Origin of the sequence: Pseudoalteromonas piscicida, assembly GCF_002744175.1 — a bacterium.
GTDB lineage: Bacteria > Pseudomonadota > Gammaproteobacteria > Enterobacterales > Alteromonadaceae > Pseudoalteromonas > Pseudoalteromonas piscicida_B.
The window spans coordinates 1-57,671 of sequence record NZ_NKHF01000018.1 but is presented as its reverse complement, the minus strand read 5'-3'; the positions used below and the strand labels follow the sequence as shown (position 1 = coordinate 57,671).

Sequence of the window (57,671 nt, the reverse complement as noted above, 5' to 3'; positions counted from 1 at the left end):
AGGTGAAGGTCGTTTTGTGGCAATCCGTGGGATAGATCCAAATCTAAACAACGTCACCATCAATGGTGCAAATGTACCTTCTCCTGAAGCCGGCGTGCGCTCGGTGGCGATGGATGTCATCCCTAGTGAGTTAGTGCAAAGCCTAGAGGTGAGCAAAACGGTAACACCGGATATGGACGCATCTGCGGTGGGCGGTAGCATCGAAGTAAAAAGCCTCAGTGCTTTTGACCGAGAAGGACAGAGCTACAGCGTGACGTTACAAGCCTCACATAACGAACAGGTGAGTGAGACAAGCCCAAAAGCGTCGTTTAGTTTCACCGATATTTATACCGCAGGAAAGGAGTTAGAAGTTGGGGTTGCAACCGCGGTATCTTGGTTTGAGCGTGAGTTTGGCTCTCACAACATGGAAACGGACGGTGGTTGGATGGAGCTTGAAATGGACGGTGTGAACTCAAACGAAGAAGTGAGCTTCTTTGGTGCTGAGGAAATGGAGCAACGTCACTATGGCATTACACGAGAGCGTTTAGGTGCGGCATTGAATCTTGATGTGCATCACAAAGGGTTTAATAAATACTACTTACGCACGCTCTATAGCAAGTTTTCTGACGATGAATTTCGTCAACGCAATGAGTACAAATTTGACAAAGGCGATGTATTTGCCAGTGAGTTAAGCCAAAATTCGGCCTATTTTTCAGGGGCTGAAATGGATAGAGATACCAAAGACAGATATGAAGAGCAAAGCATTTTATCTGTGGTTTTGGGCGGCGAAAACCTTGTTCGGGACTGGTTTATTGAATACAGCATCGGCTATTCGAAATCAGATGAAAGCGAACCAAATCGCTTGGATACGTCATTTACTGGAGAAGATTTTGCGCTAGGTTACGTCCTTGAAGGTAAGACACCCACGCTTTCAGCAGATGAAGCTTCTCAGCAGCTTAGCAATTTTGAAATCGATGAAATTGTCTGGGAGAACAACCTTAGCGAAGATGAAAACACTAGCTTTAGGTTGGATCTAACCAAAGACTTCATCTTACTTGGTCACAATGCGCAATTTAAATTTGGTGGCAAATATGCAGACCGCGAAAAATTTAATCGTGTTGATGCAAAACTATATGATGGCGGTTTTGATGAGCTAACAGCGCAAGACTTCGCAGCTAATGAGCCCGAGTATGATCTTGGGGCATTTGGTCCAGGTTTGAGCCGCGGTCAGATCCGCGACTATTTCTACAGCACCCGCAACGCCCTTGAGCTAAATCAGCTTGAAACCGACATCGAAACACAAGGTCAATCATACATCAGTGAAGAAACCGTCACCGCACTCTATGCTATGTTGACGGTCGATATAGATAAACTCAATGTTATTGCCGGGTTTAGATACGAAGACACAGATTATGCAACGAGTGGTAATCGCGTTGAGCTTATCAATGATGAAGTGAATGACGTTGAGCGTGTCGAGATCAATCAATGGCAAGTCGAAGATAGCTACGACCACTTGCTACCAAACTTAACATTACGCTATGAAATCAGCGACAAACTGATCACCCGTTTTGCCTACACACAAACTCTTGCGCGTCCAAGCTTTGAAGATGCAGCAGCATTTCAAATCATAGAAACAGAGACCACAGAAGATGAGGGGGAAGTTGAAATTGAGCGAAAAGCCGAAGTTGGTAACCCAGATCTAGACCCATATAAATCAACAAACTATGACTTCTCGGTAGAATATTACCCAGGCGCCATTGGGGTGTTATCCGCAGGCGTTTTCCACAAAAACATCGATAACTTTATTGCCAAAGCCGAGGTGCAAGATAACGGTCAGTGGCAAGGCTATAAAGAAGTTATTCAAAGCGTTAATGGCGGCGCTGCTGAATTGACAGGGGTGGAGCTTGCATACACGAAGAACTTCAAAAACGGTTTGATGTTTTCAGCCAACGGCACATTTATTGACGCTGATGATAACTTACCAAACCAATCCGACACCGTAGGCAATCTGATGTTTGGTTATGAAAATAACCAAATAAGCGCAAGGCTGAGTGCGTCTTACAAAAGCAAAAGCTTTTTGTTTGAAGAGAACAAGCAGCGCGTTTTCCAAGACGACCATCTGCAACTCGATTTAAGCATGAAGTACTTTTATACCGAACACACTCAGCTTTATTTCAACGCGATTAACTTAACCGACGAGCCAATGAGTATTTATCAAGGTGACACACGCTACAACTATCAGTACGAAACTTACGGCCGCTCTTTTGAACTTGGGGTAACCGTCACTTCATTTTAGAAAATAGAAGTGGGTGTCCTTATAAATTTAAAGAATTTAAAGAGACACCCATCAAATATAAATACGTGAGGAGGCAGTGCTAACACTGTGTGAAATAATGAAAACAACATCTATTGCTTTACTATTAGCGCTAAGTAGCGCAGGGCTGGTGCAGGCCGCGGAAAATATTAACTTTTTGGCCTTTGGTGATGGCGGCTATCATCCAGATTACCCAAAAACAAAGCACATCAAATCGCCTAAAAATAAGGCTGAATTTATCGCTGCCGAAAAGGCGGACTGGTTGGAAGAACATCGTCCAATTGAGGAGTTTAATCACGCGCCTATTTATGTTTATCCGGGGACCGAAACCGCAACGGAAGAAACTGGCGCATTAGTAGTCGGGCAGGCTATGGCATCGCTATGTGAGAAAAAACCATGCGACTTTGCTATCCAACTTGGTGATAACATCTATCCTGACGGCGCAGCGGCTAACGATGGTAAAGACGACCAAAAGCGAATGGATGACTTAATTTTAGGGCCACTAAAGCCACTGCTGATCCAAAATCCAAAACTAGTGGTGTACTCAGCTTTAGGTAATCATGACTGGAAAACCTCGCGTCGTGGCGTGAAATTACAGACCGAGTGGATGGCTAAGCAAGCTAACTTTCATATGGATGGCAAAGGTTATTACAGCTATACCCTTGGTGAAAAGGGCAATGACGTCGAATTTTTTGTGCTTGATACCAATATGTTGCTCTCTGGTCAGCATTATTACGAAATTCCACTAAAACCGGACGGAAGTGAACAGGGGTTGGCAAGTGCACTGGCGAGTGGTCAAGCCGAAGTTGAAGATATTGAAAAACATGAGCAACCGGTAAATGGGGAAGACCACAGGCAATTGGCTTGGCTGGCAAATGGACTGAAAAACTCAACTGCAAAATGGAAAATTGTATATGGGCATCATGTACTTTGGTCTATTGGTGGCACCAAATATGACGAAGCGCATGTGTTACGCCGACTAATCTTACCCGAACTATGTGAGTATGCAGATGCATATATCGCAGGCCATGAGCATGATTTGGAACTGTTAACGGACGACTGCTCGCGTGTACTCCCCGGAAACACAAAGCCTAAGTTACCACTTATTATCAGTGGCGCCGCTTCAAAAATGCGCGGCACGCATACACCGCTTGCTAACTATCAAGAAAAGCGTTACCCAGAGTACGACCTTGTCTGGAATAAAGCTTTTATTTGGGGCTTTGCACATATCGAATTAGATAACCAAAAGGACATGCTAAATGTGTCGTTTTACTCAACGCCAAACGACTTGAGCGGTCAGCTGGTACCAGAGCAAAGTTTTAGCTTCCCTCACCGTAGCGAGTAACTAATCAGAAGGCCATAAATATACGGTTTTCAGCGGTGACAAAGTGTGGGAAATACATCGAATGTAATGGTGTGTAATTGATAACATCCTTTTTGATGGGCTAGATTTAACAGGAGTTTTACATTTTAAGGACAGCATCATGCTACCGTCATCAATTACACGCACCAAACTCCAAGTGCTTGGAATGTCATTATTGCTTGCTACAAGTACATTGGCTGCGCCAAGTGCACTTGGTTACTCGAACGATACCTCTTGTAAACCGAATAACGATTGGTTTGGCAGCCCAGTGCCAAACCCTCCTGAAGGGGCAAATAGTCCATTTGCATTTAAAGATGGTAAAGATCTCTCGACAAACTGCGACTTTCATCAGTGGTCGTGGAATAAGTTTCTCTATTTAACGCAGCCCGAAAAGCGTGCTCCTGGTGGCTTGTTGATGTTTGGTCCTGGGTTCTGGCAGGTTGATAACGCGCTAAAACCTTACTTTGCGCCTTGGAATGATATCTTAAATCCAACCGGGCTTCGGCCTGCAAATGTGCTGATCCTAGAAGATATAAACCAAGCTGGATCTAATGGTGTTATTTATAGCAAGTTTGGTGGGACGCCCGTTCATTATTCGATCCACGTTAACGATACTTACATGAAATCAGCAATGTCTCATCCTAAAGCAGATAGTAAAGCTGAGTTTGCTGTGGGTTCGGTGGAGTTAAAGGTGGCTTGGATGGATATCAAAGCACTGAAGCAAGTCTATCCAAAGCTTGATTTAGCTGAGCATTTTTATATTCGTAAAGCGGTTTACCAAAAAGACAATAAATATAGTGGTACGGGAGAAGTGGCGCTTGTTGGCATGCATGTTGTCGGTGTGGTTGAAAATCACCCAGAATTTATTTGGGCGACGTTCGAGCATAAATTGAGCGCCCCCGATTACTACAGCTCTGAGGGAAAGTTTAAGAAAAGCACGGCTTACTTACAGCAAGATAAAGTAGTGAGTAATAGCCATGATCTGCTATTTTATCGGGGCGGAACTGAAGTGCAAAATGCACATTTAACGTATCCAGCTTCTGAAACTACGACCAACACCTTTCGTTTATATCAGTACGGCGTGCCAAACGGTAACCCCTATATAGCGGGTAATAATCCTGAGCTGGTGGGAAGTCAAACACAACAAGCTCAAGATGAAACTAACTTCAATAATATTACTGAACTAAATAGCTTAGTGAATGTAAAACTGGAACAAAATAATCCAGTTTGGAGTAACTACTTTTACGCCGGATCAATCTGGCTGAGCACGCTAGATTACGATTTCGCCAATGGCATTAGTGGCAACATCGTGGGTAAGAAAGCCAACGCGGCGTTACGCGGTTCATTGGCGGTTGCCAATATTACTATGGAAACTTATACCCAAACTTCCATCGACAGTGATGTAACAGGCAGTGAGCCACAAATTAAGTCGTCTAACTGCTTTAGTTGCCATGGTATCAGTGCCGGTGAGTCAACCATGCAGGTAAGCCATATTTACAATAGCTATTTAACATTAATGCAAAAGAGTCAGTAAATCAGGTTTCCTGAATGCGCATAGGCTCAAAATAGTAAGCCACCGATTTTAGCGGTGGCTTACTATTTCAAGGAGTTTAATCAATTTGCTTTATGGATTGCTTTATCTTATGCATTAGAAAGAACAAAACCCCTATAAAAATGATATTGATGAAAGCCATGATAACGGCTACTTGATCCTCTGAGTGCCCGCGAAAGTCAGACAGCAAATCAGCAAAGATAAATAGGCTATAAAACGTACCTGCTATATTTAAGCCCCATCCTCCAAAACGGGATGTCTTTACAAGCTGAGTGTAATCGCCAAGCTTTGCCATAATAAAGTGATACCCATACATCACACCAACGGCCGCCATCATTAAGCCGACTGCTGCATTGTCGCCTCGTTTATTTAAATAATATGCATCGAAACATAAAGCACCAACTGCAAAGATACTTATCAAAATAACAATGGCTTTAATCAAAAATTCAGCGACTGGGTTGGGCTCTCGCTTTGTTGAAACTTGAGATCTTGTCATCGTAACTTGCTGACCATTCCGTATTACTTGTTGCGGCTGTTGTTGATAAGCTTGACCATATTTGGGTTGTTGATTATTAACACTCACATCACTGATTGTACGAGTGGGCGTTCCTTCATCTAGAATATGCTCAACGCATTTCTTAATTAACTTTTTTATTGTCACAAAAACTCCTTGTTATAGAGATTAACTCGAGGTTTACCAAAACTCTTTATCTAGTGGGCGGTTATTTTTTAGGTCATAAAAGGGGGCTTGTTTTATTAAATCTTCACCTAATATTTGAATATGGTCTTCGTGGTCAAGATAGGGGCTTTCTATCGTTTCTTGCCAACCTTTGTAAAACGAACTTGGTATGGGCTGAGTGGTATCCATAAAACGGTGGATTTCACTCCACAGCTGCACGCTGCTGTCCATATCCTTTGGCTCCCAATCGGTTGAATAAAGTGTCTGGCGCTTAAGTGTTTTTGGGTATCGCAGTGGGGCTAAAAACGCCAAGTTATGCATCACACCTTTACCCGAGGAGACCTTTACAATATACAGTTCAACTTCATCAAGTGTTAGCGAGAAGCTCCCTTCGTTATTGCCAATGGGAAATGTGACGAGGCCGGTATTTCGGAAGAAGTCGACCCGTAGCACTTCAGAAGTATAGTGTTTAACACGGTAAACATAGACAAACAGGGACAAAGCAAATGCTAGTAGTCCCGTGGTGAGCCATAAATACAAACTATCACCACTACCGAAATAAAAAATAATTGAAAGTAGCGCGATGATGGATGCCATATAGGCAAATACAATGTTTGCTAATTTACCAGTCCGTGAAAAGTCGGCACCACCAAGCGCTACTCGCCTATCAGAAGAAAAGAGGTTATTTTGTTGGACTGGTTGAGCGTGAGAAGATACGGTAGGGCTCACTTTCAGCATGCCTTTACTAATGTTAAAGTCTCGTGGTATCGAGTCTTCTATTTTTAGCAGCGGTGTTTCTTCTATTGGCCGATCATGCACTACCTTATCTACAGGCGCCGAGGGAGTTAACGTTTGCGTCTCCTTTTTACCCTCAGTTTCCATGACCTTTTTTACTATTTTTTGAAGACCTAAAGCGAGTAACGCCACCACTTTTTTCCAACTGCGGTTATGGGTAGGGCTGACTTCCTTGTGGTGTGCTTTCATTGCTTTATTGCTACCAAATCACTTTGTCTAACGGACGGTCGTTTTCTAAATCGTAAAAAGGGGCTTGTTTTACTAAATCTTCACCTAATATGATTATTTTATCTTGCTCCGCAAAGTCACTGCTTTCGATTACCTCTTGCCAGCCTTTGTAAAAGGATGTGGGTATAGGTTGTGTGTTATCCATAAAACGATGGATTTCACTCCACAGCTCCATGCTATCTTCTAAGTCTCTTGGCTCCCAGTCGACAGGGTACATAGGTTGATGGCGAAGGCGTTTGGGGTAGCGCTTTGGCACCAAATAGGCCATGTTAAACTGAACCCCTCGACCTGCGGAAACTTTACCGATATACAAATCAACTTCTTCTAACGCTAACGAAAAGGTACTAACATTGTTACCAACGGGAAAGGTAACAAGGCCACTATGGCGAAAGAAATCAACACGGAGTACTTCAGCTGAAGTGCGTCTTATATGAGAAGTACGAATGAATATAAGTGTAGCCAGTACGCTGAGCGTACCACCTAACCAGAGAAATCTTGGATCAGGATTATGAAAATAACTCCAATAGCAGATCGCCACAACTAATATTGCCATATAAGCAAAAGCTGCATTTGAAAGCTTATCGATACGATCAAGGTCAACACTCACTAACTTAATACTTTTGTTTGAGGCCATAAGGCTATTTTGCGACAGCAAGAATCGACTGTTTAGCTGAGCCGGTACTCGCTCAAATCCCCCCTTTACTTTTTTACGTCTTGGTACAGAGTCAGCTATTGGTAGTAACGGGGTCTCTTCCACCGGTCGACCAAAATCAATGGGTGGTAAATTGTCCTCTGTATGTTCTTTTATCTCTTTAGGTGCTTTGGGAACTACCTCGGTTTCCATCACCTTACTTACTATTTTCCTAAGTAAAATAGCAGATAGGGCTGTAAACGTTTTTAGATTTAATTTTTCTTTCATTATTTGGCCTTTTAGTTTAATAGCCTTTGTAGCAACCCTGCTGCACTTAAACCATAATCATCGATCTCTACCTCTACGGTTTGTTCACTCCAAAGCCGTGCTTCTGAAATATTGCCATCTTGATCGCGATCTGGGGCTGGTAGCCTAAACTCTTGACTCGAGTTTGGGCTAATGGTTTGCCCCTTACCAAGGGGGTATTTTGTACAGCGCATACGCAGTTTTAACTTTGTGCAGTTTAGCTTGTCGAAATAAGGGTACAGCGCGATTTCGTCGAATTGTAACTGAAACCCGGTAAACTGAGGACTAACGGTAATTTTGACATGTTCCCAGAAGTGATCGATTGCAGTGGAGGCTTGCCCCTTTGCCGCTGTACTTAGCAAAGATTGCCATGGTTTATTGGAAGCTACGGGTTTAATATCGAACTCTAGGTCTAAATAACCCAGTTGAGATGCAGGAATATGCCCTGGAACCTGCATATTAAAGTTTACGATATGAAATTTACCACGTTTTGATATTTTATCAGCAACACGTGAAAAGGTGTTGAGCTGCATCACCTGGGATTCAGCCATAATAGATGGGGCAAATAGCGCGTCATAAAGTGCATGCAGAGCATATTCTGGGTGAGCCTGCCAAGAATAGGTTGGGTTGTCTGCTAGTAGCTTTTTTTCGCCACCTTCAAAGGCATTTTTACCCCAAGGACAGACGGTTAACCAGTTTTCGAGCGGATCTTTATGGATTAAATAGAGTACACCGTAGCCTATAAGTACTGCTATTAGACCATAGATACTCAACCTGCCAAATTGTAACATAACTGCAGCACGAGAATATTTGGCCAACACCATAGGTAGGCTATCTATGGCCATTCCCGCAAAACCAGCTGTCACAAGTAAGTTTCCTGTGGTTGCCCACACATCGCCCCGCTTATAGGCATAGTAAGCATCAAAAGCAGATATGGTCGCACTATATGCTGAGGCAAGTAAATTTAATCTACTCGTCCATTTCATTAACGACGCTTTACTCGAAAAGGTTGGCCCATATTTTTGTTGTGCGCTATTACTTCCAAAAACACGCCTATGGTGTTCAAAGGCGGCATATTGTCGTGGACTTAGCAAACCGGACCGCATTTGTGTAATTGCAGAATGCACTGAATAATGAATTGCAGCTAAATCAGAAGCGGTTCCAACTAAATCTGCAAATTTTCTATCAAATTTAAAATCATAACTTGAAACGACCTGCCTAACATTTGCAATTTCAAAGATATATAAAGCGCCTAATATACCCACCATTCCTCTTTTTAGCGACTGGCTGGATGCGGCCTCGGTAACAACTTTATTTTGCCATTTCTCTAGGTTTGCTGTTCGCTCTGCGAGATTTTTGATAGTGGTGTGTTGGTTTTCTAACTCAGTTGAATAGTATTTTGCATTTTGTACCGTGTCGTCATAAATTTGTTTTGCCCTTGCTGCTGAGGCTTCAGCAGACAAATCGGCGCCGGTTGCTTTAACCAAATAGGCAATGACTTTCTCTTTACTTTCAATAAAGGTGGTTGTTTGCGCTCTGTCTAACGATTGGGTTAGGAGTTCAAGGCGTTTATTCAAGTTCAAAACATCTTCCAAAGACACCTTATGGCTGGCGCCTCCGTATTTTATATTGACGTTTCGCTTTCTGTTCGCTCGTATCACCTGATTTAATTCTTTCACTTGCTTCTCGGCAGAAAGTTGGCGAGATTTGGGATCAAGCGGCATGTAACCTTTAGGAAAGTTACCATTTATATAATCGGAGACCCTCATTTCGACTTCAACAAGGTGCCCAGGTGTTGAGATATCTACTAATCGCATCAGTGGCTGTAATACATCCGCTTTTGCATCAATCAATTTTGCAAAAGGGTATTTGTGCCATGCATTATTGACCTTTACGAAGGTCGAAACTTGTTTTTGAGCTCGTGTAACCGACGCTTTTGCTGCTGCAAACTTGGTCTCAAGGCGTTGCAATCGTGCTCTTTCAACTTGTATCTTTGCGTCTAATTCTGCAGCTTTGAGTTGATGTTCTTCAGGAGTCAAACGCGATAGTTCAGACTTACGTTGTTCATACTCAGCTTCTTTTTTTGTCAGCTCATCAAGCGCTTCATCTCTTGCAAGCTCAGCCTCTTTCAATGCTTTTTGAGTTTGTTCATACTGCTGTTGAGTTGCGTTTGTGGCTGCTTGTGTTGCGGATTTTTGTTGGCCTAACGTCCCTTCGTGACTCGAAAGTTTATGGGCGATATCGGGGATCTCAAATACGCTAACGGCTAAACCAAAAATCACCTGAGAAAGTCGCCTGCCTAATTGTTCTCCTTCATTCCAATCTATTAATTCCTCTTGTTTATGGATCTTTTCGATTTTTGCGCTCGCAAGCTTAAGCTCAAAGCGGTTAAAGTCACGCTTTTCGTATTCACTTAGCTTATTTCCCGTAGGTTTTGGAAATAAAAACTGCGCAATTTCTTTTCCTGGTTTGCTTGGGTGTTGAGCTAGACATTGCAGAATAAAGTCTTGTCCTCGGTGGCCGCTACTTAGCGTGTGCCAAAACTCTTTGTCTCTATTAATTTGGGCTATTTGTGCTGCCGGATGGGGCTTCAAAACCAAAAATAAATCGGTGAGTAAGTCATAGGCTTCAAAAAACCTTAAGTCAGTTTGATGCGCATAATCCTTAAAGCACTCGGTAAATCCAGCGGCTAACGATTCTTGATCGAGAAAGTTAATGAGTTCATCAGTGAGCTCCGCTATATTTTCTGCAAGTTCTCGAAATGTTTTTTCCTGCAAAAACTCAAAAAAGGCCTCTTCATCTAAGCATTCTGTTCGCCATTCTTTAAGTTTGTTGGCAAAGTCGATGGCGTCTTCATCCGATTCGACTAGTTTTTCACCAGATGACTGTATTTCTATGTCTTTATCTAAAACGGCGTCCGTTTGCAGATAGAAAGTTTGCAGCATGTAAACTGCAAGCTCGTATTTATTACGTTGCTGATAGTCGATTTCACCTGTGTCGCTGTTTACACCAGAGAGGTGGTTCATAAGCGCTTCAATTTCAACCACCAAATTTTGAATTTTCACCACATACATTCGAGCCACATGGATCCCGTCAAAAATCGGCACTTGGGCGATTTTATCGCGCTCTGGAAGGTGCAGCTTTTGATGAAGTGTCGGGGTGTTAACTACTTTGCCTTGATCGTTATAGCCTGTGGTAAATTGCCCTAAGTTATCCAGCTTAATCATGCGCTGTGCTCTGAGCGCTGCTGCATCTCCTGGGGCGGGGCAATGTCTCTCTTCGTCAGCGAGTGGCGTGCCGGTATTTAAGCGCGGATCCTGTTCATTAAACCCGCCAAACAACAAGATTTGCTCCCATGACCACTGAACTTCAGACCATGCGATTTCTACGCTTACTTCGTTGCCATTTAGTTTATGCGGGACGAGAATGCTGCTGGTTGGCTTACAGGTTGCTGCACGTGTGCCTTGCGGTCGTGAGTTTGGCTTATTGGCCGACTTTTTCCAACTTAAAAAACCTTTTTGCCAATACAAATTCACATCTGAGAATAGCGCCGGAGCGTCAAAGTCTTCAGGTTCGATAACTTGTAGTTCACGCCATAAATAGCCATCGACATAAATATAGATAAATCCGCTGGTTACCGGAGAGGCTGATTGTAGTTGCTGCTCTGGCGTATCGTATAAAAATGGATAAATGTGTACCAGCTCAATGTCGGCATCGCTGCTTTGTTGGTCTACCGTGTTTGAAGTGTAAAGGGGGACCTTATAATAGCCTTCTTTCGTGCCATCAACCGAGGTGTCTTTGAGCATCAAAGAGACCACTTCTTTGTCGCTTGCATAGCCCTCAAAAACAAGTTCTCTAAAATTACTGTTAGCATTGGTTTTGGTTGGTAAAGTGTGGCTCATCCTATCTTCACTTCTTCATCGCTAGGTTTACTACTGCCCGACACTTTTATATTGATCTTATTCGTACCGGCTTGGCTTAGTGGCTCTGCACCAAGCACTACATCAAGGCCTGCAGGAGTGGCACCACTGGGTTGGTTTAATGGTGCGGGGGGCGTGTTTTTATTGTTAGATACCATTAAATCCCCCTGCCTAACCGCTGGTTTTCCCTCGATGTAAACATCAAAGCTGCCTTGCAGAAACTCTGCTTTCTTACCCAATGTTCGACTAGCGATACCTTTTTTATTACCGGGTTGGTCTCCCGTACTTTTTGAAAAGTTAGACTTGATATTGGCCGCACCGTTACCTTGAATTTTTACTGAGCTGGCAACGCTTGCTGCGTCTGATGAGCGAGCTATGTTACCGTAGGGAATAGGCACAACCACTTTGCCTATCTTCGTCAAACAAACGTCTACTGTGCTTAACACACCTCCGCTGCTGCTATGCACAGCGGTTCTACCGTTAATGAGAACGTTCGCGTTTGACACGATAGACGCTTGTCTGGCTTCGGCTTCAAAATCTCTGGCAACATCACTCTCAGTTCCTACTTGCCAACCCAGCTTAAGGGTTACCAAGTCTAAGAATGCTTGTGGGTCGTTAATTGGCAGATTAACATCCATTCCTGTTATTGGCTCAATATGTGGTAGAACAGCCGTTTGGTTTTGTTCATCCCATTGTGGTGGGTCGATGATGTAGTCAGGAATAAACTCATTGACCATTTGGCCGAAGGTAAAATCGCCGTATTTGGCCCTTTCGATTTCTTCTAAAAAGGCTTGCTCTCCCGTAGCGCGGTCGGGAAATATCGCAATTCGATAGGCTTGTCCAAGCGCTTGATTTCGCTTTGCACTAATATTTAATGGCAGTAAGGCTGGATTGTTGTGCCGCCAAGAAGCAGAACCTGAGGTTCGTAATTTGGCAGTTTGCGCGTCGACATTGTATTGCACGCTCTGGGCTTCGCTGCCTGCACCGGCGCCGATAAAGCTCATTATGTTGTCCTTAAATTATTCCTTTAGTCGTAGTTGTATTGATTTTATCTAATACAAACGGCGTAATTGTTCCGCATTGTCTGCGCTTTGTCAAAGTGTGAATTATTGTGAGCGTTTATTAACGTGAGCTGTATAAAACAAGTGCGAGTGGCAATGAAGGAAGATGTGAGCGGATAAACCACCTCACAATTGCAAAGTGGTTTGGGTCGACTTGGATTGAGCACTTCTAGGAATTAGGCAAAGCTTTCGTTGATAAGTTCTGCGCTATAGCCTGCATTGCTGATAATAGCGATAATTTCACTCGCTTCTTTAGTACTTGAAATTTCAACGATTTTATCGTCTAAACGTACATTCACTTGGGCTTGACTGTCTGCGGTTTGCATCGCTTCTGTGATCGCTTTCACACAGTGACCACACACCATTTTTTCTACTCTTAGTCTTAACATCATTATTTCCTTTCTAGGTAAAAGAGCGTGTACTGTGAAGCTTCCCTTGATGGTAAGGTCAACTAGTATTTAACAATAAGTATTCCTTTTTTATGCTGTTAGATAAATGAACAATTTTGTTTGACCTTACCATAAGGGTAAGGGTTAGTGTCCAACAATGAGAGTTAACGCGTTTGCGGAGATAGAAATGGACAAGGTAATAAAATTTAATGTATCGGGGATGACATGCGCCTCGTGTGTTGGCCGAGTTGAGAAAGCCTTAGAGAAAGTATCTGGCGTTGTCAGCGCCAGTGTTAACTTAGCACTAGAAGCTGTTTCGGTAGAGGGGAGTGCAGAAGTGTCGGCGCTGGTGAATGCGGTAAAAGATGCTGGGTACAAGGTCAATACCAGTGAAATGCAGTATCAAGTAAAAGGAATGACTTGCGCGTCTTGTGTGAGTAGAGTTGAAAAAGCAGCGCAAGCATTGCCACAAGTCATCAAAGCAGAGGTTAATTTAGCGACCGAAAAGCTAACCTTAACTTTAGTGGCAGAATTACCGTTTGCTGAAATCGAAGCCAAGCTCAATGACGCCGGTTACACTGTGGTACAGCCAGAAGCAAACTTGGATGAGTCAAACGAACAAGTTGCAGCAACTCCTTTTTATCGCGCTGATTGGTTTCCCGCTGTGGCGTCACTGACGCTTACTCTACCTATGGTGTTACCTATGTTTGCCATGCTGTTTAACCAAAATTGGATGCTACCAGCGTGGATGCAATGGGCGCTGGCAACGCCTGTTCAGTTTTATTTTGGTGCGCGCTTTTATCGTGCCGGATGGGGAGCAATAAAAGCGGGGACGGGGAACATGGATTTGCTGGTGGCTATTGGCACCAGTGCAGCGTATGGTTTGTCACTTTATTTGTGGTGGACATTTAGCGGTGAGCATGGCGCTCCGCATTTATACTTCGAAAGCAGCAGTGCCGTGTTGAGTTTGGTGCTGTTAGGTAAGTATCTTGAACACCGAGCCAAGCGACGTACAACCAGTGCCCTTAAAGCGCTTGAAAGCTTAAGGCCAACCTCTGCTATGGTCTGGCGTGACAACAGCTGGCAAGAAGTGCCAGCAACAGCAGTAAAAAGCGGCGAGCGGCTATTGATCAAACCAGGTGAACGCATACCCGTTGACGGTGTAGTGGTTGAAGGTCACTCACAAGTAGACGAAGCGCTGATCAGCGGTGAAAGTGTGCCTGTCTATAAAGCACAAAAAGATAAAGTCACTGGCGGCTCGGTGAATCTTGATGGTGTGCTTGAAGTGGATGCTACTAGTGTAGGGGCGGAGTCGACACTAGCAAAAATTATTCGTTTAGTAGAGCAGGCACAAGGCGCGAAAGCACCAGTGCAAGCGTTGGTGGATAAAGTGAGTGCGATATTTGTACCTGCGGTATTGGTGATTGCACTCATTACTTTTTTTGCGTGGGGGCTCAGTACTGGAGATTGGCCAACCGGCATTCTTAATGCGGTGGCTGTCCTAGTAATTGCTTGTCCGTGTGCACTTGGGTTAGCAACGCCTGCCGCGATTATGGCAGGCACAGGCACCGCTGCACGCTATGGGATCTTAGTAAAAGATGCGGGCGCTCTGGAGCAAGCAACTACTATCGACATGGTAATTTTTGATAAAACCGGAACGCTTACGGTGGGTAAACCAGAGCTTAGTAATATGCACACCTTTACGTATCATCAAAATGATGTGTTACAGCTAGCCGCATCACTGCAACAGTACAGCGAACATCCGCTTGCCAAGGCCGTGGTCAATAAAGCACAAGAAAAGCAATTGTCGTTTCTCCCAGTAAGCGACTTTAAAGTGGTGGCAGGACGAGGCGTTAAAGCACGATACCAAGACAAAACAGTCTATTTAGGGAGCGGCTTTTGGATGCAGGAGTTAGGCTTAACTTTGCCTAAGCTACCAGAAGAAATACCCGGTGCTTCTTTATCTTGGTTGGTAAGCCAAAATAGTGAACACAACAGCGAGTTTTTAGCGCTATTTTACTTTACTGACGAGCTTAAACCTCATGCCTTTACAGCAGTTAAACAGCTTAAGCTGCAAGGGATAAAAGTGGCAATGTTGACCGGTGACAGCCAAAGTAGTGCACAGTATAACGCTAAGAGATTAGAGCTTGACGACTATCAGGCACAAGTACTGCCAGAACACAAAGCTGAGTACATCGCTAAGGCTCAGCAGCAAGGTTACTGTGTGGCGATGGTAGGCGACGGGATCAATGACGCGCCAGCGCTTGCACAGGCCGATCTTGGTATCGCAATGGCGACAGGTACGGAAGTAGCAGTAAGCGCGTCGGCAATGACGTTGATGCGCGGAGAGCCAAGCTTAGTGGCATCGGCTTTAGCGATGGCAAAATTAACGTATCGCAAAATTAAGCAAAATCTTTTTTGGGCATTTATCTTTAATGTTATTGGCATTCCATTAGCTGCATTAGGCTATCTCAATCCGATTTTTGCTGGGGCAGCAATGGCAGCTAGTAGTTTATTAGTTATCAGCAATGCGTTGTTACTACAACGTTGGCAACCAAAGGAGTAAACGTCATGGAAAAACTGATCACAATCGGTGAAGCCGCGCAACGTACCGGACTCTCTGCAAAGATGATCCGCCATTATGAAGCAAGCGGGTTACTAAAGTGTAGTAAAAGAAGTGAAGCAGGCTATCGGCTTTACGACTCGCAACAATTACAATTGCTGGGTGTAATCAAGCAAGCACGAAAACTCGGGTTTCCTATTGCGCAGATCCAATCTTTACTTGATTTATTACAAAACCCAGACCGTACCAGTCGTGAGGTTAAATCAATTGCACAGCACCATTTGAATGAGATTGAGCATAAAATCAATGAACTACAACAGATGCGTGAAACTCTAAAGCAGCTTTCTGATAACTGTAGCGGTGACGAAAATGCAAATTGCCCAATTTTAGAAGGGCTTTGCCAAAATAGCCTAAAGTAACTGAAGGTTAAACGTAAAAAGCCAGCCTCTATATTGACAGAAAGCTGGCTTTTTTATTGGTCCTAGGCTTCAAGTAATACCTGTGACTCAGAAAGAGCGAGTAGTGCACTTTGTAATCTCGGCAGTGCGGCTTCAATTTCACTCGGCGAAATAGTACAAACTGCAGCGCGATACCACAGCTGTGACTCTTGAGAGCGACAGCCAAAACTTGCAAAGGGCACCAGTGCTAATCCTGCACTATCAATTAAATAACGGCTAACTTGATCCGCGTTTTCTAGTATTTTCCCGTCTGGCGTTTTTCTATTAATTGCATCGATTTTCAATGTCATATAAATCCCCGCGTCTGGCATAAATGAATCGATTGCCATACCAGCGCCTTTCATATTTTGAACACCCTGATGCAGTACTGCCATCGAAGCCAAGATCTTCTTTTTAAAGTCGGTTAAATAGTTTTGTAGATAGGTTTCATTTTGAAATAACACCGCTGTGGCAAGTTGCTCTGCTGTTGGGGCCATTGCACCTATATGTTCTTGGATCACCTGCATTTTCGCTATCACCTCTGGCGGTCCGCTCGCCCATCCAACTCGAATGCCTGTAGCGGCAAAGGCCTTAGTGCCAGCATCAACCACGATAAGGTAAGGTTTGATATCTGAGCAAAGTGATGCCGGATGATAATGCTCAATGTCTTGCATTGTCAGCATCCAGTATACTTGGTCGAAGAGCATGTACAGTGGCTGTCCACCTATTTTTGAGCGACGTTTGTTCTCAGCAACTACCATGTCACAGATCTCTATAAGCTGATGCTTTGCAAACATCGAACCATTTGGGTTTTGGGGAGAGCACAATGTGATCAGCCGAGCATCAGTGATATGTGGTTCTATTTGTTGTGCTGTTGGTAGAAATTGGTTCACTTCCGAGGTTTCAATGGGCACATGCTTACCTCCACACATGGTGGTGTAAAACATATTATTCCATGAGGGAACAGGGTAAATCACCGAGTCTGTAGGGCTCACTGTCGCAAGCATTGCTGAATATAACAAAGGTCGTGCACCGCCAGAGATCAATAACTCAGTGTCTGGGTTGTAGCTAACGTTAAAGCGCTTTTTGGTTTGCTTTGCTACTTCATCACGCAACGAAAGTACTCCCTCTAACGGAGGGTAGTCGTTGTGCCTGTCCTCATAAGCTTGTTGAATTTGTGCAGTGAGATAATCCGGCATTGGGAATTGTTGAGTGTCAAAATCCCCAATGATCAAATCACAAATTTCTTTTCCTTTTACAAGTTGTTCTTGAACGTAAAATTCAAGGTGAATGATATCTGAGTAATCAAGCGTGGTCGCAAGCGTTGATAAATTCTTCATTGTTATAATTTTCTCCTTAAGTATTTACTTTGGAATAATTTAGTTTTATTTAAGCGAGTAAAGTCAGTGCTGCGACTTCTCTAACCTTGTTTAGTGCGAAGTCAATTTCGGCTTCTGTGGTGTGTCTGCCTAAGCTAAATCGTATTGTTGCCTGTGCGAGATCATCCGACAAGCCTAGGGCTGTTAAGACGTGGCTTGGTGATAGGTTACTTGAAGAGCAAGCTGAGCCAGTACTCACCGAAATGCTTTTCTTTAATAAGCTCAGCATTTTTTTACCGTCGGTATTTTGAAAAGAGACGTTACACACATGAGGAAGCCTTTCTTCGCTCATGCCGTTGACTTGCACTTGTTGCAGCTCCAGTAAACCATCTTCTAACTTGTCTCTAAGCTGCTCTATTTTTTCAATGGCACCATTACTCAGTTCTCGTTGTGCCAGTTCTACAGCCTTGGCAAAACCAACAATACCCGGCACATTTAGTGTGCCACCACGTAGCCCTTGCTCGCTACCACCACCAGTGATCTGCGGTCTAATATCAACGACTCTATTACCCTGCTGATGCCTTAAATACAGGCCGCCAACCCCTTTGGGGCCATAAATTTTGTGTGCCGAACAGGTCAAAATATCAATTGGGCAAGTAGTTAGGTTGATATCAACTTTGCCAAGAGCTTGTGTGGCGTCAGACATAAATAGAATGTTATGTTGCTTGGCAATAAAGGCGATGTCGTCAATGGGGTTTATGGTGCCAATTTCGTTATTGGCGTACATGACTGTGATTAAAATCGTGTCAGGAGTGATTGCAGCTTTCATTGCTTCGATATCAAAACTGCCATCCGGTAATGGCTCAAGATAGGAAACCTTAGCACCTTCATGCTCGAGATCTCTGAGCGTTGCTAGCGTTGCGGGGTGCTCAATCGACGAAGTAATAATATGCCTGCCTTTGTGGTTGCGAGCACGAAACACGCCGCGGATCCCTAAATTGTTGCTTTCAGTCGCACCAGAGGTAAAAATGAAGTTTTCAGGCTGTGCGCCAAGGGCATCTGCTATTCTTTCGCGTGCTTGCTCCACCGCTTTGTGAGCGTTCCATCCATGCAAGCCATACATGCTCGCAGCGTTACCAAAGTCATTACAAAAGTAAGGTAACATAGCTTGTAACACCGCTTTGTCACACGGTGTTGTAGCGTTGTGATCCAAATAAATAGGAAAGCGTAGCGACGCTTCTGTGGCAGACTTACTCTCTAGAGCTGTAATTAGTGACATAAAAAATCTCCGTATAAAATTCAGGGGCAACAGTCAAATTGAAGCGAATAGATGCGAGCGTTACGCTTCGCAAGTTTCGGTCAGGGTACTGGTTTGGGTGTTAATGGAATAATCTTCCATATCAAAGTCAGACAGGAAGATATTGGAGATCTTAACGATATTGTCGCCAAGGTTGTCGTCTTGTAAAAATAGCCCTAGCGCCACCTCAGTACCGTTGACAACCTTGTGATAGTCGTCCATTTCAGAGAAGTCCATGATGTGGAATACCCCGGCCTGAGGATTCATTTTCAGTGCTTTTTGGAACGTGTCTTTGTAATGCTGTGCCATGATAAGCGGGCATTTTGCTGTCCATACATCCTTGTCTTTTGATTCGGCTAAAACAATGCTGACGCCCTTACTGTTTTCGAATAGAATTTTAGTTATGCCGTTGCTCGTTTCGAGTGACAATTGCGGAAAACTTGCTAAATCTTGCGAAATGATTTTACGTAAAGATTGGATCCCACGGTTTTTACAGTTACGCTCACCTTGAAGTACCAAGCGGTCACGCTTTACAATGCTGTATTCACCTAACACAGCTTCTAATTCGTCTGGTAATGGCGCAAGCCCTTGGCTGTCGGTTGCTACGGCTGGGGATACAGATATATCACAGGATTCACTACCACACTGCAAACCTAAGTCGTCAATTAACACTCCAAGTACCACTTTGAGCTTTTTCTTATGAGCTAAAATCGCATTGTTTGCGATATTTAATACCTTCACCATTGAATCAATCGAAAATTCAGTGGCGGAATAACGCGGATCAAAATGCCCACCTTCTAGATAAAAGGCGGAAACGGTCGGATAGTGTTCGGTGACATCCTCGTGGATCATCTCTAAGAGTTTTTGCTCTACTTTTCCAACTTTTTTTTCTTTTAATTTCATTTTCTTAGCCTCTATTTTTTTGTTTAGTTGAAGTATTTAATCCCTTTGAACGACGGCCTCATCTATCGAGTTAACACCAAAAAAAAGATATGAAACAAAGTCCATTTCCGTACTGCACCAGCAAAAAGGTGTTAATGGAGGTGATGTCTTGTTTAAAGGGTGGTTAAAATGGTTAAGTAACTGTAAAGATTGCCACGGTGGTAAGGTCAATGTTTGTTTGTATAAAAATTGAGTTTTTTGGAAGTTTTTTTATGAAGCTTCTATTTTCATTGTTCTGCTAGTTACACTGCTCAGTAGCAGAGATTTTGGCATCTTAAGGGAGCTGAGGCGTTTGTGTGGTTCACCTCTTGTAATAGAGGCAATAATTTGCCCTTTTATAGTGAACTCAGCCTTGCAGCTTGAGGCAATAAAGGCGAGCTGATATGCCATTGCTATATTTCAATGGATTGTCTTACTCTATATCGCTTAACAAAGCTTGGCTTGTTTTTTGCTGGATGTGCAGGAGGCTACTAGCAACCCAATAACACGAACATGAAAGCAAGGAGTGGAGTAATGTATATCAATTCGAGGGATAGCGTTAATACGAGCGTGTATATCCCAAAAGAGCAGACCGAACAAACACATCTACAAAGCCAAGATACTGCTAAAGATCTTGTGGGAAAAACCAATCTTATGTATTTGCTTGATGAGAGCAAAATCACTCGAGTATCAAATGAACAAATGACCCAGTTAAGCCAAGTACTTGAATTAAGTGAAGTCTCGTCAGAGGCTGCCCGACAGCAATACTTACGCCATGGGCAAGAGCGGGAAGCGTTGTTTGGTATTGTGATAGACGGCAAACTCATGGCCTATCAAAATGACAAAGGACACATTACTGCTAGAGGCGGAGTTGAATCACTGCTCATGCAAGCGAATGGCGATATCAATCAGCTGAAAGCGTTAGTCCAGCAGCAATACCCAAGTTTGGGTAAGGTTGAGGTATATGGTGACAATAATCGTCCAACCAATGCTGAGATTTTTGAGCGTTTTAATGGTCGCCCCTTCAAAAGTTTTGTCAACGATGAAATGAAGGCACGTCAGCAAGCCAGTTATCAAGAACAGCTAGCACGAGATGAATTTTTACGTAGTAAATTAATGTTTGAACAAGCACCTCAAGTTACAGTATTTAAGGTGCAAGGCGAGGTTATTGGAAGTATGGACGACAATGGTTTTGCGGATATTGGCAGCAAGCTACTTCAACTTGCAAAACAAAAAGGCATAGATAAAGAAGCGCTAAAACCGTTTTACACACTCGACCCTGGGCGTACTCCAGAGCAGTTTTCAGATTTACTTACACAAACATTTGGAGACGATGTTGAAGTTGAACAGTTTACCGCGTCAAACGCACCAACTCGAAACCAGATAAGGCAGTTGAGCAATTAAGCCAAAGAAGAGTACAAAATAGGGTAAAGCTCTGCAGCCTTAGGTTCGTCGAAAACCACAACGGCTCGGCGGGTAAACCGCCTCCTACCAGCATGATGAGACTACGGGGTAGGAGCTGTTTTACACAGCGATCTTTTGTTTTGCGATAGATGTGTAAGAGATAATTTTATCAACAAGCACTGTGCGAAAACCACAACGGCTCGGCGGATAAACCGCCTCCTACCAGCCAGTTTTTACAGCGGAGTAGGAGCTGTTTTATACAGCGATCTGTTGTTTTGATGCTGAATGTGCGAGAGATGGTTTTATTAACAAGTACTGTTCGTAAATCGAAACTGCTTGGCGGGTAAACCGCCTCCTACCAGCATGATGAGACTACGGGGTAGGAGCTGTTTTATACAGCGATCTGTTGTTTTGATATTGGATGTGTGAGAAATGGTTTTATCAACAAGTACTGCTTGAAAACCACAACAGCTCGGCGGGTAAACCGCCTCCTACCAGCCAGTTTTTACAGCGGAGTAGGAGCTGTTTTATACAGCGATCTGTTGTTTTGATGCTGAATGTGCGAGAGATGGTTTTATTAACAAGCACAGTTCGAAAACCACAACGGCTCGGCGGATAAACCGCCTCCTACAAGCATGATGTGACTGCGGGGTAGGAGCTGTTTTACACAGCGAACTGTTGTTCTGATATTGGATGTGTGAGAAATGGTTTTATCAACAAGTACTGCTTGAAAACCACAACCGCTCGGCGGGTAAACTGCCTCCTACCAGCCAATTTTTACTACGGGGTAGGAGCTGTTTTATACAGCGATCTGTTGTTTTGATGCTGAATGTGTGAGAGATGATTCTATTGCTATTTTCCGCTTTAAGCACAATAAAAGAGTTCAACTTTTTATTGAACACAGTAACACGTCATTTTGAGTTTTCGTCCTAAATCCGTCATTGGCTTCCTTTAGTGAGTTAGCGCATTAGAAATGCTAACTTATTTTCCGAGCGTTTTAAGTTTTTACAGATTTGTGAGCGTACCTCTTGTGATTGATTTTGGCTTAATTTAAATGCCCCCTCCATCAGAACGATGTTAATCCTGAAAAAGTTGATCGCATTAAACATTGATTGACGTTGCTTTGCTGGCACATTATTGAGTTGCCAATCACTGTGTGAGAATTGTTCAAAATGATGAAGCTGCGCTTGCATTGACTGGTACTTTTCTTCATCGTCACTAATGAGCACAAGCTCCCCCATCACAATCACGTTGGCGTATAGCCAAGTGGGAAGTTTAATATCTGGGACCACGGCAGGAGAGAGGTAATGGTCATCACAATGAAAGGTGGCTTGAATGGGTCCTCGAGTCTGAAAAATGGGGTTATCTTTGGTTGCGTGTCCCAATAGATGAGTTTGATCTTCGCTGATTGTAAGAGGTAAAAAAGCTGTTTGAATTTTTTGTGCCTGTATAATGTTAAGCGTCGCGAGTGGGTTGTTTTTAATAACTGAGCACAACAGCTGTGGGTTATCTTCTCGATAATATTGTCTAGGGTAACTCATAGTTTTTTCTCCAACTTCGCTTTCACTTCTGGCCACATTTCGTCGGTGATAGCGAATCGTGCGGTATTACGATAACTTCCGTCAGGCAGGCGTCTATCCTTTAACGACAAGCCTTCAAAATGGGCACCGAGTCTTGTAATGGCATTGCGAGATTTACTATTACATTCATGTGTTTGAAATTGCACACGCACCAGTCCAATCGCCTCAAAGGCATATTTGAGCAAAAGGTATTTGGCGTGGGTATTAACATGCGTGCGTTGAAAGTCAGTGCCAATAAAAGTATGGCCAATCTCGGCACTTAAGTTGAGTTTATCAAGTCTAAACAAGCGGCTATTACCAGCCAGTTTACCCGAGTCTTTATCAATGATCGCAACAACAAGTTGCTCGCCTTCATCAAACTGTGCAGAGCCGTAAAACCATTGCTCTATGGTTTTTTGATCACGACAGTAATTGTTAAATACCCATTTCCAGATCTCAGTTTGTTTACCCTGAGCCAATAACTCAGGCAAATGCGCGGCTTCAAGCGGAGTAAGCTTAACGCGATTGGATTCTAAGGTTTGTTTTGAAAGCATCAGTATTTCATTCGTTCTGTGTTTTAATGCTTGCATATTGCGCTGATTTTGGTTGATATAAAACAACCAGATTTAATAATTTAATTAGACCAGTTTTGATTTCCATTAGCCCAAAAACACAGTCTCAACATGCTAAACATAAACGCTTAGCAGATATTTTACGCAGTGCCATTGCCGAGGGTAAATTAACACCCGGCGATAAACTCCCCTCCGCGCGAAAGTTGGCTGAGTTACATGATATGAACCGACATACTGTGATGAATGCTCTACAAAACTTGGTAGCTGAAGGCTGGCTGGTGGTTAAGGAGCGTAGCGGCTATCGTGTCAATACTGAACTGCCCATTTTAAGTAGCCAACAGGTAACCACAAAGGTCGCCTCTACACCACAGGTGATAGCACCATTTGCTAAAGCACTGACCCCAGTAACCAGCACTAAAAGTACGGCCTACCGTTATAGTTTTGCTGGTGGCTTACCAGATCTTCATGCTTTTCCTTACAATGAATTTAAACGGTTTTTGCAAAAGGCATGCAGCAAAAGCAATATCAGTCACTTTCACTATTCTGACATTGCAGGGTGCCAGTTGCTGAAATCCCAAGTTCAGGCGTATTTGCGTCGAGCAAGGGGGCTGGTATGTGACGACTTACTGATTTGTAATGGTTCCCAAGAAGCGCTTTCATTGATTGCAAATGCGTTTATCAATCCAGGAGACGGCGTTGCCATTGAAATGCTTGGTTACCCACCTGCGCGGCACGCTTTTACTAATGCGGGCGCCGAAATATTTGCATTAGCACAAGATGCAGAAGGCATTAAAGTAGAGGCACTGGCGCGTTGCCTAGAACAAAATAAGGTTAAGCTGCTGTACTTAACACCACTGCATCAATACCCCACGACAGTGACTTTATCTGTACCTAGGCGCATGGCGATTTACCAGCTGTGCCAGCAGTATGGTGTGTTTATTATTGAAGACGATTACGATCATGAGTTTCATTATCTCTGTCCACCGTTGCAGCCCATGGCTGCAAGCGATCCAAGTGGTATTGTGATTTATGTTTCTACTTTTTCAAAAATCATGTTTGCCGGAGCTCGTGTGGGGTATTTGAGCGCACGGGCGGATGTGCTCGCACAATTGGTGGCACGAAAGCAGCTGCTTAATCACAAAAATGACGCCGTTACTCAATTAGCCGTAGCCTACTGGATGGAAGAAGGTGGGTTTGAGCGTCATTTACGTCGTATGACCAAAGCTTACCAAGGGCGCCACCATGAAATGGCACTACACTTAAACAAACTGAAAACCAAGTTAGATATTGACTTTGAAGTGCCACAAGGCGGCATGGCGTATTGGGTAAATAGTAAACGCGACGTCTCGAGATTATCTGAAAAAGCACGTGAAAAAGGGATTTACGTACAATGTGAGCCGGAGTTTTCCCTCGATAAAGCTAGCAGTTTAAGCCATATTCGCTTAGGCTTTGCGGCGCAAGAAGTAGAGCAACAGCAAGCTGGGCTAAGTGAACTATTTGCGTTAGTTGCAGAGCTGGAGAAAAATCATGAATAAGCAACAAGCACTGGCCGAATTTGTTACATTCGGCCCATACAAAGCGCAGGCTTTAAACATACTATTGAGCGATAACAGCGCAGTGTCGCTTGCTATCAGCAAGGCGATGTTAAGTGTGGTATTGGCAAAATACCTCAGTGGTGAAATCGACGAAGATGACCTCGAAAATTGGGCTGGATTTGTTGAACTGCGTGACGAGGTTGATTGCACCATGGTAGAAGATTACCTCTACGCGTTGAATAATCCAGAGCTTATGGGTGGAATTACCCTAGACTCCATCGGTAATATGTTGAAACTCATTAAAAGTTAAACGGAAAAGGAAATACCATGAGATTTATAGTGGTCGCATTGCTTCTTATAATCAGTCAAACCGCTTTGGCGGGCGGAGATGTGTGTGAAAACCCTATCTCAACAATAGACATCAATGAGTGTGCAATGAGTGAACTTAAGGCGAGAACTGCAACACTTGAACATTACTACGAAAAAAGTCTTGAGCATAATGCTTTTGATGATCAACTAGTAGAAGCGATCAAAGCCTCGCAATCTGCTTGGCAAAGCTATCTCGATGCACACTGTGGCGCTGTGTATACCCAATGGCGAGAAGGCACTATTCGTGGGGTGATGGCAATCGAATGTCGCAAGGAGCTAGTCAAAATCAGAACTCATACCCTGTGGGCAAACTTTTTAACTTATATGGATAGCACTCCACCAGTATTACCAGAACCAGAGTAAACCTGTGGTTCTGGTAATAATTTTGCATTTTCCCCTTGAAGATATTACTCCAGCAAAGGTTGTGTGCCTAACGTAACCTTCGCTGGTGTTTTATCTCTCAATAACATCACGCCTAATACGATAAACCATAGGATTTGCCCTAACCCGAAGATGGCAGTGGTCACGTCAAAAAATGGATTTGTTGAAAGAGAAGACAGACCAGAAAACAAGGTAAGGATCCCAGCAATACTGACCAACAACCCCCAATAATGTAATAGTGAACTAAAAACGTTATGTTTAATACCTACATAGCTAACCGCTAGTACCCATACTGCACCTACCAATTCAATCCCACCGCCAAGGGCATCTACCACGATCGAGATGGTGCGATTAACCGTTAGTGCAAGGGCCGGATCTGTTTCATGAAACTCTGCGATCACTGCAATGCTGGTTAAAAAAATCATGGTACTTGCAAGCACAATTGCGGCCCAGATATAGCCTACTACGCTAGCAAATTTCATTATTTCAGGTGAGACTTTACTCAAGCGCTGATGCATGGCTTGTACCAACACGATAAGCGTGAAACTGAAAATAATCCCAATGACAATATAGCCAAGGAAAAAGGTGTCGCGATTTTGGATGAAAAAATCTAGATAAAGCTCGGGTGTGTTTTGCCCACTAGAATCCAATACCCCAAAAAATAATACAAAGCCAAACAAATAAGTCGCTGCTTCTGTGAGTGCTGCAACTCCTCCCCATTTCTGTAATGACATGGCTACTCCAAAAAATTTGATTATTATTGTTGTGCTCAGTTTAGCAACATACTGAGCATCTGCGCCAAAAATAGGGAGAGCTTATTTGTAACAATAGTTTATCGGGGGAGGTGTGTTAGGAATGAGAAGAGCACCATCAGGTGCTCAGGAAGCTGCTTTAAAGATGAATAATGCTATCTGCATTACCGTCCGGATCGTTCGAGGCTTTGCCATCTGTACCTGGGTTACCATTTCGCATCATAATCACGGCACAGGCTGCTGGTGAAGCCATTGAGGTGCCCGACATCGTTGTTGTTCCGCCGCCATGTTTAAGCGATAAAATGCCAACCCCCGGTGCTGCATAATCTACAGGTGGATTGCCGTAGTTTGAGAAGCTAGCAAATCGGTCACTTGAGTCGGTCGCTGAAATCGTGAATACACGGTTATGTGAGGCACTTGCCGGAGACACATTTGCCGCGTGCTGGCTTTCGTTACCAGCCGCGACCACGAAGAAAGCACCAGACTGTTGCGCTGCGCTTTCAACGGCATCATTTAGCTCTTGGTTGAAGCCGCCACCCAAACTCATATTTGCGCAGTCGCCAGGGCTTGCATTGACCGCAACATGATCAACCCCAGCTAAAACACCCGACCAGCTTCCAGAGCCGCGAGCGTCCAACACTTTTACTGGCACTACCGTTGTACCTGCAGCAACACCTACTACATCGATATCATTATCGAGTGCGCCAATCGTACCTGCTACGTGTGTACCGTGACCATTGCTATCGTCCATACCTGCATTTCTGCCGCTAGAAAATGCCGAAAAACCACGGCTTTCGTCAACGTTTAAGTCTTGGTGATCTAAATCGATACCTGTATCGATAACCCAAGCAGTATAACCATTGCCATTCACAGGACCACCAACACGCGTTACGCTCCAAGGTGTTGTTTGTGGGTTGCTACCACCGCCTGGCTTTCCTTTGGTTTTTGCTGGACTTGCATACACTTTGCCATCAGGAGTAAAGCGCATTATGTCGTTATTCCCAGCAAACACGGATTTTGCTTTATCGCAGCTCATATTCACAGCCATACCTTTAATGGTGTTTTTATAAACATGCTTTGCGTGTGCGTTCGCTTTTGCAGCCATGCCACGAGCCTTGCCTTCAACATCGAACTTTGACACATCATCTTTAAAGCGCACGATACAGGTATTTGCAATTTCAGCATCAACTGCTGCGCCTTGATACGTTGCATCTTGTGCAAAAACGCTAGTAGTTCCAAATGCAGACATAATGGACAAAGTAAGTAGTGTTCTTTTCATCTTATTGTTCCTATTTATAATTGTTTTAAAATTAACCTTTGAAATAGGTTGTTAACAAAGTTAGCTCTATATTAATAATTGTCAAAGGTGAAATGAAAAAAACATCTACTTTTTCTTATTTAGGTGCATAAACAAGAAGGTTTTTGATTTTAATTTGCCAAATTAAGTTGGCTTTGTTGATTGGGTTGGAGTTGTTATCTTGTTCAGTGACAAGCTAGAGGGCATTAATTATTCGAAGAGCAGGTCAAAATAGGCGATACTTACTCGTCGAATTGATCAGACGAGTTGTCAGTTTGGTATTATGATGTAATCAGGGGCGGTAAACAGCATAGCTAAGTGTCGCTATGCTGTTGAAATCAGGTTTTGCAAGTTATGCAGATGTTCTGCGTCTAACAAAAGCCACTAGTGTGCTTAGCATTGCTAGTAAAAAGCTGAATGCACCACCGGAACTACCTTTATCTGCTTTCTCGGCAGTTGTTGGAGTTGAGCTCGCTTTATACTGTGCTTTGATGACTAACTCACTGGTCACTTTGTCAAAGGCTAAATCCCATCCAGTAAATAGGTAGCCATTTCGTTTCGGCTCTTCAGGCGGTGTTGCCGCTTGCCCATGAGACACTTCAGCTGTTTTGAGTACCGTACCATTCCAATCTACGAACTTGACTTGATACTGAGTAATCTCAAATTGTGCAGTAATGATAAGGTCTTGATCCACATTGCTAAAGTCTGCACTCCAGCCTGAGAATGTATAACCTTCTCGAGGCGGAACTTGAGGAGCCGTTGCGGAAGTACTTTCTTCAATGGTTTGAGTAGAAAGCACGTTGCCATCCCAATTTTTAAACACGACATTAAACAGTTTCGGTTCATAGCTTGTTATCTGAAACGCAGTTTTGTTGTCTGTGTAGTCTAATTCAGGGAATTCTGATGAGAAGCGGATGGTTGGTGTAAATTCGCCTACTTCGCTGGGCGTTACATTAAACGAGACTTGAACCGATTTAATGTCAGAACCATTGCTAAAACTACATACATGGCGGTTATTTAACGTTTCACAGCTAGTAGTATATTCGTTATCAATTGATTGGAGCTTAAGCTTTAATGCGGCTTCAGAATCTAGGTAAAGATGAAAACGACTAGGTAAACTCGGTAGCGTGTTTTCAGTTATTTCTAACGTAACAGGGATGCTAGACCCCATTTTTACCTGTTTGGCTCCCGTTATATCTCTAACAGAAATTTTATTGATCTGCTCTTCATCAACAAAGATATAAGGCGTAGCGCCTAGCGTTGTTAACTCTCGCGCTTTAGCACCTTGGCTATATATCCCCGCAGAGTCTATTTGAATACTCGCGTCTAATTGCCAAACACCTTGACCTTGTTGCAAGTCATCGGTGCTGAAACTCAAATCTGCAGTACCAACAAACTCATGTTGACCATTGCCTGGTTGCCATTGCTCTATGGTGAAAAGCTTATCTTTCGCGTCAGAACCTTCCGGTGCCCTGAGAGCATAATAACCTTTTATCATCCCCGATGGATCCGATGCTGTGACTGTTAACGTTACCTTTTGCTCACCACTTGCAGATCTCAGTTGATTAGATGAAAAAGCGATATGGTCGATTCTCGGTGGTACCATATCCAGTTCCGTTTCATTTTTTACAGTGATGACAGAAGGTAAGCCTAGTGTGTTAAAGTGTCCTTGGTTGTAAACTCCCATATTTCCGTTGCTGTCAGTGAGCATTGCTGAGGCCACAAACCACTCACCAGGTAGGTCTTTATCAGTAAAGGTGAAAGAGTAATTCGAACGATAAACTCCTTCGACATCTGTTTCTTGCCAATCAGATGACTCAGCCTGTTTTATAGCAAGTGATTTATACTGACTAGGTGGTGAGACCCTAATTACTCCTTTAGACATAGTTGATTGGTCGTAAGCTTCTACGGTTACGTTAACCGTCTTATCGCCTGTATTTACATCAACCTCAGTGTCTGAAATCGTAATAGATTTGATCTCAGGGTTAACTCCTTCAGAGACCTTATCATTTGAGACGACGATGTATGGATTAAAGCCAGCAGCTTCAATTTCGCTTTCGCGAAGCCAAAAACGAACCGCGTTGTTTACGTCAACTAAGTGTCCTAGGGTTAAAAACCACTTGCCACTGATGTCGGCATCGGTGAACGTAAAACGGGTCTTGCTTTCATAAACATCCGGTTCCTCGGTTTGTTGCCAATTACCAGCGACCGCAGATTTATTGCCACCCCAACTGAAGCCCGTTGGTGGTGATAAATAAACGCGTGCGGATTTTACACCGCTGGCATCGTAAAATCTCAAGGTAATATCAACAGTTTTATCACCATCGTTGACGTTCACTGAGTTTGAAGTGAAGTCAATCGACCTGAGCTCTGGTGGATTGCGCTCAGCATCATTTGTAGTTTGCTGCTCTTGTGTGCAGTGGGTGTTGATGACATCCAGCATAGATTCGGCAGGTAAGAGCCTATCACTTACGCCACTGGCAGCATTGGCTATTAGTAATTCAATTTTTGTATTGCAATCTATTTGTGGGTTGGTGATGGTATCTAAATTTAGTGGTTGGCTAGCTTGCGCACTGACCGCAGTTAGCCCTGAGAGTAGAGTTGTTATCGTAGTTTTTGAAAAGTGATTAAAACTCATTATTAGTCCTTTAGAGTCACGTCATATCGCGTAATTTAACGTATTACTCGCCCTGTACAAGGTGGTACTGGAAACTGAGTAAACACCCTAAACTACCATGCAGCACTCAATTTATAGAAGATTTTTGGACTAAAAATGTGAACAATTGTGAAGAGAAGGCGTCATTACTCCGTTAAATTCAGTTGTATTTTTAGGTGCTTGATAAACAGTTGAGTTTTGTAGGGGGTGTAATTTGCTTTAGGGTAATACGCCCATAATTGCTTTGTTTCTGATTTTACCTCAGGCAATACTGGAACGAGTAAACCTTGGTCTAGCTCCCTTTGAACATAACTTGGAGAAATAAATACCAGCCCTAAGCCCTGTACCGCAGCTGTGAGCATAGCGTTTAGCTGATCCGAGACAAAGTTGTAGTTATCAAATTGAAAGACATCTCCGCTTTCTAAAATAATCCCCCCAAGTTTATGGTAGTAACTGCTCAGCAACATCTTATGTTGGCGGAGATCGTCCAGTGATTCTATCGGTTTGTGTTGCTTGAGATAGTGAGGGGCGCCAAAAATCTGCATTTGATAGTCAATAAGGCGGCTGCCTTTATGAGAAGACGAGTCGAAGGCTTCGTAGTAGCGTGTGATCACTAAGTCATGGTTAAGATCGGGGTGTGCGCCGGGGGCGATGACATTCAGGTGAATTTTTAGCTTTGGATACCTTGATAAAAACGACTCGATATTTGGCATTAGAATAGTACTACCCACCGCCAAAGTGGATGCTATCTTTAGGCTTCCGCTGAGTTCTTGGTTAAGTTCTTGGCCGTGGTCCAGCAAGCTATCGAACTGTGCTAACCACGCCGCTGCTTTAGGCAAAAACTGCTGCCCTGCTTCAGTTAAGTTTATTTGTCGTGTAGTTCGAATAAACAGGCTTAACCCAAGCTGCTGCTCTAGCCAGTCAATACGCTTGCTTATTGCTGATGCTGAAATGCCTTCTTCTTCAGCGGCTTTAGTGAAGCTGCCGAATTCAACCACGCGGTGAAAGCTTCTCACACCCGTTAACCAATCCATTTATTGTTTCCTGATAGGAATAAGTGTTTTTTATATTACCTTGTTTTTTAGACATTAAAAGCCCGATAACATGGTGCTTCATTGAGTGAAGGGGTGGTGACGTGTTTCAAGTAGTGTTTTTAGCTGTTTTGCTGATGTCTTGTTCTCAAATTGCGAGCCAAATTTATATTCCTGTTTTACCTGATATCACTGAGTCTTTGCAGCTTACGCCTAGCCAAGGTCAAGCGGCAGTAATTAGCTATTTTACTACGTTAGGCGCCGTACAACTGTTGGTTGGGCCGCTTCGAGATAAGTTTGGCGACAGGCCACTGTTTTTTGGTGGACTGGCTATTTTGCTTTTAGGGACGGTTTTTTGCTCCATAGCTTCAAGCGCTGAGGTGTTTTTTATTGGCCGAGTGTTACAAGGTGTTGGCGCAGCCTCGCCAGTGCTGATTGGCAGAACAATACTCGCAGCAAGGTTATCTGGCAGTGAACTCAAAAGCGCGATGGCGACGTTGGCAATGTCGGTGAGTATTACTGCTATTTGTAGCCCTTTTTTAGCTGGGGTGTTATCTGGCTGGGTAGGGTGGCAGGGGATGTCATGGTTTGCGTTCTCTTATTATATTTTGATTTTGTTTTTATGGCCATAAAACCATGCAACAGAGCAGTAAAGTCACCATGTCGATAAGGCCAAAAGCACTCTTTAACGAGTATCAAAGCCTATTGCTAAACCGCTCATTTATCTCCCTTGCATCGCTCAAATGGTTACCGACCTTTTTGTATCTCACTATTCAATTGTATCTACCATTTTTACTGGCCAGAGAGTTTGGCTTTGAAGCTAAAGCAATAGGTCAGGCGATGATGATCCCTATGTTTGGGCTACTCATCGGATCTGGGTTGACTAAGGTGCTTCAGCGCAAGCGTTCTTACTTAGACATTGTTATTTGGACTTGGCCCGCGTTGGTTGTCAGTGTGTTATTGCTGCTTTTTGCAAGTGGTAGTGCAATCGCTGTATTGCTTGCTTATGCTGCCATCATGTTTGTATTTGGGGCGTATTTTCCAAGTTATATGCATCTCATTGGGGTTTTACATCCAGAAAAAGCAGGAACAGCGAATGCGCTGGTTGGTGCGGTTGAGCTATTATTTTTTTCTTGTGTGGCATGGCTAGTCAACAGATGGTTGTTAAGTGGCGTAGAGTCTCTTGCGGCGTTAGTTTTTGGTTGTGCGTTGTTACTGTTTATCACTTGGCGACATCTACGCACTGTCTTTATGCCGGTTTGTAAGGAGCAATAGAAATGCAAGCTTTGGCTACTGGGCGTTTTTGGGGGAGTGGGTTCACCATGTATTTAGGGAGCAATACAAATGCAGTTTGAAACCGAACGTTTGTTCATGAGGCGGATGACAATGGATGATCTTGATGCAGTTTACAGCCATCGGAAAAATCCAAAGACGTCAAAATATATTGGTGCGCCTGCCACGATCGAGTCGGCAAAAGAGCGGCTAGTTCAAGCATGCCAGCCTTGGAAGGGAGAGCAAAATGAGCGCTTGATCTTGGCTATAGTGAACAAGCAAAAAGGACAACTAATTGGCGAGCTAGTTTTTAAATATGTTGACGAAGAGAAAAGGGTTGGTGAAATTGGGTTTCGATTAGCAGAGGATGAAATTGGTTGCGGCTACGGCTATGAGGCTGCTGCGGCACTGATAAAAGAAGCTTTTCAACAGTGCTCTGTCGATACCATTCAGGCAATGTGCGCAGTTGGCAATCTGCAATCGCAGCGGTTGATGCTGAAGCTAGGTATGGAGCGTAAGCGCTGCCTAAGCGCGTTTTTGGATATCGCTGGTGAAAAACACGATACCTATATTTATCAATTAAATAGAAATTAACTTGCTGATAAATTCGTAAAGATTGACTTGCTATTGGTAACTGAATACATTGAACCGTTCTAAAAAGTGCAGGGGCTGGCCTTACAAACCGAGCTCAATAACCTGAGGTAGTTAAAATGGAGTTTACACTATTAGCACATCACAAAGCACTCATCCCAACTATTGCCAAGTGGTACTTTGATGAGTGGGGTAGTATTGTTGCAGCAGCTTGTGAAGAAAGCTTTGAGCAAAAACTGCAGGATTATCTTAACGAGTCAGCCATTCCTTGTGTGATCGTTGCGCTTGATGGCGATACAGTAGCCGGAGCTGTGCAACTTAAATTTCATGAAATGAGTATCTACACAGATAAAGCGCACTGGATTGGTGGCGTTTATGTGGACAAGCCCTATCGTGGGAATAAACTCGCGTCACGCTTAGTCAAAGAAGCAGAGCGATTAGCCTCAACATTTGGTGTTACTACGTTATATTTACAAACAGAGCACCCTGAAGGCGGCTTATATCGAAAACTAGGCTGGCAGCCGCTCGAAAAAGTGACATATCGTAATGTAAATGTGGTGGTGATGAGTAAAGTATTAGTCTAGTTGAATTCGGGTGTTTACTTGAGGGGAGAAGGTTCATATGTGTTAGGCATATTTTAACCGTGATGGCGACGAATATGTTTAATTAAACCTGTTTCATCAAATTCTAATGAGACGATATTAGTTTTATTGTACTCAATAGTTTTGTCTAGATGCGCCGGTTTAACTTTGCCCGTTTCAGTCATTTTTATAAAAACAACATTAGCCCCTACCATAATTTCGTCTATCTCAATATTGCTTTTTATAACTTCATCTTTTAGTTTACTAACCATATCTGAACGGAGTTTCGATTTATCAGTATACGTAAACTTGAATTTAACATGTTCATCTATGAAATTATCAGATAATAACGATAGATAATGATCTATTTCTTTAGTGGTTGTATTTGGTTGTTGGCGATAATTTTTGGCCAATACAAATGCCTTTGCTTTCTCGATTAACTGATCTGCCGTGAACTTGTCATTTGCAGAACTTGAAAAAGATAAAATAAGGGACATGAATACTAAAGTTAATTTTTTCACTGAACTCTCCTTGTTTGCCTAACGCAAGCCTACTATTTTGCGTCCTTTGGTTTAGGCACTTATTATATTTTATTTCACCCAAAGTACAAGAACATAAAGAGCAAATACCAGCACTAAAGAATACAAGGGTACTTTTTGCTTAATGTAAGTCCGCGCATCTCCGGGAGGTGTTAGCATTGTTAAAAGCTTGGATGTTTTGGATATTTTTATATTACTCAAGTTTCCATGGGATGAAATAAAGCGATACTTTTGATTTAAAAACTTACCTCCGTAATGCTTCATGTCACTTTCTAGTTCTGCTCTCTCTTGCAAGATATCCTCGCTTTTATTACGAACAAGCCTAGTAACATGAAGTATAATCTTTTCATTTTCCACTTCCCTCATATTACATTCAGAGGGGTTATTTCTCTCATGTATGTATCTAAAACCACCTCTTGCGGACCTATTAGATTGAAATAAAAAGGAAAAAGTAACAGTGACATACTTTTCCTTGAAATTCTTCAATTAAATCTACCCCTTAAGTCTGTGGTGAAATATAACGCCTTAATAAACAGCGGGAAATAGCAGGCTAAACTAAGCGCAAGCCTGCTGTTTTGCGTCCACTGTTTAATTAACTTTTTAATTTTCATTATACCAACTTTCCCAAACTTTAGGAGCGGGGTATATCAATTTATATGCCTGAATATCGTCTTTACTTGCGTACTTTAAGTAAACACCAAAATAATCGGTTAGATACTCTTCACCTGTTCCCATTCGCCAAAATATATTGTTAGGTTCATATTCAGGAAATTTTTCCCAAGGAGGTAAAGAAGGAGTCGCTTTGAGTTCATTTTCAAACCTTTGCTGAAGCATGGCTTCCCAATCTTCAGCCGAAACTCCTTCAGGTGGTCCTATTTTATTTGAAGCCATATTTGTCCCTGCAATACATAAACAAACTTAAAAATATAAAACGAATTATCATAAGAAAATTAACATTTTAGTATTTATGCGACACGCAGTTTGTGTTGCATAATCGCTTGTTAGGCTGAGTCGCTACCTGCTCGGTGTGACAGACTTAGTGTTGTTTATGCTATGGCTTACTTTAGAAAAAATAGGCTTTTTGAAGGCTCTCACTTTCCTAGCTAGTGTTATGTAAGCTTTCACTGCATCGCTCAGCGCTTGTTATGTATTCATTACACCTAAATTTGCCTTAATAAGCAATTATATTTTTTTACGTATACAGAGGTCGCTATCTCGCGCAGTTAAGCAGGTTAACAAATTGATTTTAAACAGCTATCGAGCTGCTAACTCGTACACATAGCTTTGGTCATCATCCGCTATACGCTCAAAGCAGGAATGAGTTGGTTGAATGAGCACTTTGTAAAATGAAGCTAGCATAGCCATCTAATGGCGACCATCTCTTGAACGCTCATAACAGTCGGTCAGGTGAAGCTAGGACCTATCCATCTATGCTTTAGGGGCAACGAGGTATGAGCTATCAAACATCACGCTTGTTGCTCATGAGAAAAAATATCCAAAAGCTTGAACGAAAAGGCAATACGCTCCTGTGAAAGTTGCATATCAAAGGAGCGCGAGGAATCTTGTTATTGGCTTATGTTAGCCGTGGTTGCTGGTAACTTACTCGAAATCAGTCCTGCCAAGGTAATAAAAACAAATGAGATCGCTAAGCAAGCCGCCAAACCGTAGAGCTGGAAAATCCAACCTGACAGAACGGTGCCTATTAAACGTCCCATTGCATTCGCCATGTAGTAAAAGCCAACATCTAGGGAAACGCCGTCGGCATCTGCCATGCTAACAATCAAATAACTGTGCAATGAAGAGTTAATTGCGAACAGCACACCGAAGGTCATTAAACCAACAATGAGTAATGTTTTGACTTCCCAACTAAAAAATAGCGATAGGGCGATACCCAATGTAACCAAGGCCAGTAAGCTTGCCCACTTTACCGTTTCTACAGCAGGTGAAGCATGCTCTTTGAACTGCACAAGCTTGGGAGCCATAGATTGCACAATACCATAACCAATTACCCAAAGGGCCAAAAAGCCACCTACTGTCCAGTGATCCCATGCAAAGGCTTGAGATAAAAATACAGGCAGTGCAACAACAAACCAAACATCACGAGCACCAAACAAAAACAGTCGTGCAGCCGATAAAATGTTGATAGAACGACTCTTTGAAAAAATGTCGGTAAATTTAGGTTTGTGCTTGGCTTTACCTAAGTCATTTTTCAATGCATATAGGCTGTAGCACCACACAAGCGCTAACACACCTGACATCAGCAACATTGCACCTTTAAACGACAACCAAGTTAGCAGCAGGCCACCTAAGAAAAAACCAACTCCCTTCAGGGCATTTTTAGAACCTGTTAATACTGCAACCCATTTAAACAGTGTGCCTTCTTGCCCTGAGGCAACCAACATTTTAATCGAGCTTTTGGCGCTCATTTTGTTTAAGTCTTTGGCAATGCCTGAGAGCGCTTGCGCAATCATCACATACACGACGGTTAACCATTCAGCCGGAACGGCCAACATCAACAAAGCGATAATTTGAATCGCTAAGCCAATGTTCATGGTTTTATTTAACCCCAAGCGAGCACCTAAAAAGCCACCGACTAGGTTGGTGACAACGCCAAAGATTTCGTAAAACAAGAACAACATCGCGATGTTAAGCGGGCTATAGCCTAGGGCATGAAAATGAAGCACGACTAACATGCGTAGCGCGCCATCAGTTAATGTGAATGCCCAATAGTTGCCAGTTACAACGAGATACTGCTTAATATCGTCTGGTAATGATGCCAAGCGCTTCATAGTGTTACATTACCCTTGAATAGAGAGGCCAACTTTGCGAGCCAGTTCCGCAGTTCTGTTTGCATATCCCCACTCGTTGTCATACCAAATATACAGTTTTACTTGAGTACCGTTGACTACCATTGTTGATAGCGCATCGACAATGCTAGAGCGAGGGTCAGTTTTATAGTCGATTGACACAAGTGGCTTTTCTTCATAGCCAAGAATACCGTTTAATTCGCCTTCTGCGGCGGCCTTCATCCACTCGTTAATTTCAGCGCCAGTGGTTGGACGCTCAACTTCAAATACACAGTCAGTGATTGACGCATTCGCCAGAGGTACACGCACTGCGTGACCATTTAATTTGCCTTTTAATTCAGGGAAAATATGAGTAATCGCCGTTGCAGAGCCTGTGGTTGTAGGGATCAGACTCATGCCACATGCGCGTGCTCTACGTAAATCTTTATGCGGGGCATCTAGAATGGTTTGGGTATTAGTAATATCGTGAATCGTCGTCATTGAGCCATGTTTAATGCCAATGTTGTCCTGTAATACCTTTACCACTGGCGCAAGGCAGTTTGTAGTGCAAGAAGCCGCGGTAACGATGGCATGTTGCTTGGCATCGTAGAGGTGATCGTTTACTCCCATCACCACATTGAGTACGCCTTCTTCTTTTACAGGCGCGGTAACCACAACTTTTTTCACACCTTGGTCTAAATAAGCTTGTAATAGCGCCGTTTTTTTCATTTTTCCGGAGGCTTCAATGACCAAATCACAGTCAGACCAGTCAGTATCACTAATCGCTTTGTTTTGTGTTACACGAATGGCTTGCCCATCAATAATTACATTATTGTCATCATAAGATACCTCATGTGACCAGGTGCCATGCACAGAGTCGTACTTTAATAAGTGCGCTAACGTTTCTGCATCGCCAGCAGAGTCGTTAATTTGCACAAACTCTACTTCTTGCCAACCAAAAGCCGCTCTGAGTGTTAAGCGGCCCATGCGGCCAAAACCGTTAATACCAATTTTAATTGCCATTGTTAAGCTCCTACTTTTTGAAACTCATTGAAAAATGAAAGTTGTGCTGGGTGAGAGAATGCTTTTGGGCGAACTTTTTTTACCTGTTTAATGATCTCTGCCTTTTCGTACCCTAGCTCATACATAAGTATTCCAATAACTAAACCTGTGCGACCAGAACCGCCTTTGCAATGCACCGCAACCGTACCTTGATTGCGCAAAATAGATAGCATGCCATCAATATGCGACTTGTAAGCCGCGGCAAATACCTCATTAGGTGCATCGTCATCGGGAATAGGTAACTGAAACCACTGTACGCTATGGGTGTTACATACAATTGGAAGGTCGTCAGCGAGGTTGTTCTTTATTTCTGCGTCATACATTAAGGTGACGACGGCTTGTGCCCCCGCTGCTTTCAATTGCTGTATTGACGAGGTCAAATCAACGTCCCTTGTGCCGGGGCAGGGCGTAAAAATCAAGCTAGCTCCGTTATCAAGCGTCAATTTGTCATATGGATGAATGTGCATAAGCTACCTTCTAATTACTATTCATTGAACCAATGTGTTGTTCTATTCACTATCGCAACAAGAGACAACATGACGGGGACTTCGACAAGTACGCCCACTACAGTAGCTAATGCTGCACCAGAATGTAGGCCAAAAAGAGAAATGGCTACCGCTACTGCCAACTCAAAGAAGTTTGATGTTCCAATCAAGCAGGCGGGAGCTGCAATATTGTGCTTCAGCTTAATTTTTACCGCGATAAAATAGGTAATTATGAAGATGCCGTAGGTTTGCAGAATAAGCGGGATAGCAATTAGCAAGATATTGAGTGGCTGGTCTAAAATGGTGTTCGCCTGAAACCCGAATAAGAGTACTACTGTTGAGAGTAGCCCTATGATAGAAAAGGGCTTGAGCTTCTCCAGTAAGGCTGCGATAGCGGTTTCATCACGACCTGAGCTATTGAGGCTTTTTCTTGTTAGTACTCCTGCGATCAAAGGCAGCAATACATACAATAAAACGGAGATAAACAGAGTTCCCCAAGGCACATGAATATCAGTTACCCCAAGCAATAACCCTGCAATTGGGGCAAATGCAAAAATCATGATGATGTCGTTAACTGAAACTTGAACTAAGGTGTAATTTGCATCGCCTTTGGTTAACTGCGACCAGACAAACACCATGGCCGTACATGGCGCTACGCCGAGTAAAATCATGCCTGCAATGTATTCTTGAGCGGTTTCTGGTGACACAAAGTTGACGAACAATCCTTCAAAGAACAGCCATCCTAATGCCGCCATAGAAAAGGGTTTGATAAGCCAGTTAATCACTAGAGTTAATACAAGCCCCTGTGGGTTTTTGCCCACTTCTTTGATGGTTGAAAAGTCTACTTGTACCATCATGGGATATATCATCACCCAGATGAAAACCGCCACCACCACGTTAACATGAGCAACCTCAAGCGTAGCCACGGTTTCAAACAGAGGAGGGTAAACAACCCCAAGGATGACACCCACAGAAATAGATACTGCAATCCACAAAGATAAATAACGTTCAAAAATGCCCATTAACAGTCCCCCTAGTTACAGCAGCTTGCCACCCGCGTTGGCCTATCACCCATTGCGTTTAATCTGGCTAACTCTTGTTCAATAAAAATCGGCTCATTCACAACCGTGGCAGTAATTGTTTGTTTCATCCATTTAGGCAGCGTTGGATTGAGCGAGTAAAACACCCATTGCTGGTGTTTTCTATCCGATAGAATTCCTGTTTTTCTGAGCTGTGCAAGGTGACGAGATACTTTAGGTTGGCTTTCTTCATCTAGTGCTACCATCAGTTCACAGACGCAAACTTCCTTTTCTACAGCAATTATGAGTAGTGTCTTTAGACGAATATCGTCAGCAAGTGCTTTGTAAAAAGTAGTTGGTGTGATTGGGGCTGGCTTTTGCTTTTCGTTTATCAGCAAAAACATTTTGATCCGCTCGTTTAATTCTTGCAGTGTTTTTTCAAACGGATTGGCTTCTGGACGTGTGCGAGGCTCAGGAAAATCCCATGCAAGTAAGTTAGTGCCATTGATTCGGTTATCACACTCTTTCGCGGCTTTGTCACATAGAGTAATAACAAAGTCGAAATGGATATTGGCCACTTCATCAAGGTGTTTTGAATGTAAACCTTCCGTTTGCAGCCCAAAGTGCTCAATAGCTAGTAAAGTCCTGCTATCGACACCACATGGTTCTGTGCCAGCGCTGTATACCTCGTATTCATCTTTTCCATGATGCTTTAATAGCGCTTCGGCCATGATGGATCTGGCTGAATTTTCTGAGCATAAGAAGAGAACTTTCATAAGTAAGTCCATAATAAATTTATTATATAATAATTTTGTTATGTAAGTTGTGCAACCGCAATCTTTAAAAAGTAATAGTAATTGCGTTAGATGATTGAGTGATTTTTGATAGGGGAGTGGCGTTAGTTGCACCGCTCTTGCGTCCTGCTACCGCAAAAGTACCTATACCCATATAGGCAAGGCAAAAATTTCCTTCAAGTTAATTCAATGGGCATAACTTGCTGGTAACTCGTATAAAAAGAGTAATGAGCCTAGGTTTGGTTACTTTGTGTTAAGCCACAGTGTTGTGCGGTTCGTTAGTTGGCAAGTGTGGATAGGTAAAACCCAAGCGCTGGGGCGCTTGGGTTTTCATCAATACGAAGATTAGTTTGTTTTTATCGCTTTATATTTGATAGTTACATTATAGTATGGGAATAGGCCGCGTAGACGGAAATTCCACTTACCTTCTGCTGGTTCATCAAACACACAGCTTTCCTCGCTGCCCCACTGGTAAGGACGGCAATCGTATTTGAAGAAGTTTGGCATTTTCTTGTGACGTACGTAAAGATCCGCTTCACCTCGACCTGTGATTGACACTTCTAGTTTATCAAAGCCCGCAGGTAGCTCGATAGAGCGGTGTTGCCACCAAAACCAGCCAGCAAGGCCTGTAAACTCGCCTTCGATAATTGTTGGCTCTTTAGCAAGGTTAAGGTCGATAACCACCGGATCATGATCTGATGCGCGATAAGCATGTGCTGCATAAAGGCTTGCTTTGTGTGTGTCAGACTTGTATTCCGTGTTGTAATCTAGCGCAACGGGTTCGTCGGCATTGATATGCCAGTCTGTCACAGACTTAACTTTTTCCATCATCGCACTTGAAGCAAAGGCATGATCTAAGCTCCCGATGCGTCCTTTATACACGTAAGAATAGTCTAAGCTATTACCGCGGAGCGTTTGCTTGATATTGGCGTAGCCATTCTCTACATAGGTATTGATTGGATCTTCCTGAGCGTAAGCATTCATATCACCCAAAATAATGACATCATCTTCTGCAACTCCTGTTGGGTTTGTATCAAGCCAAGCTGACAGTGTATTTACTGCTGTGACTCGAGTTTGATTCCAACAACCTTGCCCATCATTTTGGTCTTGATCTAATCCCTCTGCTTTTGAGCAGCTACCTTTTGAGCGTAGATGTGCCATCACAACAGTGAAGACTTCTTCGCTGCTTTCATCTTTGAAAGTTTGCACCACAGGTGGACGGTTACCATAGTCAAATGGTACGGCTTCAGTAAATGCTGGCGTGCCAACTTCAGATACCTTGTTACTACGATAGATGATCCCTGATGTAATCGCGTCGCCACCGACTTGGTCCACATTGAGATTTACAAAGGCATAAGTGTTAGCAGAGTCAGCCGCATTTAGAGCATTAACGAGGTCGGCAATGGCACTAAACTCACCAAAGCCATCATTTTCTACTTCAAGTAGACCAATGATATCAGCATCGAGCGCTGAAATTGCAGCAACCGTTTTCGCTTTTTGACGCTCAAATTCTTCTAAGTTATCGGCACCACGAGGTGTTGGGAAACCTGCTCCTTGGCCGTCACCATTGAAGTAGTTCAATACGTTAAAGCTGGCAATACGTAAGTCTCCACGCTCTTCTACTTGAGGCGCATCTGTACGTAGATTAGTATGCACAAAGTTTGGTGTTGTGGTTGGATGAATACGGTACTGGCTATAACCATAACCCATTACCCCTTCAAGGCCAGTCACTGAATCGCCCAAACGCAGTGTGTTATAGGCGTCTAGTGTTGGTGAAGGGTAAGGAATGACAGCAGGGTTTTGTACTGATGAACCATCATCTAATAAAATTTCTTTGCGTTTGTTTTCAGCTTCGTGCTGGTTCGCCGCATCACCCGGTGTTGCCACTTGTGTGCTTTGATATAAGCGCTCGGTGCCTAAGCGTACTTCCCCGTAGCGTGACAGCCCGTATGTATCGTTAACCACTAACTCATTTGAAATCGAAACTAGCATGCCTTCGTAGGCTTCAAGACCATTTTCGGCAGGTAATGTTACCGACGTAGCTGGAACGGTTGCTGAACCACATAACTCGATTGCGTTCACGTTAACCAGCTGAGTTTGGCCATACTTTTCTTCGACTTTACCGCGTAATTTAACTACATCACCCGTGCTTACTGGGGTTTGTGTATATACAACGAAAATGCCTTCTGACGTATTTTCGTCAGCGTCATAGTCTGCGTTTTCTTCTTGAATAAAGAAACCGCCAAGCCCTGTATCTGATTGCAGGCTTGAAGTAACAACCGCTTGAATTTCAACTGTTTCTCCAGCAAGTGGACTTGCATCTCCCGCGCCTTGAATAGCACTAATTAGGGTATTATTCTCGCCACAAATAACCGGCTCTGGCTCAGGTACGTCACCGCCATTAATGTGTACACCTAGGTTACTAAAGTCGTTTTTCGCGAGCACTTGCCATTGTCCGGCACCAACAAATGCAGAAGTTGCATCGGTACGCCCGGTTGTTATTGCGGGATCTCTGACAAGCGTTTTATCTTTTGTTCTAATATCGCCATCAATCCACTCACTTCCTGGGTCTACACCTAATTGTCCTAAGCTGTCTATCACTTCGTTGTTTAATGTCAGGGTGATGGCATCGTCACCGTTAAAAAAACTGCTACTGCTGATAAGCTGCGCCTTGGCAAGTATCTCTGAAGCGGCATCTGAGTGAGCAATCACATACGTCGACTTTGCTGCTAGTTCGCCACTGAGTTCGATATTGGTGCGTGCTTCTGTTGCGCCATTAAAGAAGAAATTAACAGAGTAACCAGTAAGATCGACTGCTTCTTCACTACCATTGTAGAGCTCAATGGCTTTGTTATAACTGCTGCCTTCAACGTACTCTGAAATGATGACTTCTGCGTGTGCATTGAGGCAAGCTAATGCAATAGCTGAAGCAAGGATAGATTTTTTAATCATTTTTTATTTTCCCGTGTATTAGAATTTGCCGAACTATTATTCGGACGCAGTATTTTAAGCACTATTGATGACAATTCAATTAAACTTCACGATTTGTTTACGTTGGTTTACATTAAATTGTCTATTGAAGGACAAAAGTCGTTGAATTTTATGCCATATTCAAACCTTGCCTATGAACGAGTATGTGTTTGTTTCGCGATATAAGGGGTGTGCTATATTCAACTAGGGGTGGAGCAAATTCTTATAGCAAAGTTATCAGTTAATTTAGTTTGAAAGTGAAGGTGGGAGAGCATAAACATGGCGATGAAGAGTTTAAGGCAGTCATGCCTCCTGTTTATTGCCCTGTCATGCACATCATCGGCAAATGATGCCATCGTGGGAGCACATAATGTTTGGCCTCCCTATGTCATTGATGAATATTCCGGTTTTAGCGTAGATTTAGTTCGCGCGGCTTTTAAAGCCGAGAATCAAGACTTTGAAATGCTCACTATGCCTTTTAGTCGAGCCATGCGAATGGTTGAGAAAGGGCCGGTAGATATCATCCCCGCTTTATGGCGTTCGAAGAGTCGCGATGAACGTTTTATTTTTAGCAATGCTTATTATCGCAATCGGCTGGTACTTATTTCACGTCCAGAGCCAAGTATTCACTTTAAAGAGCTGAATGACCTTAAAGGGTTAAGCGTATGTGCTATTCGGGGTTTTCGCTCTGAAATTGCGCTCGCTAAGCTCCCACAAATACGCTTAGAAAAGCTCCCAAACTTAACTTCCTGTTTGTTACTTCTCAGTAAAGAGCGAGTAGACGCTGTAGTAAGCGACGAGCTTGCTTTTATATATTTACAATCTCAACATACCGAATTTCTTAGTTTCAACGTACATCAACCGACCATAGCACAATGGCCGCTTTACATAGGTGTTAGCAAATCTCATCCGGAAGCAAAAGAAATGATTGAACTGTTCAATAAGGGTTTGATACAACTGCAGAAAAACGGTATTTACGAGGCAACACTTAAAAAGTACCAATTAGATGACTAACCATGTGCTCGTCTTTTGCTCGGTCTTTTTTCGTAGAAAAGGTGGGCGGTTGTAACTAACCTGAGGTTTGGATAACAAATTAGCTAACTCATTGGTTTTTAATTATATTAAATTGTTTCCTTATTTGGCCAGAGAGTTTTAGTGCTGACTGCTAGAAAGGCGTTGATTATCCAAAGCTTAGGTTAATTAAGTAAAGTTGCTGAGGTGCGTTAGCTTACCAAGGTTGAAGCATGACAAGCGCTAAGCTGAACCACAGCAACCATAAGATCAAGACTGGTTGCTAGTCGGTAGGCGCTGCTTGTTTATCATCATTTCTAATAGGTACGAAATACTGGTATCAAAGTCTTGATACGCTGAGCCAAACTCTAAGCGCAATTGAGCTTGCAATGATCCAGGGATCTTTGTTGGCGCAGTACCTTTAGCTAGTGCTTCACGTACTGCATTCCAGGCAACAGTTAAAAATTGAATATCTCTAGAAACAGATTTTACTGAGGTATTTTCGCCGTGCCCGGTTAGCACAATGAGAGGGTCTAATTGCTCCAATTCCTTGAGCGTCGAAATGAGGTGGGTGACGTTACCTCTAGGCGTCATTATGGGTATAAAGTTGGAGTTTACTACGTCACCTCCAATGAGAATGCGTTGCTTGGGTAGCCAAAGCATAACGTCACCCGGTGAATGGCCATTGTTGGCAAGCACAAATTTGACTTCAGTATTACCAAAAGTACGAGTATGCTGATGTAAAATTGTTGAGGTAGGTATGGCGAGTTTGCTCTGACCTGTTGCGCCTTTAGTCATATTAAAAAAGGCTTCAACATCAACGGGGCCGTCGCTTTTCATCGTCTCAGCAGACAAGGAAGTTGAGATAAGCTCTACGCCGAGATTTGCAAAAGCAGCATTGCCAAGCCAATGATCGGCATGGCTGTGAGAGTTGACTAGCCAACGAATTGGCTGATCGGTTACCCGTTTAACTGCTGCGATGATAGCGCTACCAATTTGCTGTGATGAGCCTGAGTCGAACACTAAAACACCGTCTTTCGTAACGATAAAGTGGCTGTTTGAATTCCAACCTTTATTCTCAGCAGTTGGTCTGCCATAAAAGGGAGAGATTACGCTATAGACATTATTTGAAACCTCAACCGCTTTTAAGTCAAGCGATTGAGGTTGTGCACCGACGTGAGCACAAAAGAGCCCTATAATTATAAGCCCTGATCTGATTCGATTTAGCATCGTTTACCCATACTTTTATTATTGTTTATAACGGTACTTGAAGCTTGGCACTTCAAATGCTCTGTTGAAACTAACATGTTGGTCAAAATGAGTTCAAGCGCCTATGTTGGTTAAAGTGTAAGCAAGCGTGTCGCACGATTAAAACTCGCTTTTTAACCGCAGATCATGGTTCGTTAGTCAATCTAGATGAACTTATGCATACGTATTCAGTGGATCGTTTAACTCAGAAATCTATATTGTTAATCTTATGTGAATGAGAGGCGCAATAATGAATAATACAAAACGAAACCAAATTGCAGCTACTGCACTGTTAATGTCTAGCTGTGTGATCTCTGCTCAGGCGGCCGAAGGTGAACCGACAACGTTCGTTCATTTATTCGAATGGTCATGGGCGGATGTCGCAACAGAATGCGAAACGTTTTTAGGGCCAAAAGGCTATGCGGCAGTACAAGTATCACCGCCGAATGAGCATATTACAGGGGAGCCATGGTGGACGCGATATCAGCCTGTAAGCTACGAGATTGTGAGTCGTGGTGGCAGTCGAGCAGAATTCGCTGATATGGTGGCGAGATGTAAATCAGCAGGCGTAGATATTTATGTTGATGCTGTTATAAACCATATGGCTCATGGCAGTGGTACAGGAGTCGCTGGCAACACATTTGGTGATAAACAATACCCAATTTATGGTCCACAAGACTTTCACGAAACTTGTGCCATAAACGGCGAAGATTATGGTAATAACGCTTGGCGAGTGCAGCATTGTGAGCTTGTTGGTTTGCATGATCTAGATACCGACGCAAGCTATGTACAAAATACACTAGCGGGGTTTTTGAACGATTTATTATCGATGGGAGTTGCTGGATTTCGCTTGGATGCGAGTAAGCATATGCCAGCAAGTGATATTGCTGACGTGCTGGCTAAATTGAACAAACCGGCACTGGTGTTTCAAGAAGTGATTGATCAAGGCGGTGAAGCGGTTTCTGCTTCTGAATATCATCAAAATGGGTTGGTTACTGAGTTTAAATACAGCATTAAACTGAGCGATACATTCAAACAAGGCAAGTTGGCTTGGTTAAAAAGCTTTGGTGAGGCTTGGGGGATGATGCCAAGTTACCAAGCGGTGGTATTCACGGACAACCATGATAATCAACGGGGGCACGGTGGCGCCGGCTCTATCGTTACCTTCCATGATGGCAAGCTATATGATTTGGCAAATGTATTTATGTTGGCATTTCCATATGGTTATCCAAAAGTGATGTCGAGCTATGAGTTTAACGGCGATACCGATGCTGGTGGTCCTGCTATTCCAGTTCACCAAAACGGCCAACTCAACTGTAATAGTCAGCAGTGGCAGTGTGAGCATCGTCGCCCCATGATTGCAGGTGCGATGCAATTTAGAAATCACACCACAGATGACTGGACAGTCACCAATTGGTGGGATAACGGTAATAATCAAATCGCTTTTTCACGAGGTAACTTGGGTTTTGTTGCCATCAACCGCGAGTCTGCAAGTTTTGATCAACGTTTGCAAACCGGTCTTTCGGCTGGAACTTACTGTGATGTACTAAGCGGAGGTATTGAGTCTGAACGATGCCTTGGAAGCACTGTAGAGGTGGATACAAATGGCTATGCTCAAGTGCACATAGCGCAATGGATGCGCTGGCTATTCACCACCAAAGCAAGCTCACCGAACCGCCACAACAGGGTGATTGGCAACGTACACTGGTTTTTATTAAGGCGCAAACTCAAGCGGGCCAAGACATGTTTGTTCGTGGAGGCCTAGACCATGCGGCGGCATTGTTACGAGGCATTGATTGTGACCTAGATCCTGCGCGCTGTAGTATACCAATTAAGCATCTAAATATGCGAAATAGTACGACAGCTCCTTGGAAAATAGGTGATGCAAAACTCGATTGGTCTGCCACAGAAAGTGGACAGGCACCGGATTCTGCCGGAACCCCTCTTGACTGGACAACTAACGCTTGGCCCGCGGATTGGGGAGAACAAAAGGACTATGACATTAATGGCTATGGTGTTACGCCATTGAATCAATGGGGAGCACATTATTGGTTGCTGGACGTCGAAATGGACTGTAGTAGTACCTTTAGCGGTTGGTTTGAAGTGAAAGCGTTTATTAAAAATGGCCAAGGCTGGGAGGGCGATATCAACCAGCAGAATACACCTTACAAGAGTAATAATCATTTTGCTCAATGTGGTAAGTTAACTGTTTTAGAGTTTGGCAGTGATTCGGTATTTAGTACGCCACTTTAATTTAGTAGCGCAATAAACCTTTTAAAACTTTCAAGATACTGTATACCAAATTTGGTATGCAGCATCTTGCCAAAAAATAGCCAAGTATTTTTTTAAGAGTATTCTAAGGACACCCACCTCAAATCTATGCAGTTACGGAATTACTAGGACAGCCATTTCAAGTCTTCCCCAAGAATTACTGAGACGAATTACTGAGACACCCACCTCAAATCTATATAGTTAGAGATAAGCTTACGTTTGATTATTCACCTGTGTGCTGAGGGGCACTTTTTTATACAACAAAGTAAAGTAATACCTCAAACTGCATTATTGATGTATCTGTCTCGTTATAAGAATAAAAAACACCCGAAACAATCAAATTTTTAACAATAAAAGCATATAAAACAACAAGTTGATATAGATCATAAAAGGAGTTTGCTGGTGTGTTGTCAGCGCTGTCATTGGGAATTATTATCAATTTGTTGTCGACGGATGGGCCCATTTTTGTACTGGCAACATACCCTCAATGAGATTAAATAAGGAAAATTGACAATGAATAAGTTACGTTTTGCTCTATCCCTGGCTGCGACTCTTGCTTCTGCAAGTAGCATGGCTCTGCCTAATCAAGCACATGACATTGATGGATTTGAGCGGGTAACGGAATACAAAAATGGGCCTGTGGCAACGGCGATTCTCGCAAGTGAATTTGCTCACAACCTTAAAATTGATTTGCATCCGCGCAGTGAAGGTGATTCTTGTAGCTACGGCAATGTTTATCATCACACCTCTGGTGTACAGATAGCACATGCAGATGTACATCCTCTTTCTGGCCAAGGCTTTATTCAACAAGCGACAGCGGAAATCCCTGAGCAGTATTTAACCGAAAATAAACGCGTTGAAATTGCTTGTACTAGTGCTTCGGGTGAGCAATATGATGTTTATGTTAACGTGCCTGGGGCCCCAATTGTGCAATGGGAGCTAGCAGCGGAGCCAGCCGGTGAGTTTGTGCACCGTCCAAATACTTACGGTTACCACAGTGCATATCAGGTGCAAAGCCACTTGAGTGTGAACAGCCAAAGCAATAGCGGGCGTTGTACAACGTTGTCTAATAGAGGTGTTGAGCTAGGTTTGTTCCACGGCGAAAGCGGTAAGGGACCATTTCACTCTGATGTATTTATGACAGATATTACGGTAGACAACTCGCAAGCAGGGCAACCGGTTTTATATCAAATCATTGAGTGCGAAAATGCCGCGGGCAAAACACTTGCTGTCAAAGTACTCTCATTAACTAACCCAAATAGTATTTATGTGGTTCACGAGGAACTCGTCGTCAAATAAAATGACATGATCAAGGGCACAGCATAGGTTGTGCTCTTTTGAGTTTAACACTCGCTTACCTTGGTCTCCTTCCTAGCCTGGCGTATTTGACTTAAGCCGGACTTATTCTTTTTGAGTGCAAACCTGATTGTGCTTGGTATAGATTTACCAAGTGACTATGTAAAGGTTACATACGAAACCCTTACTATCTTTGTTTATATACATTAAATCAGATAGTTAGTATTTGGCATTCGTCCTGCAATGTACTTCATAAGTAATATTGAAAGGAGTGAACCGCGATGAAAGAACAAGCTATTTATGTTGCGATATTGGCAACTGATGGATTTGAACAAAGTGAACTTATTGAACCCAAGTTAGCGTTAGAACACGCTGACTTTAAGGTCGACATTGTTTCTCCAAAACAAGGAAAAATTAAGGCTTGGCATGAAGAAAACTGGGGAGAAGACGTAGCAGTAGACGTCACATTAGACCAAGTGAACTCACACAAGTACTCAGCTTTAGTCTTACCTGGTGGCCTCGCAAACCCAGATGAACTAAGACAGAATGCAGCAGCTATTCGATTTATTCAGACATTTTCTCAACCTCATAACAAGCGGCCAATTGCTGCAATTTGTCATGCTCCATGGTTACTAATTGAAGCACAGCTAGTCGCCGGGCGGATGCTAACGTCCTTTTCTAGCATTAAAACAGACTTGAGTAACGCTGGTGCTGATTGGGTTGACCTAAAAGTCGCAGTAGACGATAACCTGATCACCAGCCGTAGCCCTGCAGATCTAAATGTTTTTAATGAAGCGTTAATTGATGCGTTAAACGCGCACACTTCAAGCTAACAACGATTAATAAGATAAGGAGAATAGTATGTCAGATATTAGCAATACATTCTGGGAAGCACTTGATCATAGTCCTAACTTGATGATTGGGTTAACTGAAGACGACAACCACCACGAACCAATGAGAGCACAGCTAGATAAAGAAGCCCATGGTGAATTTTGGTTTTTTACTCATAAAACGAACCGGATCGCAAAGTGCGGTAAGGCAACGGCTCAGTTTTCAAGTAAGGGTCATAATGTATTTGCCTGTATTCGCGGGAACCTAGTTGAAGAAACGCGGCAACATATCAAAGACAAGCATTGGTCAAAGCAAACGCAAAGTTGGTTTGAAAAGGGTAAAGAGGACCCGGATCTCATTATGCTGCGTTTTGAACTCGACGACGCAGAAATATGGCATGTGAACCCTGATCTCAGTGGCTTATTAAAGTTAGCCGTTGGTAAAAACGTAGAAGCTGATGAAATGGGCGAGAGAAAAGTTATTAGTTTTAAATAGGCCACGATTTTAATAATAACTTAACGATATTTAGGATCAGTAAAGTTTGGGAGGTGTTGACTAGTTTTATGGTTAAATCCCTAAGCGGCCTGACAACTAATTTACTGATCCTTGTCATCATTTGCTGAGTGTTTAATTCTAAAGCCCCAAATAGCTATTAGCCCAATGGCTATTGGATATAAACCGTACAGGCGTTCCCAACCGTCAAACTTGAAGAGTGTTTCGCCAATTCCTCTGCCTACTTCACCAAAAACTAAAATAACCAACCCTGATAATATCGCAAGGCCAGCCACTATATATACAATAACAAGCTCTTTATTCATCTATACAAGTCCTAACTGGTTATGAAATGTAAATGGCACTACAAAGTAGTGCCATTTTTACAAAGCAGACAATCCTTATTTTTTGTCGACGTTATCACTAGACTCTTTTTCCCTACTGTTTCGTAAGTCGTCTTGGCTGGTTGCCTTGATGACTTTATTCAGTAGGCCTTGAGCCTGTTGTGATGCAACAACCTCGAAGCTATAAGTCTTTTTAACGCCAGGAGTCAAATCAGTTCCACTACGCGGCGATCCCGATAAGTTAGTTACACCAGTGAAGGAAATTGAGTAAGTACCAATCGAGTCAGGCGCTTCAATACCAAGCAATAATGCTGAATGAACACCTACTTTTAACTCCGGATTATAAGTATCGCAGTAATCACTGTTATTGGCGTACATAGTACCAGTATACAAGCCATCTACGTACAAGGCGAAAGCATCATCTTTTGCTCCACCATTATCACACACTGTGATTGAGACATCACCTTTCACAACTTCATATTGCAAGCTATTTGAAGGGGCGCTCCAGACGCCATCCTGTTTTACGCGTGCAATTACGTCATAGACTCCAGAGTCAAGAGAAGTTGGAATGATAACAGATACACTTGATTCACTGGCTGCGAAGATCAATGCTTTTTCACCGCCGATAGTGACTTCGTTATTGGCTAAGACCGTATCAAACCCTGTACCGTAGATGGTAGCGGTAATGCCTGTTCCACCAGAATCAGGTGAGATAGAAGAAAGCTCAAGTTGTCCTGTAATTGCAATTGCATCTTCTTTTACCACCTTGGCATCAGGAGTATCAACAGGGTGGTGGATCTCAATATCTAAAGGACCATTTGTATTCTCATCTAAGAACCAACCGGGCACAGTAATACGCATTGATTGGCCATCAGTACTAATGCTCTCAACCTTGACTGTGGCACGGAGGTTATCTTGGTCTATTACAGTCACTCTTGGCTCTAGATAGTGCTCAAAGGGCCACCAGTTTCTTTGTATCTTCGTGAATCCAGTACCAGTTACTTCAAAGGTTTTGTCAGTGCCGTCTGCTAAAACTTTACTAGGTTGAGCTGCTTCAATTGATAAAGGAAATTTTACATTGAAGTGTATTGCGCTATCGGTGCCACCTATATCAACAATCGCTTTTGCTACGTTAGCTCCCTTGTTTACATACCCGGCCACTTCAGCTGCAAGTGCTATTTGCCCCACGCCTGGCACAAATTTCGCGCCAATTTTTGCAGCAATTTTTGCTAGTATTTTCTCAGCAGCATCTTTACCCATTTTCTTAGCGAGAGCGGTGGTGATAGGTCCCGGTGGTACGCTTGCAATATCTTGCCAAAGTAGGTCTATAAGCGATTTAACAGATCCTTTTACATCTCCATCAATTGCTTTTGTTACCATAATATCAACAAGCCCTGGGGCGTTATTCCAAAGAATCTTAACGAAATCATCTTCGGGAAGCGGCAGTACCTCCTCTAAAATTGGCCATGCAATCCTTTCAACAACAGTCCTAAAGTAAAGTTTAATCCAAACATCCCTAGCTGGAATGCGAACAGGATTAAAGTCACCTCTAATACCAGGAGATATTACCTCTACTATGGCATTTCTACCCGATGGATCCTTGTATTGCGTAGTCGATGCCCAAAATAGTAGACCATAACCTTGTGGTCCAGCCATACCAGACAACCCTGAGATATGATTTTGTAGAACTGTTCCATCAGATGCTGTAATTTTCACCGAAAGGTATAATTGCGAATCATTTTCTACAGCAACATCGCCGCTGTCATCATATTCGTAAACTTTTATGTCTTGTGCCTCCGACGGGGTGACCGTCGCTGGATCGCCAAATAGCCCCTGAAGAGAGACGTTTTGCGGGGTGAAGTTATTGTTGTCGAGAATGTTGGCAATAGTCCCTGATGCCGTGATCATTGCTGCCTCTAAAGCGTTCATTATCGCGTTATTTTGGGCACTAATAGCTTGAGGATCCGTTGATAGCTCTGTTGCTAAAACTGCGCTCAATGCTTCCACGTCTTCCAGAGAAGCTAAGCTATCGTATATAGCCTGATAAGCATTGCTAGGCGCAAGTTGTTCTACTCCCAAGCCATTCCAAACTAAAGCGATAGCCGTTGAATCTACGCTTAACTCAGTCGTTAGCTGAGATGGAAAAACTATACTTGCTAAATACATGCTATAAGCTGGGTTATCTTCCGTAGCTCCATCATTAAGTCTCAATGCCGTAATCGTGGTTGGTTTGGTAATTGCTGCGTCGGTGTTAAAACTGCCGTCAGCATTTGCCATGACCTCTTCTGTGGGTAAAAGAGATACATCTAATTTAGTCATATCCACATTAGGGTTTGGAGAGATAATTTGACCTGTGATTGATCTACTCAAACTTAACCACAGCATGTTTGAGGTACCTTGGGCACTGGTCACAGAAACATAACCAGAGGTCGCATTATTTGGTAAATCTAGCGTAAGTGTATTTTGGTCGCCAAAAGCATTGTCGACAACAGAGCTTGCTCCTTTAAATTCAATATTTAACTCTGCTGCAAGGTTTTCCCCAACTAAAGTGACTTGTCTGCTTTGTTTGTCAAAGCTCACTTCACTTAATATTGGTAGTTGTAGCGTTTTGATCTGTAATGGTGTCGCGCCACTTCTTTTTCCGTCTGCAGCTAGGTAAAACTCTACTAAACCTGCTTCTAAGTTATCAGGGCAAATAAACTCAGCAACATTATCAGTAACAGCGTTTGCGGTCTGTAATTCTGCACCATCCAATGTGTTAAATACCGCTTGTATTTGATTTGCATTATTAGGCCCATTTAACATGGTAACCGCGAGACTATCACCAGCTACACACAAGTCCTCAATATTTTTACTTGTATTAATAACTTGGGTTACTAGAAGAGAGTCGGCAATGGCTAAGTTCTCAGCGCCAGGAGCCATAAGTGCTACATTATAGGTGGTGAGTGACTCGTCGTTATCTTTAAGGCCATCGTTATCATTATCTAAGTCGATGTAATCAGGAACCCCATCTCCATCGGTATCTTTTGGATCTATTGGGTTTTCCCCTGCCTGTTCGCTGTCATCAGCAAATGCGGTGTTGTCACTACTGATATCAACAAAGTTAGGGGCGTTGTCAGAGTCCGCATTGTTAAGTTGCTCTCTTTGTGCAGCATTAAGTGCTGGTTTTTCGTCTTCGGTATAAAACTCAACTCTGTCTGGGATCAAGTCTCCGTCTGAGTCCATATCCCACCATGGAGGCAGAGCATCACCATCTTGATCTTTATTAGTTTCCCAGTCTGCTTTCACAAACTGGAACTCTACATAGTCAGGAATACTGTCTCCATCACTATCAGCTGAAAGTTCGTTACTATCGATGGCTTGTTCTAGAGCATTCGACAAGCCATCCATATCTGTATCTGCAAAAATATCGGTGCGATAGGTCCAATCTTGGCCACTGTTACCATTACCATCTGTGATAATGAGGTAATAGTTACCAGCGCTGGGAACAGAGAATCCGATACCGGTTGTGCCAGAAGTCGACACAAAGTTTGTTCTAGTGGTTGGAAGCGCTGCACCTGCGGCAGAAATAATGGTTAATGATGCTTGCATATTTGGGTTATCAGCGTGTAGCACTGCTGAATAGATCCCTTCATCTAACGTTACTTGATAGTAATCAAGATCTGGGCCGGAAACCGAGTATATTGCACCCGAGACTTTTATTGGCACTGCTCCTGCATTCTCACTGACAGAAATACCATCGTTATTATTGTTTCCATTAGGTTCAGTTGATTCAGAATATAGGTTAGCAAGGGTTTTAGCTGCGTCTAATGGGAAGTCGTCTTCAACGTCAATTACTCCATCATTATCAACATCAGTTTGATAGAAATTACCTATACCGTCCGAGTTTAGATCGTTATGGCTGGCTTTATCATCCGGGAAAATATCACTGGCGTTCAAAAAGCCATCACCATCTCGGTCTGGGTCATTTGCGTCAACGATACCATCACCATCGTTATCTTCGATTAGAGTTATCGTTACTTCATCTGAAGCAGTAACACCTTGTCCATTATCTACGGACACTTGTAACTGGTATTCGCCAGCGGTATCAGCATAAAAGCCAGTCGACGGTGTGCTATCACTAGTTAGTTGATATTGACTATTTTCAGGGGCGGTTAGTACTTGCCAACTGAAAGTGCTTCCAGAGCTGGCACTACCGTCAAGAAAGATAAGCTCATGGCTATTAGGGTTTGCGAAGTTTTGAGCAACGGCTCCAGTTCTATCGATACCCGCTGATGCGACGGCATCGGGGTTTTTTTGTACCACTGTTATAACAATATTGTCGCTAGCTGAGAGCGCTTCTGAATCAGACACTGTTGCCTTAAATTCCAACTGTAGATTATCGCTTGCAAGAACAGTAGGGGCTGAAAAGGTTGCCTGAGCTTGGTCTGCGTTAGCTAACGTTAATTCCGGGCCTGATACCTGCTCCCAGTTAATTGACTGAATATTGTCATCTGGGTCAGTAGCCGTAGCGGATAGGGTTACCTCTTCACCCGAAAAGACGGTTTGGTCTTGCCCTGCATTAGCTGTTGGTGCCTTATTAACATTGGCGACAGTAATAACCACAGTATCTTGGGCTGAATCATCGTCATCATCTTTAGCCTCAAAACTAAAGGTGAGTTTTGTATCAGCTGTTACCTCAGGTGCTACAAACTCAGCAGTAGCATTGTTTGCATTTGTAAGCGTTACATCAGGGCCACTTACTTGCTTCCAGATCACACTGGCGATTTCACCATCCGTGTCATTAGCTGTACCAGTCAATGTAGCAGTTGTATTTTCATTAACTGTAGCATCAGTTCCGGCGTTGGCTGTCGGAGCTTTATTTTCAACAGGGGGGGAAGTTGGGGGAGAATCATCGTCATCATCACTACCACAGGCTGTGATAAACGTGGCAGCAAAGAGCACAATTGCGATTTTTCTCAGAGAAAGTGCGCAATTATTGTAATATCGAGCAAACATGGGGCCTCCATTCTTGTTTGTATGGCGAGCAAATAAATAAAATTTGCTCGGCCAGTTTGGCGTTAATCATCCCTGACGTACCACTTAAAACTACAATACCAATACTTCCATATCGCTATACGTGCTTTGACAAGCACATCAACAACAGCGACTAACCTAAACTTTATGTGTTAGGAGTTTGCAATTAGCAACTACCCTAAATTTTAGGTTTGATGGTATCAAAGATCTCTCGTCAAAAATGACTTCAACCTCTAACCAGTCAAAAACTGAGGATTAAGTATTACTGCTAATTTCAGGTTTGTAAAATTTAATAATAGATTATTTATTTAAACCTCTATATTTCTGGACATGTGCTCAGGCTGTGACAACAATGAACACTAGTCTAAAAATTAAGCTGTTATACCTCATTCTGGAGTAGTCTTTATGGCCGCCGAAAGTACCTTTGATAATTGGCAACATGCATTGTCTGCCAGTTATGAACAATTAATCAACCAACTGGTAACTCATACCCCTCAGTTACTAGGTGCGGCACTTTTGCTACTTTTGGGCTGGTTGGTAGCATGGCTCTTAAGTAAATTAACCGTATCCTTGCTCAAGCTATGCAATCGTGCGCTTGTAGGTATTAGTCAGCGCGTGCAAACAGAGCAAAAGCTGCAATTAAATCTAAAACATGCTCGGTTAATAGGCCGAACTGTGTTTTGGGTCACTATGATGTTTTTTATTGCCGCAGCCACCTCTAGTCTGGGGCTCAACTTCTTTAGTGAATGGATTTCTTCACTATTAAGATATTTACCAAACCTGTTAGCGGGTGTTTTCATTATTGTTGGGGGATATTTACTGGGAAATTTGGCCAGTGCGATGGCCAAGGCAGGCGCACAATCGATCGGATTTGCGCGAGTTGAGGTGGCGGGAAATATTGCCAAATTAGCGATTTTATTCACAGCGACAGTGATAGGAATTGAGCAGTTAGGGATTAACATTCAGTTTGTAACTAACATGGTTATTGTACTAACTGGCGTATTGTGCGCAGGCATAGCACTGGCTTTTGGACTAGGAAGTCGAGAGCTGATCGCCAATACGGTAGCGGCTAAACAAGTATCTCGTCATTGCCGTATTAACGACCAAATTGAAATAGCAGGGATCTCAGGGAGACTTGCAGAAGTTACCGCTACGATGTTGGTCATTGAAACGGAAAAGGGCAGAACCTTGGTGCCTGCGAGCCAGTTTATGCAGTGCTTTGCACATATCACTGCAATTCAAACTAGTTCATCAGACAAATAATAGGGGCGCTTATGTCAATGTTGAATCTTAAGGTCGCTCAACACTTTTTGCAACAGGAGCCCGCAGGAGCCGCCCGCTTACTATCTTTACAAGCACCAGATATCGCTGCTGAATTACTTAAAAGTCTAACTAATGAAGCTGCCTTAAATGTCCTTAAAATGATGCAGCCAAAAAGTGCAGCGGAGCTATTAGTGACGCAAACCGATGTTGATATTTCGCGCTGGTTAAGCAAAATGAAATTAGCAGACATCGCGGCCATATTGAGGCATTTACAAGAAAACCAGCAAGCCCGTTTACTCAATCTACTTTCGGTACGAAAGCAAACGCTGTGCAAGATGCTCATTACCTACCCTGATTATACCATCGGAGCTTGGGTTGAAACGGATGTCTTAATTTTAGAAGAATCGATGACAATTGAGGAAGCATTACTTAGGCTTAAAAAGCGAGATTACATTAGCTTTGCTTTTACATATGTGGTTAACCAACATCG

46 protein-coding genes and 1 pseudogene (1 of these 47 running past the window's edge) are annotated in these 57,671 nt (G+C 43.1%); 20 read left to right on the top strand and 27 right to left on the bottom strand.

Translation table 11 applies throughout. The annotated features are described in order from the left end of the window. The 3 genes from CEX98_RS03935 to CEX98_RS03925 all read left to right on the top strand — a co-directional run. Positions 1–2,275 carry the 3' portion of a TonB-dependent receptor gene (locus tag CEX98_RS03935; RefSeq protein ID WP_099640819.1) on the top strand. It extends 515 nt beyond the left edge of the window, so only the last 2,275 of its 2,790 coding nucleotides appear in the window; its start codon lies off the left edge, out of view; its stop codon occupies positions 2,273–2,275. 97 nt (positions 2,276–2,372) lie between these two features. After that, entirely contained in the window at positions 2,373–3,638 is a 1,266-nt protein-coding gene (locus CEX98_RS03930) for a metallophosphoesterase (RefSeq protein ID WP_099640818.1), read from the top strand. A gap of 139 nt (positions 3,639–3,777) precedes the next feature. After that, positions 3,778–5,190, top strand: coding sequence for a hypothetical protein (locus CEX98_RS03925; protein ID WP_099640817.1), 1,413 nt, complete (start codon positions 3,778–3,780; stop codon positions 5,188–5,190). Between the two features lie 76 nt (positions 5,191–5,266). On the opposite strand, the gene CEX98_RS03920 is transcribed toward CEX98_RS03925, so the two are convergent. The 6 genes from CEX98_RS03920 to CEX98_RS03895 all read right to left on the bottom strand — a co-directional run bounded on the left by CEX98_RS03920 (position 5,267) and on the right by CEX98_RS03895 (position 13,220). Further along, positions 5,267–5,869 carry a hypothetical protein gene (locus tag CEX98_RS03920; protein WP_099640816.1) on the bottom strand — a complete coding sequence of 201 codons (603 nt, stop codon included), beginning with the start codon at positions 5,867–5,869 and terminating at the stop codon, positions 5,267–5,269. Positions 5,870–5,902: 33 nt separating this feature from the next. Next, on the bottom strand, positions 5,903–6,871 hold the full coding sequence (locus tag CEX98_RS03915; protein WP_099640815.1) for a hypothetical protein: 969 nt from the start codon (positions 6,869–6,871) through the stop codon (positions 5,903–5,905). 10 nt (positions 6,872–6,881) lie between these two features. Further along, entirely contained in the window at positions 6,882–7,829 is a 948-nt protein-coding gene (locus CEX98_RS03910) for a hypothetical protein (RefSeq protein WP_099640814.1), read from the bottom strand. Between the two features lie 11 nt (positions 7,830–7,840). Next, entirely contained in the window at positions 7,841–11,749 is a 3,909-nt protein-coding gene (locus tag CEX98_RS03905; RefSeq protein WP_099640813.1) for a hypothetical protein, read from the bottom strand. Further along, entirely contained in the window at positions 11,746–12,771 is a 1,026-nt protein-coding gene (locus tag CEX98_RS03900) for a DUF4150 domain-containing protein (RefSeq protein WP_099640812.1), read from the bottom strand. The genes CEX98_RS03905 and CEX98_RS03900 overlap by 4 nt, the downstream gene beginning before the upstream one ends. A gap of 233 nt (positions 12,772–13,004) precedes the next feature. Next, positions 13,005–13,220 (bottom strand): heavy-metal-associated domain-containing protein, encoded by a 216-nt coding sequence (locus tag CEX98_RS03895; protein ID WP_242441613.1) that lies wholly within the window; start codon positions 13,218–13,220, stop codon positions 13,005–13,007. A gap of 184 nt (positions 13,221–13,404) precedes the next feature. Here CEX98_RS03895 and CEX98_RS03890 point away from each other — a divergent pair, with 184 nt between their 5' ends. Together CEX98_RS03890 and cueR are read left to right on the top strand one after the other, a co-directional pair. Then, entirely contained in the window at positions 13,405–15,783 is a 2,379-nt protein-coding gene (locus tag CEX98_RS03890) for a heavy metal translocating P-type ATPase (protein WP_099640839.1), read from the top strand. A gap of 5 nt (positions 15,784–15,788) precedes the next feature. Beyond that, on the top strand, positions 15,789–16,199 hold the full coding sequence (cueR, locus tag CEX98_RS03885) for a Cu(I)-responsive transcriptional regulator (RefSeq protein WP_099640810.1): 411 nt from the start codon (positions 15,789–15,791) through the stop codon (positions 16,197–16,199). 62 nt (positions 16,200–16,261) lie between these two features. Here the strand turns inward: cueR and CEX98_RS03880 are convergent, their stop codons facing one another. The 3 genes from CEX98_RS03880 to CEX98_RS03870 are packed head-to-tail and all read right to left on the bottom strand — an operon-like array spanning position 16,262 to position 19,736. Continuing rightward, positions 16,262–17,557: a pyridoxal phosphate-dependent aminotransferase gene (locus CEX98_RS03880; RefSeq protein WP_099640809.1), complete on the bottom strand. Its 1,296-nt coding sequence runs from the start codon at positions 17,555–17,557 to the stop codon at positions 16,262–16,264. 49 nt (positions 17,558–17,606) lie between these two features. After that, complete coding sequence (locus tag CEX98_RS03875) at positions 17,607–18,815, bottom strand: cysteine desulfurase family protein (RefSeq protein WP_099640808.1); 1,209 nt, start codon at positions 18,813–18,815, stop codon at positions 17,607–17,609. Between the two features lie 60 nt (positions 18,816–18,875). Further along, complete coding sequence (locus tag CEX98_RS03870; protein ID WP_099640807.1) at positions 18,876–19,736, bottom strand: hypothetical protein; 861 nt, start codon at positions 19,734–19,736, stop codon at positions 18,876–18,878. A gap of 552 nt (positions 19,737–20,288) precedes the next feature. On the opposite strand from CEX98_RS03870, the gene CEX98_RS03865 reads away from it, so the two are divergent. Continuing rightward, positions 20,289–21,158, top strand: a complete 870-nt coding sequence (locus CEX98_RS03865) for a hypothetical protein (RefSeq protein WP_099640806.1) — start codon at positions 20,289–20,291, stop codon at positions 21,156–21,158. Between the two features lie 959 nt (positions 21,159–22,117). On the opposite strand, the gene CEX98_RS03860 is transcribed toward CEX98_RS03865, so the two are convergent. Beyond that, positions 22,118–22,699, bottom strand: a complete 582-nt coding sequence (locus CEX98_RS03860; RefSeq protein WP_099640805.1) for an FMN-binding negative transcriptional regulator — start codon at positions 22,697–22,699, stop codon at positions 22,118–22,120. Beyond that, on the bottom strand, positions 22,696–23,271 hold the full coding sequence (locus tag CEX98_RS03855; protein WP_099640838.1) for a GNAT family N-acetyltransferase: 576 nt from the start codon (positions 23,269–23,271) through the stop codon (positions 22,696–22,698). The genes CEX98_RS03860 and CEX98_RS03855 overlap by 4 nt, the downstream gene beginning before the upstream one ends. Positions 23,272–23,366: 95 nt before the next feature. Between CEX98_RS03855 and CEX98_RS03850 the strand changes: the two genes are divergently transcribed. The 3 genes from CEX98_RS03850 to CEX98_RS03840 are packed head-to-tail and all read left to right on the top strand — an operon-like array spanning position 23,367 to position 25,556. Beyond that, positions 23,367–24,824 (top strand): PLP-dependent aminotransferase family protein, encoded by a 1,458-nt coding sequence (locus CEX98_RS03850; RefSeq protein WP_099640804.1) that lies wholly within the window; start codon positions 23,367–23,369, stop codon positions 24,822–24,824. Further along, positions 24,817–25,134, top strand: coding sequence for a hypothetical protein (locus CEX98_RS03845; RefSeq protein ID WP_099640803.1), 318 nt, complete (start codon positions 24,817–24,819; stop codon positions 25,132–25,134). The genes CEX98_RS03850 and CEX98_RS03845 overlap by 8 nt, the downstream gene beginning before the upstream one ends. 17 nt (positions 25,135–25,151) lie before the next feature. Then, the gene (locus CEX98_RS03840; protein ID WP_099640802.1) at positions 25,152–25,556 is read left to right on the top strand and encodes a lysozyme inhibitor LprI family protein; all 405 of its coding nucleotides are present in this window, start codon (positions 25,152–25,154) and stop codon (positions 25,554–25,556) included. Positions 25,557–25,600: 44 nt separating this feature from the next. Here CEX98_RS03840 and CEX98_RS03835 read toward each other — a convergent pair whose 3' ends face one another. The 4 genes from CEX98_RS03835 to CEX98_RS03820 form a co-directional block, all read right to left on the bottom strand. Beyond that, the gene (locus CEX98_RS03835; protein ID WP_099640801.1) at positions 25,601–26,308 is read right to left on the bottom strand and encodes a DUF4386 family protein; all 708 of its coding nucleotides are present in this window, start codon (positions 26,306–26,308) and stop codon (positions 25,601–25,603) included. A 157-nt stretch (positions 26,309–26,465) separates the two neighbouring features. Continuing rightward, positions 26,466–27,605, bottom strand: coding sequence for a S8 family serine peptidase (locus CEX98_RS03830; protein WP_099640800.1), 1,140 nt, complete (start codon positions 27,603–27,605; stop codon positions 26,466–26,468). Positions 27,606–27,975: 370 nt separating this feature from the next. Further along, on the bottom strand, positions 27,976–30,261 hold the full coding sequence (locus tag CEX98_RS03825) for an InlB B-repeat-containing protein (RefSeq protein WP_099640799.1): 2,286 nt from the start codon (positions 30,259–30,261) through the stop codon (positions 27,976–27,978). Between the two features lie 164 nt (positions 30,262–30,425). Continuing rightward, a complete protein-coding gene (locus CEX98_RS03820) occupies positions 30,426–31,313 on the bottom strand; it encodes a LysR family transcriptional regulator (protein ID WP_099640798.1) in 888 nt (295 codons plus the stop codon). Between the two features lie 101 nt (positions 31,314–31,414). On the opposite strand from CEX98_RS03820, the gene CEX98_RS23185 reads away from it, so the two are divergent. From CEX98_RS23185 to CEX98_RS03805, 4 genes are all read left to right on the top strand, one after another. Continuing rightward, positions 31,415–31,942, top strand: coding sequence for an MFS transporter (locus CEX98_RS23185; RefSeq protein ID WP_242441612.1), 528 nt, complete (start codon positions 31,415–31,417; stop codon positions 31,940–31,942). A gap of 4 nt (positions 31,943–31,946) precedes the next feature. Further along, the gene (locus CEX98_RS23180) at positions 31,947–32,585 is read left to right on the top strand and encodes a hypothetical protein (RefSeq protein WP_242441611.1); all 639 of its coding nucleotides are present in this window, start codon (positions 31,947–31,949) and stop codon (positions 32,583–32,585) included. Between the two features lie 69 nt (positions 32,586–32,654). Then, entirely contained in the window at positions 32,655–33,176 is a 522-nt protein-coding gene (locus CEX98_RS03810; protein ID WP_099640797.1) for a GNAT family N-acetyltransferase, read from the top strand. 116 nt (positions 33,177–33,292) lie between these two features. Then, positions 33,293–33,757 (top strand): GNAT family N-acetyltransferase, encoded by a 465-nt coding sequence (locus tag CEX98_RS03805; protein WP_099640796.1) that lies wholly within the window; start codon positions 33,293–33,295, stop codon positions 33,755–33,757. Positions 33,758–33,810: 53 nt separating this feature from the next. Here CEX98_RS03805 and CEX98_RS03800 read toward each other — a convergent pair whose 3' ends face one another. The 9 genes from CEX98_RS03800 to CEX98_RS03760 all read right to left on the bottom strand — a co-directional run bounded on the left by CEX98_RS03800 (position 33,811) and on the right by CEX98_RS03760 (position 43,391). After that, positions 33,811–34,275, bottom strand: a complete 465-nt coding sequence (locus tag CEX98_RS03800; protein ID WP_099640795.1) for a hypothetical protein — start codon at positions 34,273–34,275, stop codon at positions 33,811–33,813. A gap of 69 nt (positions 34,276–34,344) precedes the next feature. Continuing rightward, a complete protein-coding gene (locus CEX98_RS03795) occupies positions 34,345–34,650 on the bottom strand; it encodes a hypothetical protein (protein WP_143484317.1) in 306 nt (101 codons plus the stop codon). Between the two features lie 243 nt (positions 34,651–34,893). After that, positions 34,894–35,184 carry a hypothetical protein gene (locus CEX98_RS03790; RefSeq protein WP_099640793.1) on the bottom strand — a complete coding sequence of 97 codons (291 nt, stop codon included), beginning with the start codon at positions 35,182–35,184 and terminating at the stop codon, positions 34,894–34,896. A 674-nt stretch (positions 35,185–35,858) separates the two neighbouring features. Next, positions 35,859–37,082, bottom strand: a complete 1,224-nt coding sequence (gene arsJ, locus CEX98_RS03785) for an organoarsenical effux MFS transporter ArsJ (protein ID WP_099640792.1) — start codon at positions 37,080–37,082, stop codon at positions 35,859–35,861. A gap of 9 nt (positions 37,083–37,091) precedes the next feature. Beyond that, positions 37,092–38,102, bottom strand: coding sequence for an ArsJ-associated glyceraldehyde-3-phosphate dehydrogenase (locus tag CEX98_RS03780; protein WP_099640791.1), 1,011 nt, complete (start codon positions 38,100–38,102; stop codon positions 37,092–37,094). Positions 38,103–38,104: 2 nt separating this feature from the next. Then, entirely contained in the window at positions 38,105–38,608 is a 504-nt protein-coding gene (locus CEX98_RS03775) for a protein-tyrosine phosphatase family protein (protein ID WP_099640790.1), read from the bottom strand. A 17-nt stretch (positions 38,609–38,625) separates the two neighbouring features. Continuing rightward, the gene (arsB, locus tag CEX98_RS03770) at positions 38,626–39,648 is read right to left on the bottom strand and encodes an ACR3 family arsenite efflux transporter (protein ID WP_099640789.1); all 1,023 of its coding nucleotides are present in this window, start codon (positions 39,646–39,648) and stop codon (positions 38,626–38,628) included. Between the two features lie 11 nt (positions 39,649–39,659). Beyond that, positions 39,660–40,421 carry a metalloregulator ArsR/SmtB family transcription factor gene (locus CEX98_RS03765; protein ID WP_099640837.1) on the bottom strand — a complete coding sequence of 254 codons (762 nt, stop codon included), beginning with the start codon at positions 40,419–40,421 and terminating at the stop codon, positions 39,660–39,662. A 363-nt stretch (positions 40,422–40,784) separates the two neighbouring features. Beyond that, positions 40,785–43,391 carry an ExeM/NucH family extracellular endonuclease gene (locus CEX98_RS03760; protein ID WP_099640788.1) on the bottom strand — a complete coding sequence of 869 codons (2,607 nt, stop codon included), beginning with the start codon at positions 43,389–43,391 and terminating at the stop codon, positions 40,785–40,787. A 297-nt stretch (positions 43,392–43,688) separates the two neighbouring features. Here CEX98_RS03760 and CEX98_RS03755 point away from each other — a divergent pair, with 297 nt between their 5' ends. Further along, positions 43,689–44,423: a substrate-binding periplasmic protein gene (locus tag CEX98_RS03755; protein WP_172439715.1), complete on the top strand. Its 735-nt coding sequence runs from the start codon at positions 43,689–43,691 to the stop codon at positions 44,421–44,423. A gap of 267 nt (positions 44,424–44,690) precedes the next feature. Here CEX98_RS03755 and CEX98_RS03750 read toward each other — a convergent pair whose 3' ends face one another. Next, positions 44,691–45,650, bottom strand: coding sequence for an MBL fold metallo-hydrolase (locus CEX98_RS03750; RefSeq protein WP_099640787.1), 960 nt, complete (start codon positions 45,648–45,650; stop codon positions 44,691–44,693). A gap of 268 nt (positions 45,651–45,918) precedes the next feature. Here CEX98_RS03750 and CEX98_RS03745 point away from each other — a divergent pair. From CEX98_RS03745 to CEX98_RS03725, 4 genes and pseudogenes are all read left to right on the top strand, one after another. Then, positions 45,919–47,921, top strand: a pseudogene (locus tag CEX98_RS03745) (alpha-amylase). 531 nt (positions 47,922–48,452) lie between these two features. After that, on the top strand, positions 48,453–49,238 hold the full coding sequence (locus CEX98_RS03735) for a hypothetical protein (protein WP_099640785.1): 786 nt from the start codon (positions 48,453–48,455) through the stop codon (positions 49,236–49,238). A 278-nt stretch (positions 49,239–49,516) separates the two neighbouring features. Beyond that, complete coding sequence (locus tag CEX98_RS03730; protein WP_099640784.1) at positions 49,517–50,068, top strand: type 1 glutamine amidotransferase domain-containing protein; 552 nt, start codon at positions 49,517–49,519, stop codon at positions 50,066–50,068. A 28-nt stretch (positions 50,069–50,096) separates the two neighbouring features. Beyond that, complete coding sequence (locus CEX98_RS03725) at positions 50,097–50,561, top strand: pyridoxamine 5'-phosphate oxidase family protein (protein ID WP_099640783.1); 465 nt, start codon at positions 50,097–50,099, stop codon at positions 50,559–50,561. Positions 50,562–50,662: 101 nt separating this feature from the next. On the opposite strand, the gene CEX98_RS03720 is transcribed toward CEX98_RS03725, so the two are convergent. Both CEX98_RS03720 and CEX98_RS03715 read right to left on the bottom strand, forming a co-directional pair. Continuing rightward, the gene (locus CEX98_RS03720) at positions 50,663–50,884 is read right to left on the bottom strand and encodes a hypothetical protein (RefSeq protein ID WP_099640782.1); all 222 of its coding nucleotides are present in this window, start codon (positions 50,882–50,884) and stop codon (positions 50,663–50,665) included. Positions 50,885–50,959: 75 nt separating this feature from the next. Continuing rightward, positions 50,960–55,900 (bottom strand): IPT/TIG domain-containing protein, encoded by a 4,941-nt coding sequence (locus CEX98_RS03715; protein WP_099640781.1) that lies wholly within the window; start codon positions 55,898–55,900, stop codon positions 50,960–50,962. A 423-nt stretch (positions 55,901–56,323) separates the two neighbouring features. Here CEX98_RS03715 and CEX98_RS03710 point away from each other — a divergent pair, with 423 nt between their 5' ends. Then, positions 56,324–57,181: a mechanosensitive ion channel family protein gene (locus tag CEX98_RS03710; RefSeq protein ID WP_099640780.1), complete on the top strand. Its 858-nt coding sequence runs from the start codon at positions 56,324–56,326 to the stop codon at positions 57,179–57,181. A gap of 11 nt (positions 57,182–57,192) precedes the next feature. Then, on the top strand, positions 57,193–57,671 hold a 479-nt coding region (locus CEX98_RS03705; protein WP_143484316.1), incomplete at its 3' end, for a magnesium transporter MgtE N-terminal domain-containing protein.

Excerpts from the sequence above, each read along its gene's own strand:
- CEX98_RS03930 (WP_099640818.1), top strand. The coding sequence starts at position 2,373 with ATGAAAACAACATCTATTGCTTTACTATTAGCGCTAAGTAGCGCAGGG.
- CEX98_RS03925 (WP_099640817.1), top strand. The coding sequence starts at position 3,778 with ATGCTACCGTCATCAATTACACGCACCAAACTCCAAGTGCTTGGAATG.
- CEX98_RS03915 (WP_099640815.1), bottom strand. The coding sequence starts at position 6,871 with ATGAAAGCACACCACAAGGAAGTCAGCCCTACCCATAACCGCAGTTGG.
- CEX98_RS03910 (WP_099640814.1), bottom strand. The coding sequence starts at position 7,829 with ATGAAAGAAAAATTAAATCTAAAAACGTTTACAGCCCTATCTGCTATT.
- CEX98_RS03905 (WP_099640813.1), bottom strand. The coding sequence starts at position 11,749 with ATGAGCCACACTTTACCAACCAAAACCAATGCTAACAGTAATTTTAGA.
- CEX98_RS03900 (WP_099640812.1), bottom strand. The coding sequence starts at position 12,771 with ATGAGCTTTATCGGCGCCGGTGCAGGCAGCGAAGCCCAGAGCGTGCAA.
- CEX98_RS03895 (WP_242441613.1), bottom strand. The coding sequence starts at position 13,220 with ATGATGTTAAGACTAAGAGTAGAAAAAATGGTGTGTGGTCACTGTGTG.
- CEX98_RS03890 (WP_099640839.1), top strand. The coding sequence starts at position 13,405 with ATGGACAAGGTAATAAAATTTAATGTATCGGGGATGACATGCGCCTCG.
- cueR (WP_099640810.1), top strand. The coding sequence starts at position 15,789 with ATGGAAAAACTGATCACAATCGGTGAAGCCGCGCAACGTACCGGACTC.
- CEX98_RS03880 (WP_099640809.1), bottom strand. The coding sequence starts at position 17,557 with ATGAAGAATTTATCAACGCTTGCGACCACGCTTGATTACTCAGATATC.
- CEX98_RS03875 (WP_099640808.1), bottom strand. The coding sequence starts at position 18,815 with ATGTCACTAATTACAGCTCTAGAGAGTAAGTCTGCCACAGAAGCGTCG.
- CEX98_RS03870 (WP_099640807.1), bottom strand. The coding sequence starts at position 19,736 with ATGAAATTAAAAGAAAAAAAAGTTGGAAAAGTAGAGCAAAAACTCTTA.
- CEX98_RS03865 (WP_099640806.1), top strand. The coding sequence starts at position 20,289 with ATGTATATCAATTCGAGGGATAGCGTTAATACGAGCGTGTATATCCCA.
- CEX98_RS03860 (WP_099640805.1), bottom strand. The coding sequence starts at position 22,699 with ATGAGTTACCCTAGACAATATTATCGAGAAGATAACCCACAGCTGTTG.
- CEX98_RS03855 (WP_099640838.1), bottom strand. The coding sequence starts at position 23,271 with ATGCTTTCAAAACAAACCTTAGAATCCAATCGCGTTAAGCTTACTCCG.
- CEX98_RS03845 (WP_099640803.1), top strand. The coding sequence starts at position 24,817 with ATGAATAAGCAACAAGCACTGGCCGAATTTGTTACATTCGGCCCATAC.
- CEX98_RS03840 (WP_099640802.1), top strand. The coding sequence starts at position 25,152 with ATGAGATTTATAGTGGTCGCATTGCTTCTTATAATCAGTCAAACCGCT.
- CEX98_RS03835 (WP_099640801.1), bottom strand. The coding sequence starts at position 26,308 with ATGTCATTACAGAAATGGGGAGGAGTTGCAGCACTCACAGAAGCAGCG.
- CEX98_RS03830 (WP_099640800.1), bottom strand. The coding sequence starts at position 27,605 with ATGAAAAGAACACTACTTACTTTGTCCATTATGTCTGCATTTGGAACT.
- CEX98_RS03825 (WP_099640799.1), bottom strand. The coding sequence starts at position 30,261 with ATGAGTTTTAATCACTTTTCAAAAACTACGATAACAACTCTACTCTCA.
- CEX98_RS03820 (WP_099640798.1), bottom strand. The coding sequence starts at position 31,313 with ATGGATTGGTTAACGGGTGTGAGAAGCTTTCACCGCGTGGTTGAATTC.
- CEX98_RS23180 (WP_242441611.1), top strand. The coding sequence starts at position 31,947 with ATGCAACAGAGCAGTAAAGTCACCATGTCGATAAGGCCAAAAGCACTC.
- CEX98_RS03810 (WP_099640797.1), top strand. The coding sequence starts at position 32,655 with ATGCAGTTTGAAACCGAACGTTTGTTCATGAGGCGGATGACAATGGAT.
- CEX98_RS03805 (WP_099640796.1), top strand. The coding sequence starts at position 33,293 with ATGGAGTTTACACTATTAGCACATCACAAAGCACTCATCCCAACTATT.
- CEX98_RS03790 (WP_099640793.1), bottom strand. The coding sequence starts at position 35,184 with ATGGCTTCAAATAAAATAGGACCACCTGAAGGAGTTTCGGCTGAAGAT.
- arsJ (WP_099640792.1), bottom strand. The coding sequence starts at position 37,082 with ATGAAGCGCTTGGCATCATTACCAGACGATATTAAGCAGTATCTCGTT.
- CEX98_RS03780 (WP_099640791.1), bottom strand. The coding sequence starts at position 38,102 with ATGGCAATTAAAATTGGTATTAACGGTTTTGGCCGCATGGGCCGCTTA.
- CEX98_RS03775 (WP_099640790.1), bottom strand. The coding sequence starts at position 38,608 with ATGCACATTCATCCATATGACAAATTGACGCTTGATAACGGAGCTAGC.
- arsB (WP_099640789.1), bottom strand. The coding sequence starts at position 39,648 with ATGGGCATTTTTGAACGTTATTTATCTTTGTGGATTGCAGTATCTATT.
- CEX98_RS03765 (WP_099640837.1), bottom strand. The coding sequence starts at position 40,421 with ATGAAAGTTCTCTTCTTATGCTCAGAAAATTCAGCCAGATCCATCATG.
- CEX98_RS03760 (WP_099640788.1), bottom strand. The coding sequence starts at position 43,391 with ATGATTAAAAAATCTATCCTTGCTTCAGCTATTGCATTAGCTTGCCTC.
- CEX98_RS03755 (WP_172439715.1), top strand. The coding sequence starts at position 43,689 with ATGGCGATGAAGAGTTTAAGGCAGTCATGCCTCCTGTTTATTGCCCTG.
- CEX98_RS03750 (WP_099640787.1), bottom strand. The coding sequence starts at position 45,650 with ATGCTAAATCGAATCAGATCAGGGCTTATAATTATAGGGCTCTTTTGT.
- CEX98_RS03735 (WP_099640785.1), top strand. The coding sequence starts at position 48,453 with ATGAATAAGTTACGTTTTGCTCTATCCCTGGCTGCGACTCTTGCTTCT.
- CEX98_RS03730 (WP_099640784.1), top strand. The coding sequence starts at position 49,517 with ATGAAAGAACAAGCTATTTATGTTGCGATATTGGCAACTGATGGATTT.
- CEX98_RS03725 (WP_099640783.1), top strand. The coding sequence starts at position 50,097 with ATGTCAGATATTAGCAATACATTCTGGGAAGCACTTGATCATAGTCCT.
- CEX98_RS03720 (WP_099640782.1), bottom strand. The coding sequence starts at position 50,884 with ATGAATAAAGAGCTTGTTATTGTATATATAGTGGCTGGCCTTGCGATA.
- CEX98_RS03715 (WP_099640781.1), bottom strand. The coding sequence starts at position 55,900 with ATGTTTGCTCGATATTACAATAATTGCGCACTTTCTCTGAGAAAAATC.
- CEX98_RS03710 (WP_099640780.1), top strand. The coding sequence starts at position 56,324 with ATGGCCGCCGAAAGTACCTTTGATAATTGGCAACATGCATTGTCTGCC.